Consider the following 57,671-nt stretch of genomic DNA (forward strand, 5'->3'; position numbering starts at 1 on the left):
CAGATCTCATGGTTTCACCATTTGACTAAACCGCAATGGAAAGCATTTTCGGCCGCCTGGATTGGCTACCTTTTGGATGGTTTTGATTTTGTCCTGATCGCATTAGTGCTGACAGAAATCAAAAGCGAGTTCGACCTGACGGGCGTTCAGGCGGCGAGTCTGATTTCTGCGGCGTTTATTTCCCGCTGGTTTGGCGGACTATTGCTGGGTGCGATGGGCGACCGTTATGGACGTAAACTGGCGATGATCAGCAGTATCGTGCTGTTTTCTGTCGGGACGCTGGCCTGCGGTTTTGCGCCCAATTTCACCGTGATGTTCCTCGCTCGTCTGATTATCGGCCTGGGCATGGCGGGTGAATACGGCTCGAGTGCCACGTATGTCATCGAAAGCTGGCCCAAGCATTTACGTAACAAAGCCAGCGGATTTCTGATCTCCGGCTTCTCGGTCGGTGCCGTGATTGCCGCGCAGGTTTACAGCGTGGTGGTGCCGGTCTGGGGCTGGCGCGCGCTGTTTTTCATAGGCATCTTACCGATTATTTTCGCCCTCTGGCTGCGTAAAAATATTCCGGAAGCGGAAGACTGGCAGGCGAAGTTTGCCCACAAGAAACCGGTCAGAACCATGGTGGATATTCTGTACCGCGGCAAGTTTCGGGTTATCAATATTGGGACGACCATGGTTGCCGCCACCGCCTTGTATTTCTGTTTCGTCGGTGATGTGGGCAGCGCTGCGGTGATTGCGATACTGGGGCTGGTTTGCGCCGCTATTTTCATCAGTTTTATGGTACAGGGCAGCGGCAAACGCTGGCCGACGGGTGTCACGCTGATGGTCGTGGTCTTCTTTGCTTTCCTGTATTCATGGCCGATTCAGGCATTGTTACCGACTTACTTAAAAACCGAGCTGGCCTATTCGCCGACGCTGGTGGCGCATGTGTTGTTCTTCAGCGGCTTTGGCGCAGCGGTCGGTTGCTGCGTGGGCGGTTTTCTCGGCGACTGGCTGGGAACGCGCAAAGCGTACGTTTACAGCTTACTGGCTTCGCAGCTGCTTATTATTCCGGTATTTGCTATCGGCGGCGGAAATATCTGGGTGTTGGGATTACTGTTATTCCTGCAACAAATGTTAGGTCAGGGGATCTCCGGCATTCTGCCGAAACTGATTGGTGGCTATTTCGATACCGAACAGCGTGCGGCAGGGCTGGGCTTTACCTATAACGTCGGCGCACTGGGTGGCGCACTGGCACCGGTGATTGGTGTGACGATCGCCCAGCGTTTGGATCTCGGCACTGCGCTGGCGTCACTGTCCTTCGGGCTGACGTTTGTGGTGATCCTGCTGATCGGGCTGGATATGCCGTCACGTGTTCAGCGCTGGGTTCATCCTGAAGCTCTGCGCACGCATGACACCATTGACGGCAAACCTTTCAGCGGTGCAATGAAAAAGCCGAAGCCAGAAAATCCGAAAAATGGATTGATCAGAAACTGATTTTTGCAGGGAGTTCTTATGTCATTACTTGAAAAACTGGATGCACAGATTGCAAAGGCTGGCGGACTGATTGTGTCTTGTCAGCCGGTTCCCGGCAGCCCGCTGGATAAACCTGACATTGTGGCCGCGATGGCGCTGGCCGCACAACAGGCCGGTGCGGTGGCACTGCGCATTGAAGGTATTGAGAACCTCAAAGCCACGCATGCACGGGTGTCAGTGCCCATCATCGGCATTCTCAAACGCGATCTGCCTGATTCACCGGTGCGCATTACGCCTTTTCTGGAAGACGTGGATGCGCTGGCCGCCGCGGGGGCCAGCATTATTGCCTTTGATGGCACTGAGCGCGAAAGGCCGGTGCCGGTGGCGGAATTACTGGCACGAATTCATCAGCATCAGTTGCTGGCCATGGCTGATTGTTCCTCGCAGGAAGACGGGCTGAAATGTCACCGGATGGGTGCGGAGATTATCGGTACGACGCTGTCAGGTTACATCACTGCACAAACGCCACAGGAGCCTGATTTTGATTTAGTGAAAGTGCTCAGTGATAAAGGATGCCATGTGATTGCCGAAGGGCGCTATAACTCGCCAGCGCTGGCTGCTGAGGCGATGCAAAACGGCGCATGGGCGGTGACGGTGGGTTCTGCCATTACGCGGCTGGAACATGTCTGCCAGTGGTTCCGCGATGAGATCGTGAAGGTTGCGAAATGACCACGCTGGTGATTGATATTGGCGGTACCAAACTCGCGGCGGCGCTGGCAGACAGCGCGTTAAATCTCACACAGCGGCGGGAAATTCCTACGCCGGCGAGCAAAACACCGGATGCCTTGCAGTCCGCGCTGGCTGAGCTGATCGCCCCGCTGGTTTCACAGGCGCAGCGGGTCGCCATTGCTTCTACCGGTATCATCAGGCATGGCGTTCTCACTGCCCTGAATCCGGATAATCTCGGCGGCCTCAGCCATTTTCCTCTGGTTGATGTGATTTCCCGGCTGACGCAGCTCCCGTGTATGGCGGTAAATGATGCGCAGTCGGCTGCCTGGGCTGAGTATCACGCACTTTCAGTCGATATTACGGATATGGTCTTTCTCACCATCTCGACCGGCGTAGGCGGCGGAATGGTCAGTAACGGCAAGCTGCTGACAGGCACTGAAGGGCTGGCGGGGCATTTTGGTCATACGCTGGCCGACCCGCTCGGGCCGAAATGTGGTTGCGGAAGAACCGGTTGCGTTGAAGCGATAGCATCCGGGCGTGGTATTGCCAGCGCAGCGCACGGTGATTTAGCCGGTTGCACGGCAAAACAAATTTTTGCTCATGCGGCGGCAGGGCATTGGCAGGCAGCGGAACTGATACAGCGTTCAGCCAGGGCGCTGGCGCGTTTGATAGCGGATATCAAAGTGGCGACCGATTGTCAGTGCGTGGTGATGGGCGGCAGTATTGGTCTGGCCGATGGCTATTTAGCGCAGGTCAGAACGTTTCTGGATGAGGAGCCGCAGGTGTGCCGCGTGCCGCTTTTCAGAGCGAAACATCAGCATGACGCCGGTTTGCGGGGCGCCGCGTTACTCGCGCAGGAAACGGCGGTTTAGATTTTATTCGTTTAAAAAAACAACGGGGTTGCCATTGCTGGCAGCCCCGTTTTCATGACAGAACGCATCAGACTTCGAGGAAGTTCATGATGCCTTCTGCCGCTTTACGACCTTCGGCAATCGCCGTGACCACCAGATCAGAACCGCGAACCGCATCGCCACCGGCGAAGATTTTCGGGTTGCTGGTCTGGAAGGCGTTGTCGCTGCCTTCAGGGGCAAGGATGCGTCCCTGAGAGTCCAGCTCAACGTCGTGTGCTGCCAGCCATTCCATTTTGTGAGGGCGGAAGCCAAACGCCATGACGACGGCATCAGCTTCCATCACATGTTCGGAACCGGCCACGATTTCAGCGCGCCGACGGCCATGTGCATCCGGTGCGCCCAGTTCGGTACGCGCCATACGCACACCACACACGCGGCCTGAATCGTTCAGTTCGATGCTCAGCGGTTGCAGGTTGAATTTGAAATCCACACCTTCTTCGCGCGCATTCTTCACTTCACGACGTGAACCCGGCATGTTTTCTTCGTCACGACGGTACGCACAGGTCACGTGGGTTGCGCCCTGACGGATTGAAGTACGCACGCAGTCCATTGCGGTGTCACCACCGCCCAGTACCACGACGCGCTTTTTATCCATCGTCACAAAAGGCTCTTCCTGACTGTCATCGTAGCCCATCAGTTGCTTGGTGTTGGCGATGAGGAACGGCAGGGCATCGTAAACGCCTGGCGCATCTTCATTCAGCAAGCCACCGCGCATGGACTGATATGTCCCGACGCCGAGGAATACAGAATCGTATTCTGCCAGCAGCGCATCAATGGTGATGTCTTTGCCGACTTCGATATTGAGCTGGAATTCGATACCCATCTCAGTGAAGATTTCGCGACGCTTGGTCATCACTGATTTTTCCAGCTTGAAGGCCGGGATACCGAAAGTCAGCAGGCCGCCGATTTCCGGATGGCGATCGTAAACCACCGCTTTCACACCGTTACGGGTCAGGACGTCAGCACAGGCCAGACCTGCCGGACCTGCGCCGATAATCGCCACACGTTTACCGGTTGGGTGCACGTGAGACATATCCGGACGCCAGCCCATCTCGATGGCTTTATCATTGATATAGCGCTCGATGTTACCGATGGTCACTGCACCGAACTCATCGTTCAGGGTGCAGGAGCCTTCGCACAGTCTATCCTGCGGACAAACGCGTCCGCAGACTTCCGGCAGGCTGTTGGTCTGGTGCGCGAGGTCGGCGGCTTCCATGATGCGACCTTCGTTCGCCAGCTTCAGCCAGTTAGGAATGTAGTTGTGAACCGGGCATTTCCATTCGCAGTAAGGGTTACCACAGGACAGACAGCGGTCTGCCTGCGATGCGGCCTGGGTTGCTGAGAACGGCTCGTAAATTTCCACAAACTCAATTTTACGGATCTTCAGCGCTTTTTTAGGCGGATCAACACGCTGTAAGTCGACAAATTGATAAACGTTTTGACTCATCTTAACCTCTTACTGCGCTTGAACCCGCAGCTCTGCTGCGGAACGACTACGGTGACCCAACAATGCTTTGACATCACTGGACTTCGGTTTTACCAGGGCAAATTTAGGCGCCCATTCCGGCCAGTTCGCCAAAATCTCTTCACCACGGGTCGATGCGGTCAACTGGACGTGTTCGATGATCAAACCGCGCAGATGCTCTTCATGGATAGCCAGGTCGGCCACTTCCAGGACTTCAACCAGTTCCGGGTTAACACGTTTGCGGAATTCGCCATCTTCATCAAGAACGTAGGCGAAGCCCCCGGTCATGCCTGCGCCGAAGTTGACGCCGGTACGGCCCAGCACACAAACAATGCCGCCGGTCATGTATTCACAGCCGTTATCGCCGATGCCTTCGACTACGGTGATGGCACCGGAGTTACGCACCGCGAAACGTTCACCCGCACGACCCGCTGCAAACAATTTGCCGCCAGTCGCGCCGTACAGGCAGGTGTTACCGATGATGCTGGCTTCGTGGCTGCGGAACGCTGAGCCGATTGGCGGGCGGATAGCAATACGGCCACCGGCCATACCTTTGCCCACGTAGTCGTTCGCGTCGCCGGTCAGCATTAAATCAACGCCGCCTGCGTTCCAGACGCCGAAGCTCTGGCCTGCGGTACCGTTGAAGTTAATACGCACCGGATCCGCCGCCATGCCCTGATCGCCATGTTTCTCTGCAATCGCACCGGACAACATGGCGCCGACGGAACGGTCAGTGTTGCGGATATCAAAGTAGAACGCTTTGCTCTGCTTGGAATCGATGTGCGGCGCTGCCTGTTCCAGAATGTCTTTGTTCAGCTGACCCTTATCAAACGCCGGGTTGCTTTCGGTGCAGTACACCGCTTTGCCTTCATGCGGTGTGGCGGTCGCCAGCATCGCAGAGAGGTCGAGATTGTTTTGCTTGGCAGTGAAACCTTCCAGCTCAGTCAGCAGATCGGTGCGACCAATCAGATCCACCAGTTGGCTGACACCCAGTTCGGCCATGATTTCGCGGGTTTCCTGCGTGATGAACTTGAAGTAGTTCACCACACGCTCTGGCAGGCCGTGATAATGGTTGCGACGCAGTTTGTCGTCCTGAGTTGCCACGCCCGTTGCACAGTTGTTCAGGTGACAAATACGCAGGTATTTACAGCCCAGTGCGACCATCGGACCGGTACCGAAACCGAAACTTTCTGCGCCCAGAATCGCGGCCTTGATGATGTCGAGACCGGTTTTCAGGCCGCCATCCACCTGCAGACGTATTTTGTGACGCAGGCCGTTGGCGACCAGTGCCTGTTGTGTTTCCACCAGACCCAGTTCCCACGGACAACCTGCGTATTTCACTGAGGACAGCGGGCTTGCGCCGGTGCCGCCATCGTAGCCCGCGATAGTGATGAGATCCGCATAGGCTTTCGCGACACCGACGGCAATCGTGCCGACGCCTGGTTCAGAAACCAGTTTCACCGAAATCATTGCTTTCGGGTTGACCTGTTTCAGGTCGAAAATCAGCTGCGCCAGATCTTCGATAGAATAAATATCGTGGTGCGGCGGTGGAGAAATCAGGGTGACACCCGGCACGGAATAACGCAGTTTCGCGATGTACGGCGTCACTTTGTCACCCGGCAACTGACCGCCTTCGCCAGGTTTCGCGCCCTGTGCGACTTTGATCTGAATAACATCCGCATTGACCAGATACGCTGGTGTGACACCGAAACGACCGGAAGCGACCTGTTTGATACGGGACACTTTATTGGTGCCGTAACGTGCAGGGTCTTCGCCGCCTTCACCGGAGTTAGAACGCCCGCCGATGCTGTTCATCGCTTCGGCCAGAGATTCGTGTGCTTCCGGGCTTAACGCGCCGATAGACATTGCTGCGGTATCGAAGCGGGTAAACAAACCTTCTGCCGGTTCAACCTGATCAACAGGGATCGGCTGACCTTTAGGTGTCACTTTCAGCAAGTCGCGCAGTGTGGCGACCGGACGTTCGTTCACCAGCTTGGCGTAAACTTTATAATCGTCGTAATCGCCGCTGTTCACCGCAGTTTGCAGCGTCGTGACCACGTCCGGGTTATAAGAGTGATATTCACCACCGTGGACAAATTTCAGCAGGCCGCCCTGATCCAGCGTTTTGCGTTTCAGCCACGCGCGTTTAGACAGGTTCAGCAAATCCTGTTCGAAATCGCTGTAACCGGCACCGCCGATACGGCTGACCACGCCGTTGAAGCAGGTGTTGCACAAATCCTTCGCCAGACCGACCGCTTCAAACAGTTTGGAGCAGCGGTAAGAAGCGACCGTTGAGATGCCCATTTTGGACATGATCTTGTACAGGCCTTTGTTGATGCCGTTACGGTAGTTCAGCATCACTTCACGGTATTTCTTCTCGATAACCTGAGTGTCGACCAGTTTGGCCAGCGTTTCGTAGGCCAGATACGGGTAAACCGCAGTGGCGCCGAAACCAATCAGTACGGCGAAATGGTGCGGGTCGCGGGCGCTGGCGGTTTCAACAATGATGTTGGCATCGCAACGCAGGCTTTTCTCGACCAGACGCAGTTGCAGCGCGCCGACGGCCATAGGTGCAGGCAGCGGCAGGCGGTTCGGGGCGATATTGCGGTCAGACAGCACCAGCAGAACCGCACCGTTACGCACTTTCTGTTCGCCTTCGTCACAGAGTTTCTGGACGAACTGCTCCATATTTTGTTCGGCAGGATCATAAGTCAGATCCAGCGTTTCAGCGCGATAGTGTTTGCTGTCGAGCGTGGTGAGCTGTTTAAAGTCAGACCACAGCAGGATTGGCGATTTGAAGCTCAGACGGTGCGCCTGGCCTTCGGCTTCGCAGAACACGTTCATCTCGCGGCCAATGCTGGTCGCCAGAGACATCACGTGAGCTTCACGCAGCGGATCGATTGGCGGGTTGGTGACCTGCGCAAACTGCTGGCGGAAGTAGTCATAAACAATACGCGGACGGCTGGAAAGCACGGCGAATGGCGTGTCATCGCCCATCGAGCCGACGGCTTCCTGACCGTTCTCACCCAGTACGCGGATGATCTGATCGAGTTCTTCGCTGCTGTAGCCGAACTGTTTCTGGTAAGTTTCCAGTAAGGTGTCTTCCATCTGGCGGCTGCCGACCTGATCTTCCGGCAGGTCTTCGAACGGCACCAGACGCTGAACGTTTTTCTCCATCCATTGTTTATAGGGATGGCGGCCTTTCAGGTCGTTGTCGGTTTCCGCTGAGTGGTGGATCTTGCCGCTGCGGGTGTCGATGACCATTAGTTCGCCCGGTCCGACGCGGCCTTTTTCGACCACTTCGTCCGGCTGATAATCCCAGATCCCAACTTCAGATGCGCAGGTGATCAGCTTATCTTTGGTGATGACATAACGCGCAGGGCGCAGACCATTACGGTCGAGGTTACAGGCGGCATAACGGCCGTCTGACATCACGATACCGGCCGGACCGTCCCACGGCTCCATGTGCATGGAGTTGAAATCGAAGAACGCGCGCAGGTCGTCGTCCATATCCGGGTTCTGCTGCCAGGCTGGTGGAACCAGCAAACGCATGGCGCGCAGCAAATCCATCCCGCCTGCCAGGAACAGTTCTAGCATGTTATCCAGCGAACTGGAGTCAGAGCCGGTTTCGTTCACGAAAGGCGAAGCGTCTTGCAGGTCAGGGATCAGCGGCGTTTTGAATTTATACGCACGGGCACGCGCCCACTGGCGGTTACCGGTGATGGTGTTGATTTCGCCGTTGTGCGCCAGATAGCGGAAAGGCTGAGCCAGTTGCCAGCGCGGAACGGTGTTGGTAGAGAAACGCTGGTGGAACAGGCAGATTGCTGATTCCAGACGCAGGTCGGCCAGGTCTAAATAGAAGCGTGGCAGATCCGCAGGCATACACAGGCCTTTATAGATCGTGACCACGTTGGAGAAGCTGCACACATAGAAATCTTTATCCTGAATGCGTTTCTCAATGCGGCGGCGCGCCATATACAGGCGGCGCTCCATATCACGCGGACGCCATCCGGCAGGCGCGTTGACAAAAATTTGTTCGATACGAGGCAGGGAGGAAAGCGCGATTTCACCGAGTACGTCCGGATTGGTCGGGACGTCACGCCAGCCCACCACGGACAGCGTCTCGTTTTGCAATTCTTCTTCTACAATACGGCGGCTCGCTTCAGCTTCTTTTTCATCTTTGCTGAGGAACAGCATGCCCACGGCGTAGTTTTTCGCCAGGCGCCAGCCACGTTCTTCGGCAATCATGCGGAAGAAGCGGTCAGGTTTTTGCAGATGAAGGCCACAGCCGTCGCCGGTCTTGCCGTCAGCAAGGATCGCGCCACGGTGTTGCATACGGGCCAGTGCGTGAATTGCCGTACGCACGACCTTATGGCTAGGTTCGCCTTCTATATGGGCGATCAGGCCGAAACCACAGTTGTCCCTCTCTTGGGATTTATCGTACAACATAACGTGAACCTCCCCAGGCTCTGCGAGACTCTCACACCAATCGCGAGCGGTCTTATTCACAGAGTTTGTCCGCAATTTCGCGCACTCTTGCGGTGCGTTGATTGCCCGAACATCTCCGTCAAAGGCCTCTCGTGATGGTTCTCACAAGTGGTGGTTGACTTGTTTTAATGAGGGAGTCTTCAATTACTGCATAAATATGACGAGTTGCTCACTCGTCGAGATTGCTTCCAGCGGACTCCCAACTTAGCGAGAAAGCACCATCAGGTCAAATGGCGGATTAACTTATATTAAAAGTGATATAAAAGAGTTTAACCAATTGATATGTATAAATTAACTGGCGTTTTTAATGGCATAATATCGGTGTGGTAAAGCGTCCAAAGTGTGAGCTGACTCACTATAGGAAAAGCTTCAGATCTCCGCACCGTGCTGGCAGGTGCTTATTTACCAGTATTTTATACTGGAAAACTCTGCGGGCATGCGGTTTGTCACTGTTTTTAACCTGATAGTAATAATGTGTCTGAGCGGTCTTTGTAATAAGAATTATTCATATTGCTGCGAATGACTTTATTTGCAGTAATAATGAATAGTTATGCCTGCGCGAAAGGCGCCGAGAGGGAAAAAATTCGGAGGAGTAAAGGAAAAGATGTTAGCCACAGGGCATTTGGCAACTTTATCAGCCTGATAAAGCCGGCCGATATTAATAATAGCACCCTGCAAAATAGTCAATAACTCTGCCCTTATTTCCTGCATTGCACCATGACCAGCCCTTGTACGGTGCATCTCACAAACTTCATGCTCAATGATGACCCCGCCATCACGCAGGAGAGGTTTTGCGGTATGATTCAGGCGTCTTCATTTTAAGGGAACCGTTATGAAGCAAATCCGGGTTTTAGCGCAGTATTATGTCGATCTGATGGTCAAGCTGGGCTTAGTGAGATTCTCACTGCTGCTGGCGTCTGCGCTGGTGGTGCTGGCCATGATCGTCCAGATGGCAGTCACCATGCTCCTGCGCGGGCAGGTTGAAAGTATCGATGTCGTTCGTTCCATCTTCTTTGGTTTGCTGATTACGCCCTGGGCGGTGTACTTCCTGTCGGTGGTGGTCGAGCAGCTCGAAGAGTCGCGCCAGCGGTTAGCGCGCCTCGTCGATAAGCTGGAAGAAATGCGCCATCGCGACCTCGAACTGAATCAGCAACTCAAAGACAACATTACGCAGCTGAATCAGGAAATCGCCGATCGTGTGAAAGCGGAAGAAGCGCGTCTGGCCGTGGTCGATAAACTGAAACTGGAAATGCAGCACCGCGAACAGGCGCAGATCGAACTGAGCCAGCAATCTGCATTATTACGCTCTTTCCTCGATGCCTCTCCGGACTTGGTCTATTACCGTAACGAAGACAAAGAGTTCTCCGGCTGTAACCGCGCGATGGAATTGCTGACCGGCAAAAGTGAAAAACAACTGATCGGCCTGACACCTGACGATGTTTATACCCCGGACATCGCCGAGAAAGTGGTTGAAACCGACGAGAAAGTATTCCGCCATAACGTTTCCCTGACTTACGAACAATGGTTGGTATACCCGGACGGGCGCAAAGCCTGCTTTGAACTGCGTAAAGTGCCGTTCTATGACCGGATTGGTAAACGACATGGTCTGATGGGCTTCGGGCGCGATATTACCGAGCGTAAGCGTTATCAGGACGCGTTAGAGAATGCCAGCCGGGAGAAAACCACCTTTATCTCCACCATCAGCCATGAGCTGCGCACGCCGCTTAACGGCATTGTCGGGCTGAGCCGTATTCTGCTCGATACTGAGCTGGATAAAGAACAGCATAGCTATCTGAAAACCATTCACGTCAGCGCGATCACGCTCGGCAATATCTTTAACGACATTATCGAAATGGACAAAATCGAGCGCCGCAAAGTGCAGCTTGATAATCAGCCGGTCGATTTCACTGAATTCCTGTCAGACCTGGAAAACCTCTCCGGCCTGTTGGCACAGCCGAAAGGGCTGAAATTCGTGATGGAACCGGATCTGCCGCTGCCGCGCAGCATCACCACCGACGGCACGCGCTTGCGCCAGATCCTGTGGAATCTGATCGGCAATGCCGTCAAATTCACCCGTGAAGGCGAAATTGTCCTGAGTGTGCATTACGAGCCGAACGATATGCTGCGTTTTGTGGTGTGCGATTCCGGAATGGGGATCCCGCAGGACGAGCAGGACAAAATCTTCGCCATGTACTATCAGGTGAAAGACCAGAATGGCGGAAAACCCGCGACCGGTACGGGTATTGGTCTGGCGGTATCAAAACGTCTGGCACAGACGATGGGCGGCGACATTACTGTCAGCAGCGTGCCGGGGCAGGGTTCCTGCTTCACGCTCACCGTGCGTGCGCCTAAGCTGGATGCGCCTGACGAACAGGTGGACGAAGAAGAAGAAATGCCACTGCCTGCGCTGCATGTGCTGCTGGTGGAAGATATCGAGCTGAACGTCATCGTGGCACGCTCGGTACTGGAGAAACTGGGCAACAGCGTCGAAGTGGCCATGAACGGTCATGACGCACTGGAGATGTTTGATCCTGACGAGTTTGATCTGGTGTTGCTGGATATCCAGTTGCCGGACATGACCGGTCTGGATATCGCCCGCAAGTTACGCACGGATTACGCCGGTAAGCACCTGCCGCCGCTGATTGCCCTGACGGCCAACGTGCTGAAAGACAAAAAAGAATATCTTGATGCGGGAATGGACGACGTGCTGAGCAAGCCGCTGTCCGTTTCCGCGCTGACTGCGATGATCCAGCAGTTCTGGGATCATCAGCCTGAAGTTTCCGTTTCTGAAAAGGAGCCTGTAGTGATGAAAGACAGTGAATCGTTGCTTGATACCGCCATGCTTGAGCAGTACATCGATCTGGTTGGCGCGAAACTGATTTATCAGAGTGCAGACATGTTTGAAAAGATGATGCCGGGTTATCTGGCGGTGCTTGATTCGAATATGACGGCGCGTGACCAAAAAGGCATTGCAGAAGAAGGGCACAAAATCAAAGGCGCTGCAGGTTCCGTCGGGCTGAAGCATTTGCAGCAACTGGCGCAACAGATCCAGACCCCGACACTGCCGGCATGGTGGGACAACGTTCAGGAATGGATTGATGAGCTGAAGGCCGAATGGCGTAATGACATCAAAGTTTTACGCGACTGGACGGCAAACGCTGAAAAAAAATAACCCCAGCCGAGGCCGGGGTGCGCGAATACTGCGCCAACACCAGGGAAAGAGGTAACCCACGATAGTTTTTAGGGTTCGGATTTCGCAGGTCTTGGAATTCAGTCTTAAAGTCTAATACATCCTGTAGCAATCAACATAACAAATATAAGCAGAACTGTTACAACATTCATTAAAAACTGTGATGTAGATTAGTCTTTGTCTATACAAAACATCAAGCCTTTATCGCAGGATTTTTGACAGAATACAAATGAAGCATGTTGATGTTGTATTGGCGACATGCAGTTTTGCTTATAGAAGTGAACAATCATCGGCTGTTTAGCCAGTAGTTTTGTCACACCTGCGGCTATGAAACCGGTTCTATAAAATGCAAAATCACTGGCAAGTTACTGTAATTCATCGTTTATGCATGATTTTTAGCAAAATGGCCTTTCAGGGGCTAAAAGAACGCTAAAATTTATTTTAAATGAAAAAATTTCACTTAGGTGAGTGCGCTTTTTGTCTGACAAAAAGATGCACACGCGGCTGATTTTTTATGGATTACAGGCGCAGGATTTGACTTAGGAGGTCGCTTGCAACGGAATAATCGATGAGAATTTATTCACTTTTGCAAGCGGAATTCATAAATATCTCTTACGTATTGAATGTGGGTTTATTCACAAGTATTTTACCTTTTCGCTTAAAAACTCACCGACATGAAAAAAGTTAGAATTTCAGGTCGTTTGCCGGAACTCCTTGATGATAGTGGGTAAATAGGATTTTTCCGCTCTGAATGTAAGCAAAAGTTTCATTCATATTGCTCAATTGTTAGCAGTGTTGCTGTACATTTCGCTAGCCTGATCTTGCAGGTTATTATTGAGATTGATTAGATGGTCGGATGTGTTGTGGAAAACGCTAAATGAATAAAATTACTCGAAAGGGTCTCCTGCACAAGCCAGTAATGTGGCTGAAACGTGCGCTGATACTGTTACTCTGCTTATGGGTAGCGGGCATTCTTCTTTTTTCATTTCTACCGGTACCTTTCTCCGCAGTCATGGTGGAACGGCAGGTTTCAGCCTGGCTGACCGGTGATTTTGGCTATGTCGCACATTCAGACTGGGTCCCGATGAGTGAAATTTCCTCACCAATGGCGCTCGCGGTAATGGCCGCTGAAGATCAGAAATTCCCGGAGCATTGGGGTTTCGATGTGGATGCAATCCAGTCCGTTCTGGATAAAGATGGCGGCAAGATGCGCGGTGCCTCGACATTATCTCAGCAAACTGCCAAGAATCTGTTCCTTTGGGACGGGCGCAGCTGGGTGAGAAAAGGGCTGGAAGCGGGTCTGACCGTCGGAATCGAAACGGTTTGGACCAAACGCCGCATTCTGACGGTATATCTGAATATCGTGGAGTTTGGTGACGGTGTATTTGGTGTGGAACAGGCTTCACAGCATTTCTTCCACAAACCGGCCAGTCGCCTGACGGCTTCTCAGGCGGCATTGCTGGCAGCGGTATTGCCTAATCCGCATCTGTTCAAGGTAAATGCCCCTTCCGCTTATGTACTGCGTCGCCAGCAATGGATACTTCGCCAGATGAGTCAGCTTGGCGGCGAGACTTTCCTGCAGGAACATAAACTGCATTAACGGCTGACGTTTTTGCGAAATAAAAAAGGACAGCCCGTGAGCTGTCCTTTTTCGTTGTAGCTGGCTGAATCTTAATTATTTAACGTAAGTGAACGCCGTTGTGACGTGTTTAACGCCGCTGACGCCAGCCGCAACGCCAGCCGCCGATTTACCTTCTTCCTGAGTAACCAGACCCAGCAGGAAGACTTCACCGTTTTCAGTGGTGACTTTCACGTTAGAGGATTTCACCGAATCGCTGGTCAGTAACTGAGAGCGGACTTTGGTAGTGATCCATGTATCCGTTGACGCGGTGCCCATGCTGACGGGCTTGCCTGTACGGATTTCGTTATAAACTTCTGTCGCACCGTCTACACCCACTGCAATCTGTTTGGCGCGGGCGGCCATGTCAGGTGTGGGTGTCTGACCGGTCAGCAGGACTTTACCCTGGTAGGCAGTCGCCACAATCCGGGCTTCATCTTTCAGTTGTTTATCTTTGCTGATCGCATTGGAAACACGGGCTTCCAGAGTGCTGTCATCAACCTGAGTACCCACGGTACGCGGGTCAGTGGTCGTTTTAGTGGCCACGCCGGCCACGCCAACCACAGCTGCTGCAACACAGCCTTGTAAAAGAAGGGCGCTTAACAATACAGCAAAGAGAGGACTCGCCTTCATTGGATCTCCTTAATCGTCCTGGTGTGGGAACAGCGTATTATCTATCAGGTCACAGAGGCAGTTTACTGTGAGCATATGCATTTCCTGAATACGGGCGCTGCGATGAGAGGGAATACGAATCTCAACATCGTGAGGCCCCAGTAAACCCGCCAGTTCACCGCCGTCATAACCCGTCAAAGCGACAATCGTCATATCGCGGGTTACCGCTGCTTCAACGGCTTTGACAATATCACGGCTGTTGCCGCGGGTCGAAATAGCCAGCAGAACATCACCCGCCTGACCTAAGGCGCGTACCTGTTTGGCATAGATTTCTTCATGCAGGCGATCGTTCGCAATCGCGGTCAGCACAATGTTATCTGCACATAGTGAGATTGCAGGAAGGCTCGGACGTTCAGTTTCAAAACGATTAATCAGACTGGCGGAAAAATGCTGAGCATTCGCCGCAGAAGTGCCGTTGCCGCAGCACAGAATCTTATTGCCGTTGAGCAGCGATTGCACCAGCGTCATCGCGGCGCGGGAAATCGCGTCAGGCAAGGCTTCCGCCGCGGCAATCTGAGTTTGGATACTTTCTGTAAAGCAGACTTTGATTCTATCCAGCACGGGTTTTCGTCCAGTCAGTCGTCGTAATATTTATTCCGCATTGAATGCATCACGCAGCCATTCTATCTGGCTGCCGGTGATGGCTAATACATCAAAACGGCAAGATGATGTGTCAAAGCTTGCATTCTTTCCTGCAAGCCAGAAAGACGCCGCGCGTAACAGGCGCTGCTGTTTTTGAACGGTCACGCTGGCCGCCGCACCGCCAAAATCAGCGTTACGCCGGTAGCGGACTTCTACAAACACCCAGGTTTGCTGGTCACGCATGATCAGGTCAATTTCACCTGCGCGGCAGGCCACGTTGGCGGCCACGAAGATTAACCCGGCTCTTTCAAGATAACGACGGGCAAAGGCTTCGTACTTATCGCCACATGCCCGCGTCTTCGATAAAAAATGGTTCATCAGTACGTCCTTGTACCTGTCATGGCTGAGCATTTCTGTCTCAGCGTCGCGGTCGGGTTTCTCTTATGAAGAAACCGGCACCAGTGAACCCTGGCGGTACTGCAGCCATGGCAGTTTGCGATGAATAACGCAATTCTCATTGGCGCTCAGGTCACCGGTGCTGCCGGAAACCTGGAAGCCAGGTAATGTGCGCATTTGCGAGAAGTGATTTGCCAGACTCCAGGCATCAATCCCCATCGCGTACAGGCGAACCAGCGAGTAGTCGTTACCGAATTTCGCAGTAGCCTGCTGCATCAGAGCCGGGTTACCGCCTGCCAGCAATGGAATATCGCTGAACTGCACGCCTTCCATTTCCAGACGATAGTCCGGGCCAGCACCTGCCTGATAGCTGCGGGAACTCGCGTAAACGGAAGGATGGACGCGACCATTTACGGCCAGATCCAGCATCGGTTTAATCAGCGTCAGTTCACTCTGCGTTGCCACAACGTAAACGGAATCCACTGCACCGCCGGAGCTGCCCTGCGTAATCTGCGCATCGGTCGGCGGAGCCGGAATGGTGATCCCACCAATAGTGACGCCCTGCGCTTGTGCCGGTGCGGCAGCATCGGTGGCAATAACCGGTGTACCGGTCAGACGGATACCGCTGCCAATAGAAGAACGTAATTCACCGGCTGAGCCGAGACCTTGTTTCAGCACGGTCTGGCCGCCCAGTTTTTGCCATTCGTTAGCAAAAGCCTGTGCGATACGGTCACCGAAGTTGCCACGTGGCACCAGCAACAGCGGCATACGTTTTTGTTCAGCCCACATGTGGCGCGCGGCATCTTGCGCTTCGTCTTCCGGCGAGAGCGCAAAGTAACAGATATTCGGGCTGTTTTTCTCAGTTTCTGGCTGATTGAGTGCTAAAACATTCAGCGGAGTCTGATCTGAGGAGAGTTCGTTGACCTGATCTTTGAGCAGCGGGCCGACAACCAGCGTGGCACCGTCCTGCTGAGCCTGTGTCAGAAGCGCAGCCAGAGGCTGACCGTTGGTGTCATACACTTTCACCTGCGCATTGCTGCTGGCGACAGACGCTGTCACTGGCGCTGCCGCAGGCTGTGCCTGAGCGGGATCGGTTTGCGGCTGGCTGGCATCCGGAGCGGAAGTACTCACCGCCGCGTTCGGATCTGCCGGGGGCTGCGTTTGTGCATTCGGATCAGCAGGTGCCGCTTGCGCAACTGGCTGGCTCAGCTGACCGTTCATAGCCGCGTTGAAACCTTGCGAAATCGCATTCCCGTAAACCTGCGCCGGGCCGCTCATCGGCAGGAATAGCGCAATTCTGCCGGTAGAAGCAGGCTGGAAGCTCAGCACATTATTCAGCTGCGTCGGCAGGGTTTTCGCTGCCGGATTCACCGGATAACGGCGCTGCCAGTCTTTAATTCCGGCTTTGAGCAGATCAGGATCCTGCTTGTTGCTCTGCCAGACACTCAGTAAATCCAGCCATCCCTGCAAGGTATTTTCATCGGCATTAATCACAATGCTGTTGACGTCCTGTGCGGACATTTGCGTCAGCGCGGTCCAGGTCTGGTCAATGTTGTCCTGATGCAGTTTGCCCTGCAACAGTGGCTCCTGAGCGATATATGCGCGGATCAGCCCGAGACTGGTGCGTCCCTGACTGGCATCGATTTGCGCCTGATAGTAACGCGCTTTCTGATCGTTGCTCAGATTGGTCGGGTCTATCTGGCTCAGGCTGGTGGCCGCGGCCTGATAGTTTTTCTGCGCGACCTGCACTTCCGCGCTGGTCAGTTGCTGCTCGAGAGTTTGTGCGGCGGTCAGATTTTGCGGCACTTTGGCCAGTTGTTCCGCCGCCTGAGGCACTTTGCCTTCACGTATCAGGGCACGCACTGCAAGCAATTGCCAGTCAGCCTTGTTATCATCACCGCTTTGCTGTGCCTGCTGCAGATAATAGTCAGAGCTGCCGGACGCTGCACCCTGGACACTTTCTGTCGGTGCCTGTGGTGCCTGACCGGAACAGCTGGCAAGAAGCATAGCCACGATAATGGCAGGGAGTAAACGTCCCGAACGGGTACGAAAGGTCATTGAGGAAGGCATTCAGTTTCCAGTGATGTTTTTTCAAGATGCTCAATATTAAATCGGCAATCCGGATGAAACAATGAATCAAGACGATCAAGCAGATATTTCTGCCTCAACGCTGTATATCGTACCGACGCCAATTGGCAATTTAGGGGATATTACCCAACGCGCGCTGGCCGTACTGAACAGTGTAGATTTGATTGCCGCAGAAGACACCCGCCACACCGGATTGCTGCTGCACCATTTCGCGATCACCGCCAAAATGTTCCCGCTGCATGATCATAATGAACAGCAGAAAGCCGAGCATTTACTGGCGAAATTGCAGGAAGGACAGACCATCGCGCTGGTATCCGATGCCGGTACGCCGCTGATCAATGACCCCGGCTATCACCTGGTACGTCGTTGTCGTGAGGCCGGTATTCGCGTGGTCCCATTACCGGGTGCCTGTGCGGCGATCACCGCACTTTGTGCCGCAGGTTTGCCTTCCGACCGTTTCTGTTACGAAGGATTTCTGCCGGCCAAAACCAAATCACGTAAAGATACGTTGCAGGCGTTAATCGAAGAACCGCGCACGCTGATTTTCTACGAGTCGACTCACCGCCTGATCGACAGCTTACAGGATATGGTCGAAGTTTGGGGGCCGCAACGTTATGTGGTGCTGGCGCGCGAGCTGACCAAAACCTGGGAAAATATTCACGGCGCGCCGGTGGGCGAACTGCTGGCCTGGGTGCAGGAAGTGGAAACACGCCGGCGTGGTGAAATGGTGCTGATTGTTGAAGGCCATAAAATTGATACCGAAGCCTTACCGGCAGAAGCCCTGCGTACTCTGGCGTTGTTGCAAAAAGAACTGCCACTGAAAAAAGCCGCCGCGCTGGCCGCGGAAATCCACGGCGTGAAAAAGAATGCGTTGTATAAATACGCGCTTGATGAGCAAGAGGGTGACAAATAGGGCGTAATACCCTATTATCCGCCGCGGAGTTGACCAGACAGTCGCCGCTTCGTTGCCGTCCCTTTCGGGGGAGACAGATGGAGGGGAGGAAAGTCCGGGCTCCATAGGGCAGGGTGCCAGGTAACGCCTGGGAAGCGCGAGCTTACGACAAGTGCAACAGAGAGCAAACCGCCGATGGCCCGCGCAAGCGGGATCAGGTAAGGGTGAAAGGGTGCGGTAAGAGCGCACCGCGCGGCTGGCAACAGTTCGTGGCATGGTAAACTCCACCCGGAGCAAGGCCAAATAGGGGTTCACATGGTACGGCCCGTACTGAACCCGGGTAGGCTGCTTGAGCCAGTGAGCGATTGCTGGCCTAGACGAATGACTGTCCACGACAGAACCCGGCTTAACGGTCAACTCCAACTTCTATATAAAACAATACGTTGATGTATCTCAAGTGCCCAGAAGCAAAAATGGGATACAGAATGGGATACATCAACGGTTGTAACATCCCCCACACACTCCGCCGTAACGACATTTTCTATGTCTATTTCCGCCTTCCTGATAAACATTTTTTTCGCTGTTCGATAGGAACCGATAGCCCTCGTCGCTGTAGCCTTATTATTTCCCGCCTTATGCCGTACATATCGCTGTTTAGACTTGGTAAGATAGGGCGTGAACAATTTCTCAGGGTTCTTAGAACAATGAAAAAGCTAACCTCTCAAGATATTGATTTGTTTGTTGCAACTATGAATGCTGAAATCTTGGACTATGTTGAGGCTATACCGGCTGATGCACGTCTTGAGGTGCTGGAAGGGGAAACGACGCCGACGCCAGTTCCGATGAAACAGGGATCCGCTTCATTCTTCAAGAACTACTATGAGAATGCTTTCTTTAACGGCGGCGAGTCCGCGACGGAAACCTACTTCAATAAAGCCTTGGCGACGGTCTTTGACATCGCCGGTATGGAGAAACCGATCGCGGACGCCGCGTCAAAATACAGCGTCCTTCTCCATCAATCTCAGGAAGCTCAACTCGCTTTTCTCGATAGGGATATCTCCGGCTATCGGCAGATTCTAAGCGCCATGAAACCAGTTGCCGCGCCTGTTACGCCAGCCGCTTCCGCCCCAGCGTACAGTGAACCAGAAACGCCCGCATTGACGTTAGCGCAAGCGGTAGAGGGATTCTTGAAGTTTAAATCTGACTGGAAACCCAAGATTCGTCAGAACAACGAAAAATATTTGGAAATCATTAAAGAAGTGCTGGGGGCTGATACGTCAGTAACGAAGATTACGCGGCGTGATATCAAAAACCTCCTTGAAGTCGTGGAAGGGCTACCACTACAAAACAAGACCGCCTATAAGGGGAAAACCGCGAGAGAGCTTATCGAGCTTGATGATATCCCCGAGGATGACCTGATCTCGTCCAAAACAGTTAAAGATTATCTGAAACTTTGTCAGGGGCTGTTTTCTACTTACCTAACCGGTTATCAGGATGTACTTCCCGCTTCACCGACTAACAATGTTCGTTATGAGGCGAACAGCACCCGTTATGGCGACTATAGCCTGACGGAAATGAGTAGGTTGGTGACGCATTTTATGACGTTAGATGGCTGGAAAAAGTGGTCGTTACTTCTGCTGGCCTACACCGGCGCACGTCGGAGTGAGATTATTTCTTTGACGGTTGGGGATGTTCGGTTAGACGAAGATTCAAATCGCCATTACATAATGATTGGGCAAAGCAAAACTGATGCCGGAATCCGGCGAGTGCCTTTGTCCGAGCATATTTTGGGTATGGGATTTCTGGCCTTTCTGGAAGGCCGGGGGAAGGAAGAAAAAATCTTCCCCGAAATCACCTACGCTAACCAACTGTCCAAAGTTTTTCATGGCATCCGTGATGATTTGGAAATTCCGTACCTGAACGATTTTAAAGAGCGCCGGGTGATCCATTCTCTGAGGCATACATTCATTACAGCAGCCAGTAAAAAGCATATTACGCAGCTCGTTCAGCGATTCGTCGGTCATGAACTATCAAACATAGGACAGACGCAAAATTATACTCACCTGAACAGCTTTACCGTGACTGACCTGCTTCCTATCGCCGACTCCATCAACTGGCAATAAATGCGAGTGTTTTAATGCACAAAAACAACATTAATGCAAATGAAAAAATTCTCATTTTGTGCCTTTTGTGATAAAATCATTGTGGGCCAATAAATTAGACAAAATAGAGGACACCTTGAATGTAACATCACCGCCAGCCGCTTTCGCACCTCCAACTGACGCCGAACGTCTTAAGCTGGCAACAGTTTTAAATTCCGTTGACCTACGTACAACGACCCTGCGAATTAACGTTCTCCACTATCTGAATATCGCAGATGTGCCGGTAACAGCAGAAGCAGTCAGCCGCTTCGTGGACCTTCCCCTTTCAACGGCATATAGAACTCTCACCGCGCTTGAGATTAACCGTCTGGCAGGCGTGACCTTCGAACGCGGACATGTAACGCGTTGGTTCCGGTTCCTCCCGGAGACACCACAACACTGTCCGGCATGTGGGCAGAGCTTCTATACAGAGTACGCATAAGCCGTACACACAAACACCGATGAGATGACCGCATATTACGGTTGCAAAAAATGACGCTCACCAGAGAGCGCCAGAGGCCTGCTATGGCCCTTACTCACCAATTCCAGAGGATTACACAATGACAAAGAAGACAGCACACAGCGCCGCTGAGGGCGATCTAAAGGCATTCCTGAGCGAGGCCGCCGAAAGATTCCAACCTGACGCCAACGTACTGGCAGCGCGGATTGATACCGCCGTCAAACGGCATACAGCTACCAGCACCACACAGCGTTTAAATGCTCCCGCTCCGCTGGCTATCCAACAACTCCAGGAGAGGATTCTGGAAGGGTGGCGATATGACATCGGAATCCCTCAGTCGGTCTATCTCGCTGGTAGCTCGGGGAATATGGCAATCACGCTGTGCAAACCAGAATCGCTGGTGAAGCAGGAGATTGCCGACCTGAAAAGACAGGTTGAGGATGCATATCACGACGAGCTGGCAAACGCGATGGAACGCGAAGTCGACAAACTGGTACAAGACGCAGCCAACGAGACACAGCGCCTTGCTGAGGAAGCCGCAGCCACAGAACAGGACGCTATGCGAAAGCTCCTCCGCGATATGCTCCTGACTGGAGCGATTGTATGAGCGAGACCAAAAGCGGGCCACCAGCGCCCGCATATATCGACCCAGAAGCTCTGGAACGTGCAATAGCCGCAGCTCGTAAAATCAGGGAAGCCAACCCGGAAAAGTACAAATCCGTTCCAGCCTCACCGAAACTTTTCTGAGTGAAGAATCTGGCAATTTGTACGACTCCGCGCCAGCAGTGGCGCGGCATGGAGATTCTTTAAGAACACAGTAACCGTACTGGTTCTTATTAATACCTGTAGTACCCACCATCAACTGGAGGAACATTGAACCATGCAGTAACCAGCCATTACGACAATGGCAGATACCACCTTATTAACTCAGCTAACTACACCTTCGACGACAACACGTATAGCCTGAACTTCAAACCTGACAGCAAACGCCATGCGCCGATCCGTCAGGAGATAATCGACAGCTTCATTACCCAGCTCTGCGCGATGCAGTCCCATTACAGCAAAATATTCGCCTTCCGGTTCGACCTGTCAGTACCGGTAGGAATGTCCGTCTCAGAGAGTAACAGGCTAATCAGCGACCTGTTTACCCGGTTGCGTGGCAAGTTCACCGCCAAACGCTGGAGTGGGCAGCCGATTAAGAAATTTGCATATGGCTGGGTTCGTGAACTGGAGAAGGCCAAACAGGTTCATTACCACTGCTGGATCGCCTTGCCCCGCTTTCAGGTCAGAGTTGCTGGATTCGGCAACGAGGGCGTATACGGGCTGATAAGCATGTTCTGGAGTGAACTGACAGCCCAAGCTGGTCGCGCCCACCTATGTGATGGCTCATACACCATCAACCGGGATGACCACTCATCGCTGGTGGAACTGGTTGAGCGTGTCTCCTACCTCGCTAAAGCGCGTGGAAAATATTCTACCGGGGACGGGCAGCGTATGTTTTCTGCATCAAAGTTGAAAATACTGACCGCTGCTTAACCGGGTTCGCCTCTACCGGGCAATCCATACGCACAAGAAAAATATCTGGGTCATTTCCCATGACAAATTTGTCTCCAGCAGGCGCACCAACGCCCACAGCGATCCACACGCCGCCGGTTTTCTCACATTAAACAGGCAATAAAAATCCCCGCACATGGCGAGGATCTCAATACGCCCGACCGTCTTAGGTCGGTGCTTTGGATTGTGGACGGCGGATTAGCCAGTGATAGCGGTATCTTTTAGACTCTTGCTCACTTTGGCAACCGTCGCACGGGAACAGTTCACCGTTTCCATGATATCACTGTACGACATACCCGCTTTCAGCAGTCTGGCGATCTTCTCGTTGCGCTGGGCGTCTTCCGGGCGACCTTTGTATTTGCCAGCCTCCTTCGCCTTGCTGATTCCTTGCTCCTGACGGCGTTTACGGTCGGTGTAGTCCTTACGTGCAATGGCGGCGAGCATATCCAACATCATCCCGTTCAATGCTTCCAGCATACGGTTAGTAAACTCATCGCCGGACTGGATTAGCTGGTGGCTGGTAGGTAAGTCTAACGCTACAACCCTGATCCCCTTGTTGCTGATGGTCTGCCGCAATACCTGCCAGTCGTCCGTCTTTAAGCGGCTCAGGCGGTCTACCTGCTCCACAAGCAATACGTCATCCTTCTGTGCGATATCCAGCAACCGGAACAACTCAGGGCGCTGCAAAGACGCTCCCGACTCGTTCTCTGTGAAATAGGTGGCGATGGTCATACCCTTAGAATGAGCGAACTCATCAAGCTGCTCTCTGGCGCGTGATGCGTTCTGCTCTTTAGTCGAGGCTCTGAGGTAAGCATAAACACGTGATGTCATGGCGGTGTCCCTTATTAGTCTGTTTTTAGTGGTTCAATAATAACAGTCTATTAAGAGTGGTTCAATAAGTGTTTTTCCCGGCCTGACTGGTTCAATAAACCAGTGCCTATTTAGGTATACCCAAACGATACTTGGTTGGATGACTGAGACTGGCATATAATTACAGATACGGGTTTACGATCGCTGATACCGGTCATGAAGTCGTTAAATTCATTTAGGCCTTCCTCGATTGCCATCAGATGTTCTGCTGTACATCTATTCTGGTTTCCTCCATTTAAAATCTCTCATTATTGTTTTTAATCGATAATCCTCTGCTAATGTTGGTTCTGCATCAGAATGGAGGTGTCAGTCTACTGCGGCAATTCCGACAATTTAGCTTTCAGGAAATTGCAAAACGCACTGCATGTAACCAACATAAACTTGGCGTCTGCATAAGAGGGGGGCTCTGACTCATCCGTTAACGCATGGCGAATACCGCCACTGTCGCTGGTATAACCATATAACTGTAGAAAGGCGCGCTTTAAAGCGGGATGAAAAGAGCATGTTTTTTCGAGTTCTGTTAGTGCATCACTGAACTTTTTCGTGTTGGTGCCAGCTAACGTGTTGCATAAACTTTCTACTGCGGAAATGGATTCTTTAATCGAATTACGATAATCAGGAGATCTGCGGTCAGATAGCAACGATAATGCTCTCTGGAAATGGGATTTTACAGAGTTCCCGTTTTCTTCAAGGGCTGTCTCTATTGCGTTAATCTCATTATCATCACTGACAGCAACAAATTTAGAGCCAACAAATCTATAAGCTGAATTTTCACGTTCAAGCATATGATTAAGAAATTTGTCCGCTTTACTTCTTACGTTATCCGTTAAGTTGAATTCATTAAATATAAATTCTACAAAATCATATGCTTTCCACCACTTTGTTGAACTGCTCAAAAAAAACTTACGACAGACTGAGAATGCACAATCATCCGTCAAGGTTTCTAAGTAATCGTAAGAAAAAAATCGTGGGCATCCATCAAGGGGTAACTTAAAAAAAGTAAACCAAATTCTTCTTGCAACACTATCTAACTGAGAATTAGTTTCGTGATTATTTTCATCCCAGAAGCAAACCTGCAATACATTCCACAGTCCATTGCGTAACTCTTCATCCATCGACTCCAGTTGAATGGCTTTCACTAAAGGGGTGATTCCCATTCTTTGAGAAAACAAGGTCATCTTTCTTCCTCATGCCATTACCAGTAAGTGTGAATAATGATTGGAATTTCTATTGATGTCCATAATTTGAATGGTAAAAGTACCATCCATCCTTGTGAATATGCTGGACTTGTTCAAACCTACGGAATTACCTCGAATAGAATCTTAAAAGTGCCGAAAGGCCAACAAAAGATAAGTGTAATAATAAATCAATTAATTGATTAATAAGTAGATTCTTTAGAATCATGGCAAAAGAACCAGCTCTTAGAGGGCTATCGGTTAAGTACCGCAACCCATGAGCCAGAGGCGTAATCACAAGCAGGATATTTTTCCATCAACCGGTTGCATCTTGATGGGGTATCAATAATCCAGTTCCAGGGGAAACATCCCTCCCGCTATATGCCCCATGTGATCAGTAGTTAGGTTATAGCTGTCCTATAATCACCTTCTTGCATCGATTCAGCAGTTAATTCCCATTATTAAATTAAACCACTGGTTTTTTGAACATATAGCAAAATTCCGCCTAAAAAGACCTGTAATCGTTTATCGCAGTTATCCTGGCTATCATGTCAAGAATAGTAAAAAACCCCGGAGAATCGATTTGACGACCTTGTGGGGCATAAAATAGGCGTAATCAGTAGAATTTAGATGTGTAATGAAGGGGGGCGTGGTAGCATTAAGTTTCTGGTGATCATGGATCCCAGAAACGAAAAAGCAGCTATCAGGTAAATGGCCTTGGAACCGACACCCGATAGCTGCTCATGCTCCAGTTCAGAGACTGAAGCGGCTCAACCAAATATTTGCAGATCTGGTTAAGCCGTGCGTAACATTACGGCTAATTGACGCAGATTTCCAGAAGATTTTGCGTTATATCAAACCTTGCTTACGTCTCTGCTCTGGTTTTATCCGTTATGAAATGGAGTAAACCATTATGACAGCGAAAGATTTTAACCAGCGTAAGGTCACTGACGATTACGCACCCGATCAAGCCCGCCAAAAACTAACTTCCTTCTTCGAAAACCATCCAGTTGCCTTGGAAACAGTGCAAACCCTGAATCGCACGCAAGCGTGTGTTCTTGCTGCACTCTTGGATGATAAATCGATTACAACATCAGGCTACACCATCCCTGCGGATTACGGTGTAAAGCGTGCTTCTGCGGTAATCCACGCATTAGATAAGGAATATTCATTTCCGATATCGAGTCGTCGTGTCGAAACAGAATCAGATGTTGGCAATCGAACTAAACAGTCACTATTCTTCATTACCCGAGAAGACCAAGAACGATTGAAAGTCGAGCCAGAAGTAGTATTCAAAGAACGTCATGATAGTGCCTGCCGTAAGAAGGAAAGCCAGGCGCAGAAAGAGATCAAACGCTTAGTGAAAGAGTACGGTGAAGATGGGGTTCGCGAGCTTCTTGAGCGCACGGCGAATGATGAAGCCGGCCCAGATTCCAATGCGGGTTAATTAACGCAGCCAGAACATAGTCGGAGCTTCGGCTCCGGCTACATCTAAGATACTATATAAATAGATTAAGACCTGAACTACCTGCCACTCAGGCAACACCAGATATTTGAAAATTACAGCGAGGAATTCTCGTTGTCCCCCCAGTATTGTCAGACAGCGGTGAGAACACACCAGCGTGAAAAATAGCCTGCTGAATATTTCCCGGTAAGTCAGTTACAGACGCAAAGGGGATGGCGGAACCCCTCCGGGGGCGGGATATGGGGTAGCGTAAGCCACTACCCCAGAGAACAATTTTAACGGAAGTCCTTCATGGTGAACCTGTGCGCGATATCCTCGGAACTGGTGTAAACCTCTGTTATCATCAATATTGCATTTTTGATGGAAAACTCCACATTGAAATCGACAATCCCCGATCCGTTCCATCGGTCAGAACTCTGTCCTGATTCAGTCCAGATCACATTATTGCCAGAGAGCTTGCAGTCGAATGAATATTGATTACCATCAGGCGGACGATGATAAGAGATTTTAAACACGCCTGCCGGATTAGCTTTTACAGTTTTGATCGTATTTACTTCACGCCCGAACATTCCGCTGATTGCAGCCTTACAAACCTGAGCAGCCGTAAAAGGTGCCGTTGAAGCCGGAGCCAGATTTACGGGAGCAGCGGTTTTGAGCCTGATTTCTCCCATTGAGGCCGAAGCGCTTTCCGTGGATGCATGATTGCTACCTGACGATTTATCATCAGTAAACGCGATCCACCCAGTCCATCCAATTACTGCCAGCAAAAAGACTCCTCTGAGCGGCGAAATATAAGGTTTTTTTACTCCGCAGGATGGGCATACCTTCGCGCTGCTCGAAATGCTATGCCCACATTCACGGCATTTTTTCATTGCCATATCCGGGCCTCAATCGTTGACTTCAACAGTCCAGCGACCGCCGCGATCCTTGATGGTGTACTCATACACATCATCGCAGAACACAGTAAAAGCGTTGCTAAAGTGGGCAGGATAGACTCCATTCACCTTGTTACATTGATAGTCTGCCGCCTGGATTAAGGCCTTCGCCTCTGCCTTCATTTCCGGCGAACCGTCATCTGCATACGCATTACCCGCCAACAATCCCAGCACAACCAGAAGTATTTTTTTCAAAGTCATCTCCTTGAACAAAATTGAAATAATAAAAAACCTAAGATTTATCTTAACCACGTTGATCAATTAATTCGATCTTAAAGGTCAGTATTTTCGATCGAACGAGGTGTAAACTCCGTGTATGAATTGTGAGCAGCGCAAAGTTACCTGAAAGGAGCAGATTGGAATGAAGCGGTTTTCTTTGGTTTTTTGCGCTTTATTGGCGTCATTCAGCGCCGTCGCCGGACGGATCACCATGAGTGCACCAGAGCAGTCAACGACGGAGAGCGGACAAACATTGTGTATCTACAGCAACTCGATCTACACGTTTACATACGTCACGAAGTCAAAGCATTGTCCGTACAGCAAGACGTTCGATACTGAGAACGCCGAGTAAATCAGGTGCGATTGGTTGATGCGTAGGCGGACTTTATCCGGGATACAAAGTGGGATACAGTACGTGATACATGACTAACGTGGCGCTTGATTGCACCAGTGTATTGTTAGAACGAGCCGACTTAACGGTCAACTCCCTCGTCAAAAGAAAGCCCGCGTAGCTAACACTACGCGGGCTTTCGCCTTTTCCGGTCATCATTCCAACTGCCGATGCGTTGGCTACTCTTACTCACCCGAATCACTTACTTCAGTAAGCTCATCGGGATTCATTCGTTTGCCGCCTTCCTGCAATCTGAATGATTCGGGGACGTTCTATACCGGCATATCAATCAGCAGCGCCCGTAATGGTGTAATGGCGGAAACGGTCAGGCTGTTTTCCTGATGAATGAATGCGCCATCGCCACAGGCCAGTTTTTGTAGCTCACGGCTGACCGTACCCTGCGCATCAATCTGTCCGTGAATCGATTGCAAATAGGCGCGCGGTCCACGTACTGACAGCGTGATTTGCTCACCTGCTCCTAAATCCAGATGATGGATCCACACGTTTTGCCGCAACTGCAGGCTGCCATTTTCCCCGTCCGGTGACGCCAGCAGGAAATGCGGGGTGTCCGGCAGCGTCATTTTCTGCGTGAGTGGATTTTCGTGCTCGGGACAGGCATCCAGCCACAACTGCATCCGTGTCAGCGGCTGACTGGCGCTGGTGTTCAGTTCGCTGTAACTGACATTGGGCTGTGTTGATAATAATGCGGCTTCACCGGCCTGCGCCCGGATGCTGTTACCTGCGCTGTCGCGGTATTGTGCCGAACCGTGTAACACCAGATTCAGTACATCCACGCGCGGATAAGTGCGCGGCTGGAAACTGGCTCCCGGTGCCAGCACTTCCTGGTTCAGGACGCGCAGGGATGCATAACCCATCAGCTTGGGGTCAAAATAGTGGCCAAAGGAAAATGTATACCGTGCCTGGAGCCAGCCAAAGTCAGCGGTACCGCACTCTTTTGCCGTTCTGCTGGTGATCATGGCGGTCGCCTCTCTTAAAAATTTCGATGTATAAATGGTAAGCGTCTGGACGTGCGATTGTTAGCCAGTTAATCTGGTCGCTATATTCAAATTTCCTGAAAGAGAAGAGAATGGCTAAGGATCGCGCACTCACACTGGAAGCCTTGCGGGTCATGGATGCGATTGATCGCCGGGGCAGTTTTGCCGCTGCCGCCGACGAGCTGGGCCGCGTCCCGTCTGCACTGAGCTACACCATGCAGAAGCTGGAAGAAGAGCTGGACGTGGTGTTATTTGACCGCTCAGGTCATCGGACAAAATTCACCAACGTTGGCCGCATGTTGCTCGAACGCGGGCGGGTTTTGCTGGAAGCTGCCGATAAGCTGACCGTCGATGCCGAAGCCTTAGCGCGCGGCTGGGAAACGCACATTACCATCGTGTGTGAAGCCTTATCGCCTGCCGCACAGTTATTCCCGCTGATTGAGAAGCTGGCGCTGAAAGCCAATACGCAAGTTTCGCTGATAACCGAAGTGCTGGCCGGAGCGTGGGAGCGTCTGGAGCAGGGGCGTGCGGATATCGTCATTGCGCCCGATATGCATTTCCGGTCTTCTACCGAAATTAACAGCCGCAAGCTGTACAAACTGGTCAGTGTGTATGTGGCCGCACCGGATCATCCGATCCACCAGGAAGCCGAACCGTTATCCGACGTCAGCCGGGTAAAATATCGCGGCATTGCCGTGGCCGATACCGCCCGTGAACGCCCGGTGCTTACCGTTCAGTTGCTGGATAAACAACAGCGCCTGACTGTGAGTACGATTGAAGAAAAACGCAAGGCGCTGCTGGCAGGATTAGGCGTGGCGACGATGCCTTATCCGATGGTCGAGAAAGACATCGAGGAAGGGCGTCTGCGGGTGGTCAGCGCGGAATATAACCGCGAGACGGATATCATCATGGCGTGGCGTCGTGACAGCATGGGCGAGGCGAAAGCCTGGTTCCTGCGCGAAATTCCAAAGCTGCTGGCTACGCGCGAACCGAAGTAATTTATGACGCCTTCCCTTTTTACCTGGGGAAGGCGTGAAACCGATTAGAAACGCGTATCGCGGCCGTGCTCAGACTCTAAATCCTGTGCCGGTCCGGTCGAAATAATCCCGTAAGGATTGATGGTCGCGTGGCTGCGGTAATAGTGATTACGGATATGGGCAAAATCCACCGTGTCACGAATGCCCGGCATCTGGTAGATATCGCGCAGGAAACCGTACAGATTCGGGTAATCGCTGATGCGGTGACGGTCGCACTTGAAGTGCGTGACGTACACCGGATCAAACCGCACCAGCGTAGTCCACAGACGCAGATCGGCTTCGGTCAGCTGGTTACCCGTCAGATAACGGTGCTTGCTCAGCAGTTCCTCGGCACGGTCCAGCGCCGCGAAAACACCGTCAACCGCTTCATCATAAGCGCCCTGAGACGTGGCAAAACCAGCCTTATAAACGCCATTGTTGATCTGCGGATACACCCACTCATTAACCTCATCAATCGCCGGACGTAATGACGGCGGATAATAATCCCCGGCTTTTGCACCCACGGCATCAAACGCGCTGTTAAACATGCGGATGATATCGGCGGACTCATTGCTGACGATGGTTTGCTGTTTTTTATCCCACAGAATAGGCACGGTGACGCGGCCGGTGTAATCGTACTGCGCCCGCAGATAGATTTCATACGCGTAATTGAAATGATACAAATCGTCGCCGGTTGCCGCCGGGAAATCAGTACCGAAAGTCCAGCCATGCTCGAGCATCAGCGGATGAACGACAGAAACCGGAATGATATCTTCCAGTCCTTTCAGCGTACGCATCAACAATGTGCGGTGCGCCCACGGGCAGGCCAGTGAAACATACAAATGGTAGCGGTCGCGCTCTGCGGTAAATCCACCCACGCCGTGTTCGCCCGGCGTACCATCGGGCGTTACCCAGTTACGAAACTGTGCTGCTGAACGTTTGAAATGACCCCCGGTCGATTTGGTGTCGTACCAGGTGTCCTGCCAAACGCCATTGACGAGTTGTCCCATGCTTCCTCCTTTCCCGTCATCCTTCAGGGCGCCTTGATGCAACCCGAATGATTCAGGGGAGATGTACAGATAAGTCATAAAAAAGGGCGAGGTGATAAATCACATCGCCCTGCAGGTTATTTTTTGTCTTATTTAATTATAGCTTGGTTGCTGCTCCCTGGTGCCGGGGCAATTACCAGTTTTTCTTGATCAGGCGGTCGATGCTGAATGCGCCCGGGCCGGATGCGAACAGAACGAAGAAACCACCTGCGATGGACAGGTTTTTCATGAACATCATCTGGTTCACGCCCTGTGCGAAATCAGTGTGGAAGATAAGCGCAGTCAGAATGGTAAAGATTGCAGTGATCAGCGCGGTAGTACGGGTGAAGAAACCAAACAGAATTGCCAGACCGCCGCCAAATTCTAACAGGATAGTCAGTGGCAGGAAGAAGCTCGGCACGCCCATAGAGGTCATGTAACCGGCCGTCGCGGTGTAGCCGTTAATTTTGCCCCAGCCTGCAACGATAAACAGGATTGGCATCAGAATACGGGCAACCAGCAAAGCGGTGTCTTGTAACTTAGTCATTTTCTACTCCAGATTGATATGCCCAAAGGGGGCTAAAAGTGTTACCGGCCCGGTCAGAAAATGTTTCATGCCGTTACCGCATCAGTTGATGACGAGATAATAAGTCGGATGGTTGCGCTTTGTTAGCAAGTAAAACTGTTGGAATGCTTCAAATTAATTGAACAGCGGAGGGATTGTTATTCAAAAAGAAAAGGGCTGATTATTTCCAATCAGCCCTTTTAACAGGAGGAGGTTGAGGCTATTTGTTGCCGATGGTTTTACGAAACAACCTGACGGTTCCCCAGATACCAAAAGCACGCCGTGACCAGCGGACGACCGCACTAGGATGACGGATACCGTAAACTGCCAGCAGGCTTGAGCCCACGACCAGATACTTACGCATATCCACCAGTTTTACCCAGTAATGATCGATTTTCGCGGTAGCCTCCAGCCAGTCAGAACCGGCCTGAGAAAGCTCGCCACGCTGACGCTCAATTTTGCGCAGCAGCCTGACTTTTTCGATAGCGCGGTCCGGAATACTCATTGCTCGTCATCCTTTTCCAGCAGGGCGCGGTCGACGTCCAGCTGCTTGCGGGTGAGGCTGAGCAGGGTGGAACGTTTGGCTTTCGCCAGCGTCATTGCGCCAAGGATCACTGCCAGAAGCAGCAATACGCCGGTTGTCGTCGCTATCGCGGTCAGACGATAGGCCGGATCGATGGCCCAGAAGAGAACCACCAGCAAACTCATAAGACCAAAAGCGGTAAATATCAGGGTAATACCGGCCATGAGCAGCAATTGGAAAATATTGGCCTTTTCCTCTTCCAGCTCAACAACGGCCAGTCTGACACGCGTTTCAACAATGCTCACCACGACAGTGGCGATGCGGGAAACGATGTCAAACAGCCCTTTACCCGGTCCTTGTGGTGCAGGTTTGATTGGCTCTGCCATAATTAGCGGCGGGCTAACAAAACGCCGATAATAACGCCGACTGCGGCACCAATACCGACGCCAGTCCAGGGTTTATCATGTACGTAATCGTCGGCTTTGCCGGCAATTTCTTTAGTCTGATAGGCAATCTTATCGCCCGTATCGCTCAGACGTTCGCGGGTATCTTTGAGCAGGGATTCTGCTTTGCCACGCAGTTTATCGAGTTCAGCTTTCGGCTTATCGGTAGAGGTCTGGAGAACTTCTTCCAGGGTGTCTGCCAATGACTTGAGTTCAGCGCGCAGTTGTTCTGATGTATTACTAGCCATGTGTAAGTCACTCCATACGTTAACTGATTCGAACTTTTAACATAGCGGATATTCAGGTGATCGCAAATGCGAATAATCTGTTAAGACCCACAGAAACCCTGAAAAATCCGCTATATCGCGGTAAACCTAACTCCGGAAATCGACTCTGGCAGAGAGAATTACTTGCCTTCAGCTTCTTTCAGTTCAGACTTTGCTTCATCCAGTTTCTGCTGCTTTTTGATCACTTTGTCATGGTCGCCTTTGGCCTGAGCTTCTTTCAGCTCTTGCTCACGTTCCGCGACTTTTTCATGTTTTTCTTCAATATTTTTCTGCTTTTCGGCTTTTAAACCGGCATCGGTACAATGCGCTTTATTCTCGCGCAGCGCTTTTTCCAGTCCGTCTACACGGTTCTGATTCTTGTGCGCACGGGCTTCGTCGATTTGTTTCTGGATTTCGTTTTGCTTGGTCACACAGCTTTCAGGCTGAGAGGCCGCAAAGCTGACCGTGGTGAACAGCAGGGCCGGGGCTAAAACAAGGGCAGTTAACGTCAGTTTCATCTTGTGGCTTCCTTTTGATGGTTAAGTGAGTGTGGCACTTAATTCCCTAAATAATTAGTCGAGTGGATAACTCGCTTTAAATGATATCACCGCTGAATGAACGGTGATATCGGATGAATCTTCCCTGAAACGCTAAGAAGATTATCCAAACTTCAAACGGTCGCGGTCCAGTTTCTGGAGCCACGCTTTTTCGGTTGGCGGTTCGTAGAACTGAATCATAAATCCTGGCGGCAGAATGTCCTGCAGGGCTTCTTCTGCCAGTTCGCGCTGAGATGCAGAATCCAGCTGAACCACCAGCCCGTCATTGAGCGGGGTGATGCTTTTGATATGGATGCCGCGCTGACTGAGACTCTGGTAAACATAAAAACCGTCAGGCAGCGACGTCCCGGTTCTGGCGGGACGGATTTGCAACGCGCTGGCAGGAACCGGCAGGCGCGATAATGCCAGCCCGAACATGGCCACGATCGCCACTAACATGAGCATTCCCGGCCAGAAAAATGACCGGCTTTTCAGCCTCTGACTCATGATGTGCTTTTACCTTTGTTCTGGCGATCAGCATGTTTTTTCCGCCACAACACCACGATTGACCCCACCAGACCGCCGATTAATAACAGCAACGGCAGCAGCATCAGGCAGTTCATGACCTGATCCTCATACTTGAGGAACAGCGGAGTTTTGCCGAGGAAATACCCCAGCGACGTCAGGATCAGGATCCACAACAGTCCGCTGACCCAGTTGAAAAACTGAAAACGGCTGTTGCTCAGGCCTGACAGACCGGCAATCGTTGGCAGGAGTGTGCGGACAAATGCCAGAAAACGGCCAACTAACAGCGCCGAAAGGCCGTGTTTATGGAAAAGGGCATGTGCGCGTTCATGGTAATGCACGGGAAGATGTGCCAGCCAGCTTTGAACTATTCGCGTATTTCCCAGCCATTTTCCCTGTGCGTAACTGAGCCAGCAACCCAGACTGGCGGCATTGGTGAGCAGGAAAATCGTGAGCGGGAAATTCATGGCGTCTTTGGCAATCAATACACCCACCAGGATCAGGAGGCTGTCGCCGGGCAAAAAAGCCGCAGGAAGCAGCCCGTTTTCCAAAAAAATGATCATGAATAAAATCAGGTACAGTGCCCAGACCAGTGAAGGGTCCGCGAGAGTTTTATAATCTTGTTGCCAGAGGGCATCGATGAGCGCGCTGATAATTTCCATCTGTCTTGTGAAACTCCATCATTTTCAGTGAGTCAGCAAAAGCATCAGCGGAGAAATTGTCTCGACGCTGCCTGCGGGGCTGATTAGGTAGCCAAGTCCGTGGCCGGTTCTTTGTTTCTGAAACCGTTGTTTCTGATGCTGTTATTTCTGATCCCATTGTATTTACGCGCCATTTTGCTTTCTGAAACGCGCATCAAACGGGTAAAAAAAGTGGTCTAACTGTAACAAAATACCAATAACTCAGACAGGTAAATATAGCGCGTTGAGACCGATCATTTAAGTCTGAAGCGCGTTTGGGAAAGGGTTTTACATTGGCTGACACTACTCGACAGTGCCTGACAGGTTCAACGGGGGAGAGCGCAGAGAGAGTAAAACGGCAGGTTGGGGGGATTAACCTGCCTTAAAGGGAATTATTTGGTGTTGAGTAAAGGGGGCTCGAGATGAACAACCGGGTTTTCTGAGTAAAGATAACGGTCTACATTGAACTCAAAATCATCACTGGTCGCGCGGAAAAGCATTTGTTTGGTGTTTTCCAGATGCTGCCACATTGCCAGTTTTGCGGCGTGCGGATCACGGCGGATCAGGGCTTTGAGGATCAGGTCATGATCCTCACACCAGCTTTCAATCGATTTCTCATCGATATGCTCATGCAGTTTGCGCCAGTAAGGGTTGTGCAACCGCTGACTCCACATCTTCTCAACAATGGTCGCCAGGGCGCTGTTTTGCGTCGCCTGTGCAACCTGCACGTGGAATTTCAAATCCCACTCAGAATCACGAAAACGATCTTCCTGTCGTGCATGTTCCTGAATTTCCATCAGACGCATGATGTCCTGCTTCGTCACCTGGGTCGCAGCGAATTCAGCGATGTTACTTTCAATCAGCTGACGTGCCTGTAAAAGTTCAAACGGACCGGAGGTTCCAAACTCACTTCCACAATCGGGCACGACAAGATGGCGCTGCTGGTTGGACATGACATGAATGCCCGACCCTTTTCGCACTTCCACGTAACCTTCCACTTCGAGCATGATAATCGCTTCACGCACCACGGTGCGGCTGACATCCATTTCATCGGAAATCAGACGTTCGGCCGGTAACTTCTCGCCAACCGGGTACAAACCCGTTTCGATCCGTTCCTTGAGCGTGGCGGCCAGTTGTTGGTAAAGGCGTCTGGTGTCTGTGGATTCCATATGAGTGCTCTTTAAAGTAGTGAAACCTGTAAGAAGTAAGTGTCGGACAGACCTGTGAACTTATTATACAAGTAGCAGTATACGATTTACGAAAGGCTGTTGCACCGTGCATTGGACAGAAAGGTTTTGGAGAAATGTCAGAAAACAGCAAAGCCCGGTAAAAGAATTACCGGGCTTTCGTGCTGGTGATCAGGCTTTTGCGGTTTTAAGCGCAGCCGGAGCCACTTCTGCTGCGGACCGGTTTTGCAGAACGGTCCAGATGATGATGGCACCCAGCAGGTCGAAGACCGCAAGAGCTGCAAACAGCGGGCTGAAACCAATGGTATCGGCCAGTGCACCCACCACCAGGGCGAACATGGTACTTGCCATCCAGGCTGCCATACCGGTCAGACCGTTGGCTGTCGCCACTTCGTTACGACCGAACACGTCAGAAGACAAGGTGATCAGCGCACCGGACAGAGACTGGTGAGCAAAGCCACCGACACACAGTAAGGCGATAGCGGCGTACGGGCTGGTAAACAGGCCAATCATGCCAGGGCCAATCATCAGAACCGCACCCATGGTCACGACCATTTTACGGGAAACGATCAGGTTCACTTTGAAGTACTTCTGGAATAACGGTGGCAGATAACCGCCGAGGATACAGCCGAGGTCAGCGAACAGCATCGGCATCCAGGCAAACATCGCGATTTCTTTCAGGTTAAAACCATACACTTTGAACATGAACAGCGGGATCCAGGCGTTGAATGTCCCCCAGGCAGGTTCAGCCAGGAAACGTGGCAGCGCGATACCCCAGAACTGGCGGTTACGCAGGATCTGCCAGGCAGACATTTTTTTGCCGTTGTCAGTCTGATGCTGTGCTTCCTGACCTTCCAGAATGTACTCACGTTCTTCAGGGCTGAGTTTTTTCTGATCTTTAGGATGCTTGTAGAACACCAGCCAGCTCAAAGCCCAGACCATGCTTAATGCACCGGTAATGATGAAGGCTAGCTGCCAGCTGTGCATCACGATGCACCAGACCACCAGGGGTGGCGCAATCATCCCGCCGATAGAAGAACCGACGTTGAAGTAACCGACGGCAATAGAACGTTCTTTAGCCGGGAACCATTCGCTGCTGGCTTTCAGCCCTGCAGGGATCATCGCGGCTTCAGCCATACCGACAGCGCCGCGGGCGATAGCCAGACCACCCCAGCTGCTGGCCAGTGCAGTCGCCATACAGAAGACGGCCCACATAATGGCAAACATCGCGTAACCGACTTTGGTGCCCATCACGTCAAGCACATAACCGGCCACCGGCTGCATCAGGGTATAGCAGGCGGAATAGGCGGCGATAATATAAGAATATTGCTGTGTGCTGATGTTCAACTGGCTCATCAGCGTTGGCGCTGCGGCGGCAATGGCGTTACGTGTCAGATAACCCAGGACCGTGCCGCATGTAACCAGCGCGATCATGTACCAGCGTAACCCTTTAATCTTAGCCATTTAACTCTCTCCCAGTAAATAATCCGGCGATGACAGCGACAGGCTGTCAGGGCGTATTTCGCACCACCTCAGTAAGCGTGGGTTCTGGCTTTCCTTAACGTTTTCCGGGTATCACGCCGCCAGAGAATTTCACTGGGAGCTGCCCGATGCTTGTACGCACTGCGTTATTGTTATTTGTGCGTATTGATCCGATGAACGTCCTGGACACCAGAATGAATGCTTCGCCATGGTCTGATTGAGCCCGGGAAGTGATTTGCCCGGGCAACAGCGAAAGGACGTGGCAGGTAATCTCTGAAGCTCTTGTCCGGGCGAAGCAAAGATAACTTGTCATACAGATTTAAAATTTGAATGACATCACAAAACCACATTTAAATTGTGTGGTTGCTTAAGTTTTTTAACTTCACGGTTATTTACTTGATTTTACAATGAAAGTTGTATTTTTCTTGACGTGGTTCACACTTTTCATTGGCGAATTAACAAAGATGAAAGAATTATAGAAACGTAATTGGTGTGACAACTTTACGAAATAATTACATCTAATGTGAACAGTTAATGAACAAGATCATTTGCCCTGAATTGACTGATAAAGTGTCTTTCAGATAAGAAGTTCAATCAAAAAGGCCTGTGCAGCAGGCTGGCAGGATGGTGCAACGCGCAGGCAGAAAACGGGAAAGGCGCAAAAAGGTGTCAAAGCCGTTTTGTCACATTTGGTACGAATTAACTTGTCATACAGATTTAAAGTTTGAGTGACATCACAAAATCACACTGTGATTGTGAGGATAATAAGAGCCAGAGTATTAAAGCCTCAACGTTATTATTTAACAGAGAGTTAGTGTGTATTTTCGGGCCTGGATCGTCGGTTTCTGCGGGTGCATACCCCTAAAAAGAGCTGGACGACAATCTAAATTGGTGTGATAACTTCGCACCATTGAGTGATAACTCTACAGAATTCATGATGAGGAACCTAAGATGGCGCAGTTTTTAACGGAAGACTTCCTTCTCGACACAGAATTCGCACGTCGCCTGTATCACGACTACGCGAAAGATGAGCCAATTTTTGACTACCACTGCCATTTGCCGCCTGAGCTGATTGCGCAGGACTACAAATTCAAAAACCTGTATGACATTTGGCTGAAAGGCGATCACTACAAATGGCGCGCGATGCGTACCAACGGTGTGCCTGAGCGTATGTGTACCGGCGATGCCAGCGACCGCGAGAAGTTTGACGCTTGGGCGGCAACGGTTCCTCACACTATCGGTAACCCGCTTTACCACTGGACGCACCTCGAGTTACGCCGTCCGTTCGGTATCACCGGCAAACTGCTTTCTCCATCTACAGCAGGCGAAATCTGGGAACGCGGTAACGAATTGCTGGCGCAGGATAACTTCTCTGCCCGCGGCATCATGAAACAGATGAACGTGAAAATGGTCGGCACCACTGACGACCCGATCGACTCCCTTGAGCATCATAAAGCCGTTGCTCAGGACGGCAGTTTTGATATCAAAGTGCTGCCAAGCTGGCGCCCGGACAAAGCGTTCAACATTGAAGCCGTGACTTTCGTGGATTATATGAAGAAGCTGGAAGCCGCGTCGGACGTGTCCATCACCCGCTTCAGCGATCTGCGTGATGCCCTGAAAAAACGTATGGATCACTTTGCCGCGCACGGTTGCAAAGTGTCTGACCATGCGCTTGACGTCGTGGTTTACGGCGAAGCGGATGACGCAACGCTGGACGGCATTCTGTCCCGTCGTCTGAACGGCGAAACGCCAACTACGCAGGAAATTGCCCAGTTCAAAACCGGCGTTTTGTTGTATCTGGCTTCTGAATATCAGCGTCGTGAATGGGTACAGCAGTACCACATTGGCGCGCTGCGCAATAACAACACCCGTATGTTCCAGCTGATTGGCGCAGATGTTGGTTTCGACTCTATTAACGACCAGCCGCTGGCAGAACCGCTGTCAAAACTGCTGGGCGCACAGGGTCTGGCCGGTGGTCTGCCAAAAACCATTCTGTACTGCCTGAACCCGCGTGATAACGAAGTGATCGGCACTATGGTCGGTAACTTCCAGGGTGAAGGGATGCCGGGCAAAATGCAGTTCGGTTCCGGCTGGTGGTTTAACGACCAGAAAGACGGCATGCAACGTCAGATGACACAGCTTGCCAATCTGGGCTTGCTGAGCCGCTTTGTCGGCATGCTGACCGATAGCCGCAGCTTCCTGTCTTACACGCGTCATGAATATTTCCGTCGCATCCTGTGCCAGATGATTGGCCGCTGGGTAGAAGATGGCGAAGCGCCGGCAGATATCGAACTGCTGGGTAACATGGTGAAAAACATCTGCTTCGATAACGCGAAACAATATTTCCAGATTGAACTGAACTAAAACGTCTGAAGGAGCGCAGGTTCCTGCGCTCCTGATAATAAATACTGAAATAACAAATCATTATTCCAACAATGAACGACGGCCACGGGGCGTTATCCCGCCCTCAAAGACCGGAGTCTGAGCAAATTAAGGTGAACGTGAGATGCAAAGGTTAAATCGCCGTGACTTCCCTGGCCGTCAGCACCCGGACAAAATAATCCAGTTTGGTGAAGGTAACTTCCTGCGGGCATTTGTTGACTGGCAAATCGACCTGCTAAATGAACATACCGATCTCGATGCGGGTATCGTAGTTATCCGCCCGATTGATACTGATTTTCCACCTTCACTGAGTACACAGGATGGTCTGTACACCACCATCATCAGCGGCCTGAACGAGCAGGGTGAAACGGTGCGTGATACCCGCATCATCCGTTCTGTTAACCGCGAAATTAATATCTATCATCAGTTTGATGAATATCTGGCGCTGGCCCGCGATCCGAATATTCGCTTTATGTTCTCTAATACTACTGAAGCCGGTATCAGCTTCGTCGAGAGCGATCGTCTGGAAGATGCGCCTCCGGCCAGCTTCCCGGCCAAACTGACCCGTTTGCTGTTCGAACGTTTTAACCATTTCGACGGTGCTGCTGATAAAGGCTGGGTTCTGCTGCCGTGCGAACTGATCGACTACAACGGCGAAGCATTGCGGGAACTGGTGCTGCGTTACGCACAACTTTGGGCACTGCCGGCGGCATTCACGCAGTGGCTGGAAAACAGCAATACTTTCTGTTCAACGCTGGTTGACCGCATTGTGACCGGTTATCCGCGCAGCGAAGTCGACAGCCTGCAGGAAGAACTCGGCTATCAGGACAGCTTCTTTGACAGCGCCGAACACTTCTATCTGTTTGTCATTCAGGGGCCGAAAAGTCTGGCTCAGGAACTGCGTCTGGACAAACTGCCACTGAATATCCGTCTGGTCGACGACATCAAGCCGTATAAAGAACGCAAAGTGGCGATCCTTAATGGCGCACATACCGCGCTGGTGCCGGTGGCATTCCTGGCAGGGTTGAATACTGTGGGCGAATCGATGAATGACCCACAAATCAGCCGCTTTGTCGAACTGGCCATCGCCGAGGAGATCTCGCCGGTGCTGGATTTACCGCAGGATGAACTGACGTCCTTTGCCCAGGCTGTGCTCAGCCGTTTCCGCAATCCGTTCATCCAGCATCAGCTTTTGTCGATTGCCCTGAACGGTATGACTAAATACCGCACGCGCATTTTGCCGCAGCTGCTGGCGAGCCAGGAAAAGAATCAGCTTCTGCCTCCGCGCCTGACCTTTGCGCTGGCGGCGTTACTGGCGTTTTACCGGGGTGAGCGTAACGGTGAGATGTATCCGCTTCAGGACGATGCACACTGGCTGAGCCGTTTCTCCGGACTGTGGAGTGATGTACGTAACGGCAGCCTGCCGTTAATCGGTCTGGTGGAAACCGTGCTGGCAGATGAAGAACACTGGGGACGTGACCTGAATACCGTGCCGGGTCTGACGGTGAAAGTGACCGAGCAATTGCAGGCGATTGAAGATCGCGGCATGCGTGATGCGTTGGCGGCTTACAGCTAAGAGAGCAACTATGCAAAGTATCATTCAAATTCATACCGCTGATAACGTCGCTGTAGCTTTGCGCGATATTGAGGCGGGCGAACAGGTTGAAGCGGGCGGATATTCCGTGGTTCTGGCTCAGCCTGTGGCACGTGGTCACAAATTTGCCCTGAAACCGATCGCGGCCGGGGAAAATATTGTGAAATACGGCCTGCCGATTGGCCATGCGCTGGCCGCGATTGAACCGGGTGTGCATATCCATTCACAAAACGGCAAAACCAATCTCAGCGATCTGGATGAATACCAGTATCAGCCGGATTTCGCCACCGTGCCGGAACAGATGGCGGATCGCGACGTGCAGATCTTCCGCCGTAATAACGGTCAGGTCGGGATCCGTAACGAACTGTGGCTGATCCCGACCGTGGGCTGCGTCAACGGTATCGCGCGTCAGATCCAGTCACGTTTTCTGAAAGAAACCAATGACGCTGAAGGCATCGACGGCGTTTACCTGTTCACACACCCGTTTGGTTGCTCGCAACTGGGTGATGACCATGTAAACACCCGTACCATGTTGCAAAACATGGTACGTCATCCGAACGCGGGTGCCGTGCTGGTGATCGGCCTGGGTTGTGAAAACAATCAGGTGGACGTGTTCCGTGAAACGCTGGGCGAAGTGGACGAAGAACGCGTGCGCTTCATGACGCTGCAAAAATTCGATGACGAAGTGGAAGCCGGACTGGAACGTCTGCGCGAACTGTATGCCGTGATGCGTGACGATAAACGCGTTCCGGGCAAACTCAGCGAGCTGAAATTTGGTCTGGAATGCGGCGGCTCCGATGGCCTGTCAGGCATCACTGCCAACCCGCTGCTGGGACGCTTCTCTGACTACGTAATCGCCAACGGCGGTACTTCCGTACTGACCGAAGTGCCGGAAATGTTTGGTGCCGAACGTATTCTGATGAGCCGCTGCCGCGATGAAGGCACGTTTGAGAAAACGGTTCACATGGTGAACGATTTCAAACAGTACTTCATCGAGCATAATCAGCCGATTTACGAAAACCCGTCTCCGGGTAACAAAGCCGGTGGTATCACCACGCTGGAAGAGAAATCGCTGGGCTGCACGCAGAAAGCCGGTCAAAGCCCGGTAATGGATGTGCTGAAATACGGCGAGCGCCTGACCACGCCGGGCCTGAACTTACTGAGTGCGCCGGGTAACGACGCCGTTGCCACCAGCGCGCTGGCGGGTGCCGGTTGTCATATGGTGCTGTTCAGTACCGGACGCGGCACGCCTTATGGTGGTTTTGTCCCGACGGTGAAACTGGCGACGAACAGCGAACTGGCGGCGAAAAAACCGCACTGGATCGATTTCGATGCCGGGCAACTGATCCACGATGTGAGTATGGATCATCTGCTGGGTGAGTTTGTCGATCTGATCGTGGCGATCGCGGATGGCCGTAAAGCCAAAAACGAAATCAATGATTTCCGCGAATTAGCGATCTTCAAAAGCGGCGTCACATTGTAACCGGTCAGGATTGTCGTTAGAATGAAACGGCGTTTCAGTCATGAGGCGCCGTTTTTTTATTTAAAAAATCGACGTAATTTCCACGTGATTTACACGAAAATCCTCCACGGATGAGATCCCGGACAAATGACCTATTACTGGTTTGCCCAGTCAGTTGGTGTTCTGGCCTTCATGGTCGGCATCACGATGTTTTTCAACCGCAGCGACCGCCGCTTTAAACAACAACTTTCTGCCTACAGCGCCATTATCGGCGTGCATTTTCTGATGATGGGTGCAGCACCGGCGGGCATGAGCGCCTTGCTTAACTCACTGCGCACGCTGATTTCCCTGCGTACCCGTAACCAGTGGATTATGGTGGTTTTCATCGTCCTCACGCTGGTGTTAGGGATTAGCCGCGCACATTACTGGGTGGAATTATTGCCGGTCGGCGCCACAGTCGTCAGTACCTGGGCGCTGTTTCGCACCAGCGGGCTGACCACGCGCTGCATTATGTGGTGCTCAACCTGCTGCTGGGTGGTGCACAATATCTGGCTCGGTTCGATCGGTGGCTCGCTTATTGAAGGCAGTTTTCTGGTAATGAACGGTTTTAACATCATCCGTTTTCGCCGCCTGCAACTGCGCGGCATCGATCCGTTTGAGGTCGAGAAAAAGATCGTTCAGAAGATGGATGAAAATAAAGCAGCGGAGTGAGAGCCCACTCCGCCTGAAGCGAATTTACTCATCTAATTTCAGCGGCGGCAGCTGGCCGAAAATGCTCAGTAAGCCTTCGCCCCAGCCTTTGCGGATCATGTCGAAATACGGGTGTGTTTCAGTGATCCGGTGCTGTTGCGCTGCGCTGAAGCTGTCCGTCGGATAGGTCATCACGTCCAGCGGCAGACCGACGGAAAGATTACTGCGCAGCGTAGAATCCATTGAAATAAGCGCACATTGCATCGCCTGATCCAGCGCCGTGTCGTAGCTCAGCACGCGGTCAATAATCGGCTTGCCGTACTTACTTTCGCCAATTTGGAAATACGGCGTGTCATGTGTGGCTTCGATGAAATTCCCCTGCGGATAAATGTGGAACAGCCGCAGTCCTTCCCCTTTTATCTGACCGCCGAGCAGCAGATTACAGCTGAAATCGGTGTTTCCGCCCTGATTCGTGCCGCTGTCACGGGCAATCACTTCCCGCACTGTTTCACCCAGCAGGCTGGCCGCGTCGTACAGCGACTTCACGTTCAGCAGGTTTTCCCGCTCATCGTCTACGCAGCGGCGGTGCAGCAGGCTGATAATGCTCTGTGTGGTCGCCAGATTCCCGGCACTTTGAATAACCAGCACGCGTTCATCGCTTTGATGAAAAACATGCAGTTTACGGAAAGTGGAAATATGGTCCACTCCGGCATTGGTGCGTGAATCGGATACAAACACCAGGCCAGAGGACAAGCGCATGGCCACACAGTAAGTCATAAAAAATCTTCCTCAGGCGTCAGGTTTATTGTGGCACGTCGAGCATCGCAACGGCTGCGACAGTACGCATGTCTTCGCTGCCTCCACCCAACCGGATACCGCGGACCGGGCATGCATCAAGATAATCTATGCCGATAGCCAGTTTCAAATGCTGATTCGGTTTACAGGTATTGTTGGTGACATCAAAGCTCTGCCAGCGGTTATCCAGCCAGGCTTCCGCCCAGGCATGCATCGCCACATGCGTTGAATCTTGCGAATAAAGATAGCCGCTGACATAGCGCGCCGGAATACCCAGACTGCGGCAACAGGCGAGGAAAACGTGGGTGTGATCCTGACAAACGCCGGTTTGCGCCGAAAAAGCCTGCGACGCGCTGTCTTTCACCGTGGTGCTGCCGGGGTTGTAAGGCATTTTCAGCAGCAGCTCGCCCATCAGATTGCACAGACTTTCGTGCTGAGCCTGCGGGCGGTAATAACGGCTGGCGAAATCCCGGATCGCCCCGTCGGCTTGCGTCAGCGGGCTGGTCCTTAAAAACACCAGCGGCGAAAGATGCCCGGTATTATCGTCTTCCATATTGTCTTCAATCTCGACCACGCCGTTGGCGACAATGGTAATCGCCTGATGGGGCTGATCGAGGGTGAGAACATGCAGCACATTGCCGTAAGCATCCAGCGTGCGGGTGGCGTATTCCGGTAAGGTCAGATCCCAGGACAAAATCTTCTGATGGCTGGAATCCTGCGGCGTAAGGCGCAGATATTGCGTGCTGTGCTTGACCTGCTGCGCGTAGCTGTAATGCGTCTGATGCGAGACATTCAGTTTCATTATTGAGCCTCCAGATAGGTTTGATGAATGCTCTCAGCGATGGCATTGGTCTGGTCAAGGAACTGCATTAACCAGGGGCTGAGGCCCATCTCGACGATCTCTTCCATTTCGGTGAAACGCAGCTGAGCGTGAAGGGTATGAACGCGGCGGCGGGGCAGATTGCCCGCGGTTCCGCCGATTTCTTCCAGCTGTTCGGCCATGATTTCGATACAGGAAAGCAACGAGCGCGGTAACTCGCGGCGCAGAACCAGCAGTTCCGCAATGCGCTTCTGGCTGAGTTGCTGTTTGTATAACGTGTGGAACGCTTCGCGGGCGCTGACGGCGCGTAGCAGCGTGTCCATCCGGTAGTATTCACGCACCGGATCTTCATCGGCGTTCAGCAGCTGATTTTTGGCATCCAGCAGGCGCGCGGTACTGTCTGCACGTTCGAGCATGGTGCCGAGGCGGATGAAGTTCTGTGCATCGCTGCGCAAAAGGGTGCCGAACATCGCGCCGCGAAACAGATGTGAGCGCTCCTTAACCCAGTCGAAGAAAGAGTCTGCACCGGCGGAACCGACTCCCTGACGGCGGATCAGTTTCATCTCAATCCAGGTGGCATTAATGCTTTCCCAGACTTCTGATGACAGGCTGCCGCGCACCGCATGGGCATTGTTCCAGGCCATTTGCAGACAGCTGAAAATACTGCTGTGGTTAAAACTGTCTAGCGCAAAAAAGTTGAGCAGATTGCTCATCGTCTCCTGCGGGTAGTGTTCGTTGAAAAGTGTCCGGGTGCCGGTCATGGTCAGCGGTACCAGCAGGTCATTGTTTTCATCGCGTGCATTTACATCGCGAATCGACATCATCGACAGCTTGTTGGTCACGTCCAGCAGGCGGGCGATATTCTCGGCGCGTTCCAGATAACGCGCCATCCAGTACAGTTCGCTGGCTGTTCTGCTTAGCATGCGTCATCCTCCGTCGGATTTTCTTCCAGTACCCAGGTGTCTTTGGTGCCACCGCCTTGGGATGAGTTCACGACCAGTGAACCTTCCGCCAGCGCCACGCGGGTTAATCCGCCTGGCACCAGACGGATTTCCGCACCGGTCAGTGCGAAAGGTCGCAGGTCGATATGGCGTGGTGCCAGTCCGTTGCCGACAAATGTCGGGCAGGTGGAAAGCGCCAGCGTTTCCTGGGCAATGTAGTTTTCCGGGCGGGCATGCAGTAATTCGCGAAAGCGTTCAATTTCGGCTTTGCTGGCCGTCGGGCCAATCAACATGCCGTAACCGCCGGCGCCATGAACCTCTTTCACCACCATTTTTTCCAGATTCGCCAGCACGAAAGACAGATCACTTTCCTTACGGCATTGCCAGGTTGGCACGTTATTAAGGATCGGATCTTCGGCCAGATAGTAGCGGATCATCTCCGGCACATACGGATAGATAGATTTGTCATCCGCCACGCCGGTGCCGATCGCATTCGCCAGCACGACGCCACCGGCGCGATACACTGAAAGCAGGCCGGGAACGCCGAGCATCGAATCGGCGCGGAACGCCAGCGGATCGAGGAACGCATCGTCAATGCGCCGGTAAATCACATCAATTTTGCAGGGTCCGGCGGTAGTGCGCATAAACACCGCACCGTCTTTGACGAACAAATCGACGCTTTCTACCAGTTCCACGCCCATTTGCTGCGCGAGGAAACTGTGCTCGAAATACGCGCTGTTAAAGCGGCCAGGCGTCAGCACTACGACGGTCGGATCGTTGACCGGCGTGCTTTCACGCAGCGTTTGTAGCAAGTGGGAAGGATAGCGGGAAACCGGCGCGATACGCTGCTCGGCAAACAGTTCGGGGTATAACCGCATCATCATTTTGCGGTTTTCCATCATGTAAGAAACGCCGGACGGTGTGCGCAGGTTGTCTTCCAGCACGTAATATTCACCATCGCCGCCACGCACCATGTCGGTTCCGGCAATGTGGGCGTACGTATCGCGGTGCAGATCGATACCCTGCATACAGGGCTGATACTGATCGTTGGCCAGCACCTGCTCGGCGGGTACGATCCCGGCTTTGAGGATCTTCTGGTCGTGATAAATATCATGCAGAAAAGCATTCAGCGCCTGAACCCGCTGGCGGATCCCCTGGTCGAGCATCTGCCATTCGCTGGCCGGAATAATACGCGGCACGCTGTCGAACGGGATCAGCCGTTCCGCACCATCATCTTCGCCGTAAACGTTAAAGGTAATTCCCACCCGATGGAACAACAGCGCGGCTTCTTCTTTTTTGCGCTGAACTGCCTGTTGATCGGCTTGCTGCAACCACTGCCAGTAGGCCTGATAATGGCTGCGGTGTGTCCCTTCAGCCATGAGCATCTCATCAAAAAAGGGTGAATCGGAAAGGTCAATCTTGATCATCATCACCTCACAAACTGGACAGGCCGCAATTGAATCGTTCAATAACAATGAAGATCAGGCATAAAGTGTGCCAGCGTGCAAAACGGGCAGGAAATCAGGGGAAATGAGGAAGGTCTGCTTAATTATAGAGCGGAAAAGGGTTTCTTTGCCTGAAAATGGGGCAAAAAAAACCAGCCCGCAGGCTGGTCTGGTGCATCGCTGGCGCGGATTAACGGCGAACGGCGATAGCTTCGATTTCGATTTTCACGTCTTTTGGCAGACGGGCCACTTCAACACACGAGCGCGCCGGGAACGAAGCTTTATGTTCAGTGAAGAACGCTTCGTAAGTGGCGTTAACGGTGGCGAAGTCATTCAGATCTTTCACGAAAACGGTGGTTTTCACGATGTCTGAAACTTTCAGGCCAGCGGCTTCAACGATCGCTTGTACGTTTTCCAGTGACTGACGCGCCTGCGCAGCGATATCGTCAGCTACCGCGCCGGTTTTTGGATCCACAGGGATCTGGCCGGAAGTGATGATCATGCTGCCCAGATCCACGCCCTGAACGTAAGGACCGATAGCGGCAGGGGCGTTTTCAGTGCTGATTTCGCGGGACATAATGTCTCCTGATTATGAGTGATGGGGAACGAGATGTGCGCCAGTATAATCGCTCAGTCGTTATTCAGCACCACCTGATGCTCAAACTCTTTCTCGCAGTATTTGCATTTCAGGTGCACGCCGTCTGCGCGCTGTTTCACCGCAAAGCTGGAATCCACTGGTTCAAAGCGGCTGATGCAGTTGCCGTTCGGACAGCGCAGAACGCCGACAATGCGATCCGGCAGCGTCGGCATCAGCTTTTTCACCACGTCATAATTGTCGATGCGGTTCACTGTCGCACGCGGGGCATACACCGCCAGCTGATTGACCTGCTCATCGGTGAGGAAGGTGTTCTCGATTTTGATGATGTCTTTGCGGCCCAGCTCGCCGGAAGGCAGATTCAGGCCGACGGTCACGCGCTGGTCAGTTTGGGTAAACTTGAACAGCGACAGCAATTTAAACCCGATTTGCGCCGGAATATGGTCGATAACGGTACCGCATTTGATCGCTTCAACCTGAAGTTTATTGTCGTGAGTCATAATCGTTTTCTCCTCAAGTTTACTGTGCAGTGTCTGCGTTCAGAACCAGCGCCAGCAAAGCCTGACGCGCAAAAATCCCGTTACCGGCCTGCTGGAAATACCAGGCGTAAGGCGTTTTATCAACGTCTGGTGTAATTTCATCGATACGTGGCAGCGGATGCAGCACTTTCAGGTGCGGCTGAGCGTTCGTCAGGTCGGCAGCTCGCAGGACAAACTGCGCTTTCACGTTGGCGTATTCCGACGGATCCAGACGCTCTTTCTGCACGCGGGTCATGTACAGAATGTCGATTTCTGACACCACTTCATCAATGCTGGTGTGCAGACTGTATTCGATGCCTTTCTCTTCGAGCAACGACAGAATATAGCCCGGCATCGCCAGCGCATCTGGCGCGATGAAGTAGAAGCGGTTGCCATTAAATTTCGCCAGCGCCTGTGCCAGGGAATGCACCGTGCGGCCATACTTCAGATCGCCGACCATGGCGATTTTGATGTTATCCAGACGCCCCTGCGTTTCCTGAATAGTGAATAAATCCAGCAAGGTCTGGGTCGGATGCTGGTTAGCACCGTCACCGGCGTTCAGCACCGGAATGCAGCCGGAGAATTCAGTCGCCAGGCGCGCCGCACCTTCCTGCGGATGGCGCATGACAATCGCATCCACATAGGTGCTGATGACCGAAATCGTGTCGGCCAGCGTTTCGCCTTTTTTACCGAGCGAGGTATTGCTGCTGTCGGAGAAACCGACCACCGAGGCGCCCAGACGATGCATCGACGTTTCAAACGACAAACGCGTACGGGTTGAGGCTTCGAAGAAACAACTGGCGATCACTTTGTGTTTCAGCAATTCCGGCTGCGGATTGGCTTTCAGGCTGGCAGCGGTGTCCAGCACCAGCTCCAGCTCCTCGCGGCTGAGATCGTTGATAGAAATGATGTCTTTCTGATACAGCGGATTGGCCATAGTCATTCTCCTGTTCTTAACGCGTAAAAAGTGGGGCACTCAAATTCCGGACAAAAAAAAGCCCCTCATTGAGGGGCTTTCAGTAATACGGTAATACCACGGAAGAACAACGGCAGCGGGCTGCCTGATGGCACGGTGTTTGGTCGATCATCTGAGCACAAAACGTGGCGATTGTTCATGGGTTCTCCCGGCAAATTGTGGCGCATTATACGCGCGTCGCTGACGACATCAAGCGGAAAAATGGCCGACGGGCAAACGATTGGTATGACGGAAAACGAAGGCGAAAACTGTTAACTGGATCAAAGGGCGCAGCCGTTGGGTGCATTATCATGGACGGACATTGAAACACTATTTCATTTTAACGTTAGCGAAGGGAAAACCATGATCACCGGCAATATCCATCAACTGCATTTAGTACCCTATCTGCCCGCAGAGCTGCGCGAGGCTATTGAATACGTTAAAAAACACATCACGCCAGACACCCCGCTGGGCAAACATGATATCCGTGGCAATGACGTTTTTGTGCTGATATCCAATGATTCCACTGCGCCGCAGGCTGAACGCCGCGCCGAATTCCACGCCCGTAATTTGGATATCCAGATTATCCTTAATGGTACTGAAGGCATGACATTTAGTAACTTACCGGCCGGGTATGTTGATACCGACTGGCTGGAAGATAAAGACATCGCGTTTCTGGCCGCCGGCGAGCAGGAAAAAACCATGATCATGCAGGCCGGTGATTTCGTGGTGTTTTATCCGGGCGAAGTGCATAAACCGCTGTGCGCAGTAGGCGAACCGGCGAATGTGCGTAAAGCCGTCGTGAAGATGAACGTCAGCGCAATGTCCGCTTAATGCTTATCGTATAACGCTTCGTGCGTTTGATGAGCTTCATCCGCCAGCGGCGCAACCTGCCGAGACGTTCCGGCGCTTTGAGTTTGTGTTTGATCCACACCACCTGCCACGGCTGGAGTCGCATCTGGCCGTTAAACACCTCCCCGCCAATCAGATCTTTGCCTTCCACCGCCAGTTTCAGTACCTGTGAATGATCGCTGATATTAAATACGCAGCTGATCCGGTCTTCCGTTTTTGGATCATAACGTTCCATAGCGAACAGCGATTTGCCCAGATCAAATACGCGCTGACCCGCCTGCGGCGAAAATGCCGGGTGTTCGCGCCGGTGTTTGATCAGTGCCTGTAAACCGTAAAAAACGCGGGCACTCAGACTGTCTTTTTTTTCCAGCTCAGCTTCGACTTTTTCCAGCTCGAGTTTTTTACGATTAATACGGCGGTTAATCCCCGACTGATGCATACCGTCGAGATCGTTCTCGCTGCCGAGCAGGCTGTGGATATAAATCGCCGGCACGCCGATAAATGACAGCAGCAGCGCCTGAGCGGCCAGAAACTTACGGGCTTTCAGTTCGTCATTATCTTCCGGATTGGTCAGCGCGCTCAGGTAGTTGATGTTCAGCTCGTAAGGCGAATGCGTGCCGTCACCGTTGTCTTTATAGGAAACCCGGCCTTCTTTGCGCAGAGTTTCCTGCGCCATGTATTTGCGTTCGTCATCGCTGAGGAACGTTTCTGTCGGGCGTAAACCAATGCCGTCGTGGCTGGCCAGAAAGTTGAAATATGTCGTGTCAGGATAGCGCGCTTCCGCATTCAGGCTTTGTGCCCATTGAGTGAGTGTGGTGGTGTCCTGCCGCAAAAAGGCGTGCAGCGTCAGCGGCGGCAGCGGGAACTGATACACCATGTGCGCCTCGTCGCCTTCACCGAAATAACTGATATTTTCGTGATGCGGCACGTTAGTTTCGGTGACGATCCGCGTACCGGGGATCACTTCATCCAGGACTGTTCGCCACACTTTTATGATGTTATGCGCCTGCGGCATGTGAATGCAGCGCGTCCCCACTTCCTTCCAGATATAACCAATGGCATCGAGACGGATCGACTGCCCGCCACTGGCGGCGTACTGCAACAGGACATCAATGCTTTCCAGCAGCACCTGCGGGTTTTTGAAATTAATATCGACCTGATCTTCACTGAACGTCGTCCAGAGATATAACTCGTTGCCGTCGGGTTTGATAAACGGTGTCAGCAGCGGCGAAGCGCGCGGACGCACAACGCGGCTGTAATCCAGCTCCGGGTTCGAGGCAATAAAGTAATCTTTGTAATAAGGATCGTCATGCAGATAGCCTTTCATCCATTCGCTCGATCGCGAGATGTGGTTGATCACGCAGTCAAACATCAGATTGAAATTGGCCGAAAGGTGATGAATATCCGACCATCCGCCAAGATGTTCGTCGATCCGCCGGTAGTCGATCACGCTGAAGCCGTCGTCGGAACTGTACGGATACATCGGCAGAATGTGGATGTCGCTGATGATTTCGCGCAGATAAGTATTGGCGAAGTGATTGAGCGTCGCCAGCGGTGGTTGCTCACCATGACGGATATTATCGCCGTAGGTAATCAGATAAATGTTGGTGCCATCCACCCAGTCGGTGGTGCGGTGTTTGCCGTAATTCCATTTGTCGGCGAGATGCAGGATTTTTTTCAGCAGGTCGGCGATGTGTTCCCTGGGGTAAATCCTGCTTAACAGGCTTTCGAGGCGCAGGACATACTCAAGATTAACTGAGCTCATATTGGTTCCTTCTTACTGCGTTTCTGTTTTTCTGATGGAGTGATAAAACCAACGCGCTGTTAAAAGGTTAGTTGAAAATGAAGGGCTGTGACGGCAAAAAGGGGAGATAGCAGAGGATTCTGGCGTAAAAATGCGGCATCATCCGGGAAAAACGCGAATGATGCCGGGATGAATTATTCCGTGCCGAGGGTGGCCACCATCACGGCTTTGATGGTGTGCAGACGGTTTTCAGCCTGATCAAACACCACGCTGTGGCTCGATTCAAAGACTTCATCCGTCACTTCCATGCCGCCTTGCAGGCTGTATTCTTCGGCCATTTGCTTGCCGAGTGTGGTCTGGTCGTCATGGAACGCCGGCAGACAATGCAGGAACTTCACCTGCGGATTGCCTGTCAGGGCCAGCATCGCGCTGTTCACCTGATAAGGACGCAGCAAGTTAATGCGTTCTTTCCAGACTTCTTTCGGCTCGCCCATCGATACCCAGACGTCGGTATACAGGAAATCCGCATCTTTCACGCCGGTTGCGATATCCTCGGTCAGGGTAATCTTGCCGCCGTTTTCGGTGGCGAGATGCTGGCAGGTCGCGACCAGTTCAGCATCCGGCCAGCAAACTGATGGCGCGACAAGGCGTAAATCCAGGCCGCACAGCGCCGCGGCTTCCAGTAGCGAGTTCCCCATATTGTTACGGGTATCCCCCAGATAGGCGAGACGCATCCCTTTCAGCGGCTGATCGGGCAAGTGTTCCTGCATGGTCAGCAGGTCAGCCAGCAGCTGCGTCGGGTGGAATTCATTGGTTAAGCCGTTCCAGACGGGCACACCGGCATATTGCGCCAGAATTTCCACTTTATCCTGACCGAAACCACGATACTGAATACCGTCGTACATCCGTCCGAGAACGCGGGCAGTATCTTTCATCGATTCCTTATGGCCGATCTGACTGCCACTTGGGCCGAGATAGGTGACTTTCGCCCCCTGATCGTATGCGGCAACTTCGAAAGAGCATCGTGTGCGGGTTGAGTCTTTTTCGAAGATGAGCGCGATGTTTTTGCCTTGCAGGCGGGCTTTTTCGGTGCCGTTTTTCTTTGCTGCTTTGAGTTCAGCGGAGAGTTTCAGCAGGGACGAAATCTCTGACGGGGTAAAATCCAGTAACCTGAGAAAATGACGTTTACTCAACAAACTCATGATGTCGCTCCATAGCGCGTAAGCATTTCGGATTGAATTAAAATTCAATTTATCTGGATGAATATTCAATTACAACCCTGAAGTAAAAACTTTGTCGTTGTTTATAGTGGAGGCTGGCCCTGCGGTGTGTGAAAATAGACTACAAACGTCACATTGATTGAGGACAGAGAAATGGCAAACCGTGAATTGCTGGAAGAACAACGTGAAGAAACTCGCTTAATCATCGAAGAACTGCTGGATGATGGCAGTGATCCTGACGCGCTTTACACCATCGAACACCACTTATCTTCAGAGAAGTTTGAAGTGCTGGAGAAAGCGGTCGTTGAAGCGTTCAAACTGGGTTATGAAGTTTCCGACCCGGAAGAGCTGGAAGCGGAAGACGGTACTGTCATGATGTGCTGCGACGTGATCAGCGAAGTTGCGCTGAATGCAGAACTGATCGACACCCAGGTTGAGCAACTGATGAATCTGGCTGAAACCAACGGCGTAAACTACGACGGCTGGGGTACTTACTTCGAAGGCGATGACGACGAAGAGGGTGAAGAAGGCGAAGATGAAGACTTCATCGATGAAGATGATGACGGTAAACGTCATTGATTGAGTCGGGCTTCTGAATAATCAGGTTTAAAAATAAAAGGCTGCCGGAGACGGTGGCCTTTTTAATGCATAATCATTTCTTATTGGGTAGCGATAAAGGGGGAATATTACTATCCCCAGACATATCATCTTTGTCACTGAGCCTGTCCCTAATTCTGTGTAACTGCCACCGTATTAAAGGTGACCGCTCAGACGGTCACCGAACTCGATAATAAAACGACTCATCGCCAGCCGCCAGTTCTGGATCGGCATACTCCATTTTTTTGACGCATCCCTGATCGCCAGATAAATAACTTTTCTCACTGAGTCGTCCGTCGGGAACACCTTTCGCTTTTTGATAGCTACACGGATAACGCTGTTTAGCGATTCGATGGCATTCGTGGTGTAGATGGCCTTACGGATATCGGGAGGATAGCCGAAGAACGTATTGAGATTTTCCCAGTGCGCACGCCAGCTTTTGCTGATTTGCGGATATTTATCATCCCAGACGTTCGCGAACGCATCCAGCGCCATCAGTGGTGCGTCTTCCGTTGGGGCCTGATACACCGCTTTCAGTCCGCCGGTGACGGCTTTGTAATCCTTCCACGACACGTATTTCAGACTGTTACGCACCTTACGGATGATGCACAACTGGATGTGCGTCTGAGGATAAACGCTGTTTATCGCATCCGGGAAGCCCTTCAGCCCGTCCACGCAGGCAATCAGGATATCCTCAAGCCCCCGGTTTTTAAGCTCTGTCAGTACACTGAGCCAGAACTTCACCCCTTCGTTTTCTGCCAGCCACATGCCCAACAGTTCTTTCTGACCTTCAGTATTAATGCCCAGCGCGAGGAATACGGCTTTGTTAATCACGCTGCCGCCGTGACGAACTTTAACCACGATACAGTCGAGATAAACAATGGGATACAGTGCATCCAGAGGTCGATTTTGCCACTCTGTTACCTGTTCTTTAACCGCATCGGTGACTTTAGATATCAGCGTGGGAGACACGTCCGCATCGTACATTTCCCTGAACGTGGCGACGATTTCACGGGGCGTCATACCTTTGGCGTACAGGGACAAAATCTGACTGTCCATCTGCGTAAACGCGTCTGGTTTTTCTTTATGAGCTGAGGCTCAAAGGTGTTTTCACGATCGCGAGGTGTGCTCAGTTGGATCTCGCCATCGTCGCACAACAGCGTTTTGGATGAATAGCCGTTGCGGGTATTCGAGCCTGATTTTGGGGCGTTTTTCTCGTGTCCGAGGTGGTCAGTCAGCTCTGCATTGAGCGCTGTTTCAACGGTTAATTTCGTGAGCATACGAGAAAACGCATTGAGATCGGCTTCGGTTTTAAGGCCTTTAGCCAGTTCAGCCGCAAGGGCTTTGAGTTTCTTTTCGTCCATAATTTGCCTGTCTCCGTTGTTGGAGTGAACATATCAAAAACAGGCAATTACACAATTTTAATTACAGTCTCGTAAATTCAGATAGATAACGTGGCGGGTTTTACCCCTCGGTCATACAATCCTCATCTGGTGCTCATATTGCTCATGTGAGCACCAGATGAGGATTGTAAGATGATTATTTAAATTATATAAAATTCATTATTGAGAAGGTAATAGTGGTTTTAGTATCCCGTCACCAGTTAAGTCATCTTTGTCACTTGCCATTTCATGCGTTTTTTGGGATACGTATACACTGAATATACGAGGGTGAGTTTCAGGGTCTCCTTTACATTTCCCTCCATGCTTTTCTAATACATCGACAAGATCAATACCCGCCTCTATATTCTTTGTGAGAAAGTAGTCAGTGCATTTAACATCACGAACCAAGTTTTCTTGCTCGACCGTCATCTTGACTAACGAGATCACTGGATCTATTTTTATATTTTCATTAGCCATGCTTGGGTAGACTATTACTGAGGCAAAAATGAGAATTATTAAATATTTAATGTTAGCTTTATTTAACATTGTTACAACCTTTTTTATTTAGATTTAGGAACATCATAATCACTTAATCCATTTGCGCGAATTATTGAGATTAAAAGCTTCTCATAGTCAGGATTTGTTGCATATCCCGCTTTTGCAACCTCATGAACAAATTTTTCTGGGTCATCTGTAAAATTAAAAGCTGCTGAGTATCTATGATTGCCAGCGAGAAAATTTCCGTAATCATCAGCAGATTGTTCTAAAGTATCATACGAGCGAAAGCTATCTTGTATCAAGGTTGATTTGTTTCCATAGGTTTCGTGAGTAGTAATTATTATAGACTTTCCCTGCGATGATTTTCCTTTAATTCCAAAGTATATATTTCCCCTGGTTTTAGTACCATAAGCTGATTCTAACGCTCCTTGAGCAATTGTCACTGCTATTGGAATTCCTAAACGAGCCTTTAACTTTATAGCCGCTGGTAGAGCCCTATTGATCCAAACTGTCTTAATGTTGTCTGGTTTAGCATTTCTCTCTAATTTTCTCATACTAGGATCATCAGGCAGTATCGTGCTTTTGGAACGTGTACTTGAAAATTTTGTATGCGGAGATGAAGCTTTAGGGCGTTTATGATGGAGAGTTGTTTTTGTCCTGCTATTTCTCAACCTACGCTGGGTTGGACCTCTTGGATCAACAATTCCATCGAATTTTCTCATATGTAATTGTATTCTCTGGAAAAGCTCAATTCGATATTTTGTTTTGGGACCAAAAAAACCATCTTCTTTTAATAATAGTTGAGGTGTTTTTTCATCAGTCGATCTATTTAGCAGCATTTGGATTTTCTTTACGTCATCTCTTCTATTCGGTTGGCCAACTCCAACACCCGATTTTATCTTCCAACGCATTTTATTTCACCTTTCTGTTAGCATTGGCAAGTGTTTTTACTTAAGCTTAAAATTCTCAAATAAAATCGTTACTTGCCAGTGTAATTCATTTAGTTAAAACACTCTTTCATTCCATAGACTATAAGCACTTGTTCCTGCAATGATGTGCTCCCAAGTTATTGTTTCATAAGAAAAGGATAGCTCTTCATAAGCTTGGGCGTTGTTGTCATCAATAGTGTTAGGAAAAACTAAACTTATGTCACTAAGCCGTGCCTTTGTGAGCTTTATTTTAAAGAACAGCTCGTCTTTACCAAATCTGTTTGTCCGATAAATATCTAGATTAACAGTAAGTATTTCATTCTCTGAAATCGCTTTTCCAAGTAATGGGGATGACTTATCTATAGGCTTCGTTACTACTACAGGATGATGATTAACATTTTCCTCTCTGGAGAGAATATGCGACAACTCATAAACCATTATCTGATCCAAATGTGCGATCTGTGCTTTGTTCCCAATCGAATCCAGCGATGAGCATCCTGCTGAAATCAGACCCTGGGTTTGTCCTGTGAGGGTTAAGTAAATAAGGTTGGCCATGATGTTATTCCTTTATCTTAGTCATGATTATTAGTTGTTAGGTTTAAATGTCAATTATCATTTTGACGAATGTCTTTAATCAAAAAATAGCGGCTGGATAATGAGTCCATTCTCTCGTTAATTGTTTTTTCAAGAGTTTGGGTGTTTTTATTTTGTCTTTTGGCTTCTTCCAGCTGGGTTAGTAGCGCCTCAAGGGGTGTAGTCTGATTCAGCAAGGTTTCGGCCTGATAGGCGACGGTTTTGAGATAAGAAAGCGTGACGCCTTCTTTGCTTTTTTCCCGTTGCACTAATAAGTCGGAAAATGCCTGCATATCCTGACGTAATTGTAAGTATCCGCGTAAGTCAGGGCTGTTATCGGCGCGCAGTTTGAGCGCACTGTTCCAGCGGGCGATAGTTTGTTGTTGCTGTTCATTTTCAGGCCAGATGGCCGCCGCTGTTTTGGTCAGATGCTCGCCGGTTTCCAGTGCCTGCAGCGGGGCTGCGTTGAGCAAGCGGTTTAAGCGCTGCGGATACGTATTCAGCTCAGGAGATGTCAGCCAAAGTGCGCCGCCGCCCTGAGGGGTATCTCTGATCAGTGCGATTTGCTTTTGCAAAGGCGCAACCTGCCACCACCATAATCCTCCGCAGACCAGCGCCGAGCAGACAATACCCGCCAAAAAGCCGCCGATAACGGGCTTGCGGGAAGGGCGTTTTTTATTCTCCGAACCGGCGAAATGCACTTCGACTTTCGGCGCCTGCTGCACAGGCTCCATGCT

The 57,671-nt window shown here is 51.4% G+C and carries 53 protein-coding genes, 1 other RNA gene and 1 pseudogene (2 of these 55 only partly in view); 20 read left to right on the forward strand and 35 right to left on the reverse strand.

Annotation, left to right across the window (positions count from 1 at the left end; all coding sequences use genetic code 11):
* The 3 genes in view from D6C13_RS04360 to nanK are tightly spaced (at most 18 nt apart) and all read left to right on the forward strand, a layout consistent with a single transcriptional unit that may run on beyond the window.
* A protein-coding gene (locus D6C13_RS04360; RefSeq protein WP_120131602.1) for an MFS transporter crosses the window boundary here: on the forward strand, positions 1-1,476 show its 3' portion. It extends 18 nt beyond the left edge of the window; 1,476 of the gene's 1,494 nt are visible here — the last part of the coding sequence; the start codon falls outside the window, past its left edge; it ends in the stop codon at positions 1,474-1,476.
* 18 nt (positions 1,477-1,494) lie between these two features.
* A complete protein-coding gene (locus D6C13_RS04365) occupies positions 1,495-2,184 on the forward strand; it encodes an N-acetylmannosamine-6-phosphate 2-epimerase (RefSeq protein WP_120131603.1) in 690 nt (229 codons plus the stop codon).
* Complete coding sequence (gene nanK / locus D6C13_RS04370) at positions 2,181-3,056, forward strand: N-acetylmannosamine kinase (RefSeq protein WP_120131604.1); 876 nt, start codon at positions 2,181-2,183, stop codon at positions 3,054-3,056. The genes D6C13_RS04365 and nanK overlap by 4 nt, the downstream gene beginning before the upstream one ends.
* Before the next feature lie 67 nt (positions 3,057-3,123).
* Here nanK and D6C13_RS04375 read toward each other — a convergent pair whose 3' ends face one another.
* A complete protein-coding gene (locus tag D6C13_RS04375; protein ID WP_120131605.1) occupies positions 3,124-4,542 on the reverse strand; it encodes a glutamate synthase small subunit in 1,419 nt (472 codons plus the stop codon).
* A 9-nt stretch (positions 4,543-4,551) separates the two neighbouring features.
* Entirely contained in the window at positions 4,552-9,009 is a 4,458-nt protein-coding gene (gltB, locus tag D6C13_RS04380) for a glutamate synthase large subunit (RefSeq protein ID WP_120131606.1), read from the reverse strand.
* Positions 9,010-9,880: 871 nt separating this feature from the next.
* On the opposite strand from gltB, the gene arcB reads away from it, so the two are divergent.
* Positions 9,881-12,220: an aerobic respiration two-component sensor histidine kinase ArcB gene (gene arcB / locus D6C13_RS04385; protein ID WP_120131607.1), complete on the forward strand. Its 2,340-nt coding sequence runs from the start codon at positions 9,881-9,883 to the stop codon at positions 12,218-12,220.
* Between the two features lie 895 nt (positions 12,221-13,115).
* Positions 13,116-13,838 (forward strand): monofunctional biosynthetic peptidoglycan transglycosylase, encoded by a 723-nt coding sequence (gene mtgA, locus D6C13_RS04390; protein WP_120131608.1) that lies wholly within the window; start codon positions 13,116-13,118, stop codon positions 13,836-13,838.
* Positions 13,839-13,913: 75 nt separating this feature from the next.
* On the opposite strand, the gene dolP is transcribed toward mtgA, so the two are convergent.
* The 4 genes from dolP to D6C13_RS04410 form a co-directional block, all read right to left on the reverse strand.
* On the reverse strand, positions 13,914-14,489 hold the full coding sequence (gene dolP / locus D6C13_RS04395) for a division/outer membrane stress-associated lipid-binding lipoprotein (RefSeq protein WP_120131609.1): 576 nt from the start codon (positions 14,487-14,489) through the stop codon (positions 13,914-13,916).
* Between the two features lie 9 nt (positions 14,490-14,498).
* Positions 14,499-15,089, reverse strand: a complete 591-nt coding sequence (gene diaA, locus D6C13_RS04400; RefSeq protein ID WP_013577230.1) for a DnaA initiator-associating protein DiaA — start codon at positions 15,087-15,089, stop codon at positions 14,499-14,501.
* A 30-nt stretch (positions 15,090-15,119) separates the two neighbouring features.
* On the reverse strand, positions 15,120-15,488 hold the full coding sequence (locus tag D6C13_RS04405; RefSeq protein ID WP_120131610.1) for a YraN family protein: 369 nt from the start codon (positions 15,486-15,488) through the stop codon (positions 15,120-15,122).
* Between the two features lie 63 nt (positions 15,489-15,551).
* The gene (locus tag D6C13_RS04410) at positions 15,552-17,576 is read right to left on the reverse strand and encodes a penicillin-binding protein activator (RefSeq protein ID WP_120131611.1); all 2,025 of its coding nucleotides are present in this window, start codon (positions 17,574-17,576) and stop codon (positions 15,552-15,554) included.
* Between the two features lie 61 nt (positions 17,577-17,637).
* Between D6C13_RS04410 and rsmI the strand changes: the two genes are divergently transcribed.
* The 6 genes from rsmI (at position 17,638) to D6C13_RS04435 (ending at position 22,623) form a co-directional block, all read left to right on the forward strand.
* On the forward strand, positions 17,638-18,507 hold the full coding sequence (gene rsmI / locus D6C13_RS04415; RefSeq protein ID WP_120131612.1) for a 16S rRNA (cytidine(1402)-2'-O)-methyltransferase: 870 nt from the start codon (positions 17,638-17,640) through the stop codon (positions 18,505-18,507).
* A gap of 25 nt (positions 18,508-18,532) precedes the next feature.
* Positions 18,533-18,911, forward strand: an RNA gene (rnpB, locus tag D6C13_RS04420) — RNase P RNA component class A.
* 279 nt (positions 18,912-19,190) lie between these two features.
* The gene (locus tag D6C13_RS04425; RefSeq protein ID WP_120131613.1) at positions 19,191-20,609 is read left to right on the forward strand and encodes a tyrosine-type recombinase/integrase; all 1,419 of its coding nucleotides are present in this window, start codon (positions 19,191-19,193) and stop codon (positions 20,607-20,609) included.
* A gap of 578 nt (positions 20,610-21,187) precedes the next feature.
* Positions 21,188-21,694: a hypothetical protein gene (locus D6C13_RS04430; protein WP_120131614.1), complete on the forward strand. Its 507-nt coding sequence runs from the start codon at positions 21,188-21,190 to the stop codon at positions 21,692-21,694.
* Positions 21,691-21,834 (forward strand): hypothetical protein, encoded by a 144-nt coding sequence (locus tag D6C13_RS25580; RefSeq protein WP_167457983.1) that lies wholly within the window; start codon positions 21,691-21,693, stop codon positions 21,832-21,834. Before D6C13_RS04430 ends, D6C13_RS25580 begins: the two co-directional genes overlap by 4 nt.
* A gap of 126 nt (positions 21,835-21,960) precedes the next feature.
* Positions 21,961-22,623, forward strand: a complete 663-nt coding sequence (locus D6C13_RS04435; protein ID WP_120131615.1) for a YagK/YfjJ domain-containing protein — start codon at positions 21,961-21,963, stop codon at positions 22,621-22,623.
* Positions 22,624-22,839: 216 nt separating this feature from the next.
* Here D6C13_RS04435 and D6C13_RS04440 read toward each other — a convergent pair whose 3' ends face one another.
* Complete coding sequence (locus tag D6C13_RS04440; protein WP_120131616.1) at positions 22,840-23,472, reverse strand: recombinase family protein; 633 nt, start codon at positions 23,470-23,472, stop codon at positions 22,840-22,842.
* Positions 23,473-23,822: 350 nt separating this feature from the next.
* Positions 23,823-24,689 carry an AbiJ-NTD4 domain-containing protein gene (locus D6C13_RS04445; RefSeq protein WP_120131617.1) on the reverse strand — a complete coding sequence of 289 codons (867 nt, stop codon included), beginning with the start codon at positions 24,687-24,689 and terminating at the stop codon, positions 23,823-23,825.
* Between the two features lie 910 nt (positions 24,690-25,599).
* On the opposite strand from D6C13_RS04445, the gene D6C13_RS04450 reads away from it, so the two are divergent.
* A complete protein-coding gene (locus D6C13_RS04450; protein ID WP_120131618.1) occupies positions 25,600-26,133 on the forward strand; it encodes a hypothetical protein in 534 nt (177 codons plus the stop codon).
* Positions 26,134-26,426: 293 nt separating this feature from the next.
* On the opposite strand, the gene D6C13_RS04455 is transcribed toward D6C13_RS04450, so the two are convergent.
* Together D6C13_RS04455 and D6C13_RS04460 are read right to left on the reverse strand one after the other, a co-directional pair.
* Positions 26,427-27,029, reverse strand: a complete 603-nt coding sequence (locus D6C13_RS04455; protein WP_244212631.1) for a zinc ribbon domain-containing protein — start codon at positions 27,027-27,029, stop codon at positions 26,427-26,429.
* Between the two features lie 9 nt (positions 27,030-27,038).
* The gene (locus D6C13_RS04460) at positions 27,039-27,281 is read right to left on the reverse strand and encodes a hypothetical protein (protein ID WP_120131673.1); all 243 of its coding nucleotides are present in this window, start codon (positions 27,279-27,281) and stop codon (positions 27,039-27,041) included.
* 166 nt (positions 27,282-27,447) lie between these two features.
* Here D6C13_RS04460 and D6C13_RS25860 point away from each other — a divergent pair, with 166 nt between their 5' ends.
* Positions 27,448-27,657, forward strand: a complete 210-nt coding sequence (locus tag D6C13_RS25860; protein WP_120131619.1) for a hypothetical protein — start codon at positions 27,448-27,450, stop codon at positions 27,655-27,657.
* Between the two features lie 311 nt (positions 27,658-27,968).
* Here D6C13_RS25860 and D6C13_RS04475 read toward each other — a convergent pair whose 3' ends face one another.
* Positions 27,969-28,673: a pirin family protein gene (locus D6C13_RS04475; protein WP_120131620.1), complete on the reverse strand. Its 705-nt coding sequence runs from the start codon at positions 28,671-28,673 to the stop codon at positions 27,969-27,971.
* A gap of 110 nt (positions 28,674-28,783) precedes the next feature.
* Here D6C13_RS04475 and D6C13_RS04485 point away from each other — a divergent pair, with 110 nt between their 5' ends.
* Entirely contained in the window at positions 28,784-29,689 is a 906-nt protein-coding gene (locus D6C13_RS04485; protein ID WP_120131622.1) for a LysR family transcriptional regulator, read from the forward strand.
* A gap of 44 nt (positions 29,690-29,733) precedes the next feature.
* Here the strand turns inward: D6C13_RS04485 and D6C13_RS04490 are convergent, their stop codons facing one another.
* The 10 genes from D6C13_RS04490 to D6C13_RS04535 all read right to left on the reverse strand — a co-directional run bounded on the left by D6C13_RS04490 (position 29,734) and on the right by D6C13_RS04535 (position 36,924).
* Positions 29,734-30,717 carry a glutathione S-transferase family protein gene (locus D6C13_RS04490; RefSeq protein ID WP_120131623.1) on the reverse strand — a complete coding sequence of 328 codons (984 nt, stop codon included), beginning with the start codon at positions 30,715-30,717 and terminating at the stop codon, positions 29,734-29,736.
* A 172-nt stretch (positions 30,718-30,889) separates the two neighbouring features.
* Entirely contained in the window at positions 30,890-31,282 is a 393-nt protein-coding gene (locus D6C13_RS04495; protein WP_101074992.1) for a DoxX family protein, read from the reverse strand.
* A 238-nt stretch (positions 31,283-31,520) separates the two neighbouring features.
* A complete protein-coding gene (locus D6C13_RS04500) occupies positions 31,521-31,805 on the reverse strand; it encodes a YqjK-like family protein (RefSeq protein WP_120131624.1) in 285 nt (94 codons plus the stop codon).
* Positions 31,802-32,209 (reverse strand): phage holin family protein, encoded by a 408-nt coding sequence (locus D6C13_RS04505; RefSeq protein WP_120131625.1) that lies wholly within the window; start codon positions 32,207-32,209, stop codon positions 31,802-31,804. Before D6C13_RS04505 ends, D6C13_RS04500 begins: the two co-directional genes overlap by 4 nt.
* A 2-nt stretch (positions 32,210-32,211) precedes the next feature.
* The gene (locus D6C13_RS04510; RefSeq protein ID WP_120131626.1) at positions 32,212-32,514 is read right to left on the reverse strand and encodes an ElaB/YgaM/YqjD family protein; all 303 of its coding nucleotides are present in this window, start codon (positions 32,512-32,514) and stop codon (positions 32,212-32,214) included.
* A 158-nt stretch (positions 32,515-32,672) separates the two neighbouring features.
* Positions 32,673-33,050, reverse strand: a complete 378-nt coding sequence (locus D6C13_RS04515; protein WP_120131627.1) for a DUF1090 domain-containing protein — start codon at positions 33,048-33,050, stop codon at positions 32,673-32,675.
* A gap of 141 nt (positions 33,051-33,191) precedes the next feature.
* Complete coding sequence (gene mzrA / locus D6C13_RS04520; RefSeq protein WP_120131628.1) at positions 33,192-33,575, reverse strand: EnvZ/OmpR regulon moderator MzrA; 384 nt, start codon at positions 33,573-33,575, stop codon at positions 33,192-33,194.
* On the reverse strand, positions 33,572-34,255 hold the full coding sequence (locus tag D6C13_RS04525) for a DedA family protein (RefSeq protein ID WP_120131629.1): 684 nt from the start codon (positions 34,253-34,255) through the stop codon (positions 33,572-33,574). Before D6C13_RS04525 ends, mzrA begins: the two co-directional genes overlap by 4 nt.
* Before the next feature lie 410 nt (positions 34,256-34,665).
* Positions 34,666-35,442 (reverse strand): transcriptional regulator ExuR, encoded by a 777-nt coding sequence (gene exuR / locus D6C13_RS04530; RefSeq protein WP_120131630.1) that lies wholly within the window; start codon positions 35,440-35,442, stop codon positions 34,666-34,668.
* A gap of 189 nt (positions 35,443-35,631) precedes the next feature.
* Positions 35,632-36,924: an MFS transporter gene (locus D6C13_RS04535; protein WP_120131631.1), complete on the reverse strand. Its 1,293-nt coding sequence runs from the start codon at positions 36,922-36,924 to the stop codon at positions 35,632-35,634.
* 969 nt (positions 36,925-37,893) lie between these two features.
* Here D6C13_RS04535 and uxaC point away from each other — a divergent pair.
* The 4 genes from uxaC to D6C13_RS04555 all read left to right on the forward strand — a co-directional run bounded on the left by uxaC (position 37,894) and on the right by D6C13_RS04555 (position 43,091).
* Positions 37,894-39,306, forward strand: coding sequence for a glucuronate isomerase (gene uxaC / locus D6C13_RS04540; protein WP_120131632.1), 1,413 nt, complete (start codon positions 37,894-37,896; stop codon positions 39,304-39,306).
* A gap of 142 nt (positions 39,307-39,448) precedes the next feature.
* Positions 39,449-40,900 (forward strand): tagaturonate reductase, encoded by a 1,452-nt coding sequence (locus D6C13_RS04545; protein ID WP_120131633.1) that lies wholly within the window; start codon positions 39,449-39,451, stop codon positions 40,898-40,900.
* A 10-nt stretch (positions 40,901-40,910) separates the two neighbouring features.
* A complete protein-coding gene (locus tag D6C13_RS04550) occupies positions 40,911-42,401 on the forward strand; it encodes a UxaA family hydrolase (protein WP_120131634.1) in 1,491 nt (496 codons plus the stop codon).
* A gap of 126 nt (positions 42,402-42,527) precedes the next feature.
* Positions 42,528-43,091, forward strand: a complete 564-nt coding sequence (locus D6C13_RS04555) for a YgjV family protein (RefSeq protein WP_120131635.1) — start codon at positions 42,528-42,530, stop codon at positions 43,089-43,091.
* A 24-nt stretch (positions 43,092-43,115) separates the two neighbouring features.
* On the opposite strand, the gene D6C13_RS04560 is transcribed toward D6C13_RS04555, so the two are convergent.
* The 7 genes from D6C13_RS04560 to pyrB form a co-directional block, all read right to left on the reverse strand.
* Positions 43,116-43,847, reverse strand: a complete 732-nt coding sequence (locus D6C13_RS04560) for a proteasome-type protease (RefSeq protein WP_120131636.1) — start codon at positions 43,845-43,847, stop codon at positions 43,116-43,118.
* 25 nt (positions 43,848-43,872) lie between these two features.
* The gene (locus D6C13_RS04565) at positions 43,873-44,667 is read right to left on the reverse strand and encodes a transglutaminase family protein (RefSeq protein ID WP_120131637.1); all 795 of its coding nucleotides are present in this window, start codon (positions 44,665-44,667) and stop codon (positions 43,873-43,875) included.
* Positions 44,667-45,608, reverse strand: coding sequence for an alpha-E domain-containing protein (locus D6C13_RS04570; RefSeq protein ID WP_120131638.1), 942 nt, complete (start codon positions 45,606-45,608; stop codon positions 44,667-44,669). Before D6C13_RS04570 ends, D6C13_RS04565 begins: the two co-directional genes overlap by 1 nt.
* Positions 45,602-47,053, reverse strand: a complete 1,452-nt coding sequence (locus tag D6C13_RS04575) for a circularly permuted type 2 ATP-grasp protein (protein WP_120131639.1) — start codon at positions 47,051-47,053, stop codon at positions 45,602-45,604. The genes D6C13_RS04570 and D6C13_RS04575 overlap by 7 nt, the downstream gene beginning before the upstream one ends.
* A 208-nt stretch (positions 47,054-47,261) precedes the next feature.
* The gene (gene ridA / locus D6C13_RS04580; protein ID WP_120131640.1) at positions 47,262-47,648 is read right to left on the reverse strand and encodes a 2-iminobutanoate/2-iminopropanoate deaminase; all 387 of its coding nucleotides are present in this window, start codon (positions 47,646-47,648) and stop codon (positions 47,262-47,264) included.
* Between the two features lie 53 nt (positions 47,649-47,701).
* Positions 47,702-48,166, reverse strand: coding sequence for an aspartate carbamoyltransferase regulatory subunit (gene pyrI / locus D6C13_RS04585; RefSeq protein WP_120131641.1), 465 nt, complete (start codon positions 48,164-48,166; stop codon positions 47,702-47,704).
* Positions 48,167-48,185: 19 nt separating this feature from the next.
* Positions 48,186-49,121 carry an aspartate carbamoyltransferase gene (pyrB, locus tag D6C13_RS04590; RefSeq protein WP_120131642.1) on the reverse strand — a complete coding sequence of 312 codons (936 nt, stop codon included), beginning with the start codon at positions 49,119-49,121 and terminating at the stop codon, positions 48,186-48,188.
* A 381-nt stretch (positions 49,122-49,502) separates the two neighbouring features.
* Here pyrB and D6C13_RS04595 point away from each other — a divergent pair, with 381 nt between their 5' ends.
* Positions 49,503-49,973, forward strand: a complete 471-nt coding sequence (locus D6C13_RS04595) for a NanQ anomerase/TabA/YiaL family protein (protein WP_120131643.1) — start codon at positions 49,503-49,505, stop codon at positions 49,971-49,973.
* Here the strand turns inward: D6C13_RS04595 and D6C13_RS04600 are convergent.
* Together D6C13_RS04600 and argF are read right to left on the reverse strand one after the other, a co-directional pair.
* Complete coding sequence (locus D6C13_RS04600; RefSeq protein WP_120131644.1) at positions 49,954-51,756, reverse strand: alpha-amylase family glycosyl hydrolase; 1,803 nt, start codon at positions 51,754-51,756, stop codon at positions 49,954-49,956. The genes D6C13_RS04595 and D6C13_RS04600 overlap by 20 nt on opposite strands.
* A 173-nt stretch (positions 51,757-51,929) precedes the next feature.
* Positions 51,930-52,937 (reverse strand): ornithine carbamoyltransferase, encoded by a 1,008-nt coding sequence (argF, locus tag D6C13_RS04605; protein WP_120131645.1) that lies wholly within the window; start codon positions 52,935-52,937, stop codon positions 51,930-51,932.
* A gap of 171 nt (positions 52,938-53,108) precedes the next feature.
* On the opposite strand from argF, the gene rraB reads away from it, so the two are divergent.
* Positions 53,109-53,534 carry a ribonuclease E inhibitor RraB gene (rraB, locus tag D6C13_RS04610; RefSeq protein ID WP_112169305.1) on the forward strand — a complete coding sequence of 142 codons (426 nt, stop codon included), beginning with the start codon at positions 53,109-53,111 and terminating at the stop codon, positions 53,532-53,534.
* Between the two features lie 174 nt (positions 53,535-53,708).
* Here rraB and D6C13_RS04615 read toward each other — a convergent pair.
* The 5 genes and pseudogenes from D6C13_RS04615 to D6C13_RS04635 form a co-directional block, all read right to left on the reverse strand.
* Positions 53,709-54,916, reverse strand: a pseudogene (locus D6C13_RS04615) (IS256 family transposase).
* A 198-nt stretch (positions 54,917-55,114) separates the two neighbouring features.
* Positions 55,115-55,480 carry a hypothetical protein gene (locus D6C13_RS04620; RefSeq protein WP_120131646.1) on the reverse strand — a complete coding sequence of 122 codons (366 nt, stop codon included), beginning with the start codon at positions 55,478-55,480 and terminating at the stop codon, positions 55,115-55,117.
* 14 nt (positions 55,481-55,494) lie between these two features.
* Positions 55,495-56,343, reverse strand: a complete 849-nt coding sequence (locus D6C13_RS04625; RefSeq protein WP_120131647.1) for a glucosaminidase domain-containing protein — start codon at positions 56,341-56,343, stop codon at positions 55,495-55,497.
* Positions 56,344-56,436: 93 nt separating this feature from the next.
* Positions 56,437-56,916 (reverse strand): Hcp family type VI secretion system effector, encoded by a 480-nt coding sequence (locus tag D6C13_RS04630; RefSeq protein ID WP_120131648.1) that lies wholly within the window; start codon positions 56,914-56,916, stop codon positions 56,437-56,439.
* 50 nt (positions 56,917-56,966) lie between these two features.
* Positions 56,967-57,671, reverse strand: the 3' portion of a protein-coding gene (locus tag D6C13_RS04635) for a VasL domain-containing protein (protein ID WP_120131649.1). It continues 624 nt past the right edge of the window; the window shows 705 of its 1,329 coding nt (coding positions 625-1,329); the start codon falls outside the window, past its right edge; it ends in the stop codon at positions 56,967-56,969.

The organism is Rahnella woolbedingensis, assembly GCF_003602095.1.
Classification (GTDB): Bacteria; Pseudomonadota; Gammaproteobacteria; order Enterobacterales; family Enterobacteriaceae; genus Rahnella; species Rahnella woolbedingensis.

What these genes read in the sequence shown, in the direction of transcription:
- D6C13_RS04625 (WP_120131647.1), bottom strand. Translation starts at nt 56,343, where the DNA reads ATGCGTTGGAAGATAAAATCGGGTGTTGGAGTTGGCCAACCGAATAGA.
- D6C13_RS04510 (WP_120131626.1), bottom strand. Translation starts at nt 32,514, where the DNA reads ATGGCTAGTAATACATCAGAACAACTGCGCGCTGAACTCAAGTCATTG.
- D6C13_RS04485 (WP_120131622.1), top strand. Translation starts at nt 28,784, where the DNA reads ATGGCTAAGGATCGCGCACTCACACTGGAAGCCTTGCGGGTCATGGAT.
- rsmI (WP_120131612.1), top strand. Translation starts at nt 17,638, where the DNA reads ATGAATCAAGACGATCAAGCAGATATTTCTGCCTCAACGCTGTATATC.
- D6C13_RS04525 (WP_120131629.1), bottom strand. Translation starts at nt 34,255, where the DNA reads ATGGAAATTATCAGCGCGCTCATCGATGCCCTCTGGCAACAAGATTAT.
- mzrA (WP_120131628.1), bottom strand. Translation starts at nt 33,575, where the DNA reads ATGAGTCAGAGGCTGAAAAGCCGGTCATTTTTCTGGCCGGGAATGCTC.
- D6C13_RS04430 (WP_120131614.1), top strand. Translation starts at nt 21,188, where the DNA reads ATGACAAAGAAGACAGCACACAGCGCCGCTGAGGGCGATCTAAAGGCA.
- D6C13_RS04620 (WP_120131646.1), bottom strand. Translation starts at nt 55,480, where the DNA reads ATGTTAAATAAAGCTAACATTAAATATTTAATAATTCTCATTTTTGCC.
- D6C13_RS04495 (WP_101074992.1), bottom strand. Translation starts at nt 31,282, where the DNA reads ATGACTAAGTTACAAGACACCGCTTTGCTGGTTGCCCGTATTCTGATG.
- gltB (WP_120131606.1), bottom strand. Translation starts at nt 9,009, where the DNA reads ATGTTGTACGATAAATCCCAAGAGAGGGACAACTGTGGTTTCGGCCTG.
- D6C13_RS25860 (WP_120131619.1), top strand. Translation starts at nt 27,448, where the DNA reads ATGAAGCGGTTTTCTTTGGTTTTTTGCGCTTTATTGGCGTCATTCAGC.
- dolP (WP_120131609.1), bottom strand. Translation starts at nt 14,489, where the DNA reads ATGAAGGCGAGTCCTCTCTTTGCTGTATTGTTAAGCGCCCTTCTTTTA.
- D6C13_RS04500 (WP_120131624.1), bottom strand. Translation starts at nt 31,805, where the DNA reads ATGAGTATTCCGGACCGCGCTATCGAAAAAGTCAGGCTGCTGCGCAAA.
- arcB (WP_120131607.1), top strand. Translation starts at nt 9,881, where the DNA reads ATGAAGCAAATCCGGGTTTTAGCGCAGTATTATGTCGATCTGATGGTC.
- D6C13_RS25580 (WP_167457983.1), top strand. Translation starts at nt 21,691, where the DNA reads ATGAGCGAGACCAAAAGCGGGCCACCAGCGCCCGCATATATCGACCCA.
- exuR (WP_120131630.1), bottom strand. Translation starts at nt 35,442, where the DNA reads ATGGAATCCACAGACACCAGACGCCTTTACCAACAACTGGCCGCCACG.
- pyrI (WP_120131641.1), bottom strand. Translation starts at nt 48,166, where the DNA reads ATGACTCACGACAATAAACTTCAGGTTGAAGCGATCAAATGCGGTACC.
- D6C13_RS04505 (WP_120131625.1), bottom strand. Translation starts at nt 32,209, where the DNA reads ATGGCAGAGCCAATCAAACCTGCACCACAAGGACCGGGTAAAGGGCTG.
- D6C13_RS04565 (WP_120131637.1), bottom strand. Translation starts at nt 44,667, where the DNA reads ATGAAACTGAATGTCTCGCATCAGACGCATTACAGCTACGCGCAGCAG.
- D6C13_RS04445 (WP_120131617.1), bottom strand. Translation starts at nt 24,689, where the DNA reads ATGACCTTGTTTTCTCAAAGAATGGGAATCACCCCTTTAGTGAAAGCC.
- D6C13_RS04475 (WP_120131620.1), bottom strand. Translation starts at nt 28,673, where the DNA reads ATGATCACCAGCAGAACGGCAAAAGAGTGCGGTACCGCTGACTTTGGC.
- D6C13_RS04555 (WP_120131635.1), top strand. Translation starts at nt 42,528, where the DNA reads ATGACCTATTACTGGTTTGCCCAGTCAGTTGGTGTTCTGGCCTTCATG.
- nanK (WP_120131604.1), top strand. Translation starts at nt 2,181, where the DNA reads ATGACCACGCTGGTGATTGATATTGGCGGTACCAAACTCGCGGCGGCG.
- D6C13_RS04560 (WP_120131636.1), bottom strand. Translation starts at nt 43,847, where the DNA reads ATGACTTACTGTGTGGCCATGCGCTTGTCCTCTGGCCTGGTGTTTGTA.
- D6C13_RS04550 (WP_120131634.1), top strand. Translation starts at nt 40,911, where the DNA reads ATGCAAAGTATCATTCAAATTCATACCGCTGATAACGTCGCTGTAGCT.
- D6C13_RS04630 (WP_120131648.1), bottom strand. Translation starts at nt 56,916, where the DNA reads ATGGCCAACCTTATTTACTTAACCCTCACAGGACAAACCCAGGGTCTG.
- rraB (WP_112169305.1), top strand. Translation starts at nt 53,109, where the DNA reads ATGGCAAACCGTGAATTGCTGGAAGAACAACGTGAAGAAACTCGCTTA.
- D6C13_RS04570 (WP_120131638.1), bottom strand. Translation starts at nt 45,608, where the DNA reads ATGCTAAGCAGAACAGCCAGCGAACTGTACTGGATGGCGCGTTATCTG.
- uxaC (WP_120131632.1), top strand. Translation starts at nt 37,894, where the DNA reads ATGGCGCAGTTTTTAACGGAAGACTTCCTTCTCGACACAGAATTCGCA.
- D6C13_RS04535 (WP_120131631.1), bottom strand. Translation starts at nt 36,924, where the DNA reads ATGGCTAAGATTAAAGGGTTACGCTGGTACATGATCGCGCTGGTTACA.
- argF (WP_120131645.1), bottom strand. Translation starts at nt 52,937, where the DNA reads ATGAGTTTGTTGAGTAAACGTCATTTTCTCAGGTTACTGGATTTTACC.
- D6C13_RS04450 (WP_120131618.1), top strand. Translation starts at nt 25,600, where the DNA reads ATGACAGCGAAAGATTTTAACCAGCGTAAGGTCACTGACGATTACGCA.
- pyrB (WP_120131642.1), bottom strand. Translation starts at nt 49,121, where the DNA reads ATGGCCAATCCGCTGTATCAGAAAGACATCATTTCTATCAACGATCTC.
- ridA (WP_120131640.1), bottom strand. Translation starts at nt 47,648, where the DNA reads ATGTCCCGCGAAATCAGCACTGAAAACGCCCCTGCCGCTATCGGTCCT.
- D6C13_RS04425 (WP_120131613.1), top strand. Translation starts at nt 19,191, where the DNA reads ATGAAAAAGCTAACCTCTCAAGATATTGATTTGTTTGTTGCAACTATG.
- D6C13_RS04545 (WP_120131633.1), top strand. Translation starts at nt 39,449, where the DNA reads ATGCAAAGGTTAAATCGCCGTGACTTCCCTGGCCGTCAGCACCCGGAC.
- mtgA (WP_120131608.1), top strand. Translation starts at nt 13,116, where the DNA reads ATGAATAAAATTACTCGAAAGGGTCTCCTGCACAAGCCAGTAATGTGG.
- D6C13_RS04375 (WP_120131605.1), bottom strand. Translation starts at nt 4,542, where the DNA reads ATGAGTCAAAACGTTTATCAATTTGTCGACTTACAGCGTGTTGATCCG.
- D6C13_RS04575 (WP_120131639.1), bottom strand. Translation starts at nt 47,053, where the DNA reads ATGATCAAGATTGACCTTTCCGATTCACCCTTTTTTGATGAGATGCTC.
- D6C13_RS04405 (WP_120131610.1), bottom strand. Translation starts at nt 15,488, where the DNA reads ATGAACCATTTTTTATCGAAGACGCGGGCATGTGGCGATAAGTACGAA.
- D6C13_RS04600 (WP_120131644.1), bottom strand. Translation starts at nt 51,756, where the DNA reads ATGAGCTCAGTTAATCTTGAGTATGTCCTGCGCCTCGAAAGCCTGTTA.
- D6C13_RS04410 (WP_120131611.1), bottom strand. Translation starts at nt 17,576, where the DNA reads ATGCCTTCCTCAATGACCTTTCGTACCCGTTCGGGACGTTTACTCCCT.
- D6C13_RS04365 (WP_120131603.1), top strand. Translation starts at nt 1,495, where the DNA reads ATGTCATTACTTGAAAAACTGGATGCACAGATTGCAAAGGCTGGCGGA.
- D6C13_RS04455 (WP_244212631.1), bottom strand. Translation starts at nt 27,029, where the DNA reads ATGGCAATGAAAAAATGCCGTGAATGTGGGCATAGCATTTCGAGCAGC.
- D6C13_RS04595 (WP_120131643.1), top strand. Translation starts at nt 49,503, where the DNA reads ATGATCACCGGCAATATCCATCAACTGCATTTAGTACCCTATCTGCCC.
- D6C13_RS04440 (WP_120131616.1), bottom strand. Translation starts at nt 23,472, where the DNA reads ATGACATCACGTGTTTATGCTTACCTCAGAGCCTCGACTAAAGAGCAG.
- D6C13_RS04490 (WP_120131623.1), bottom strand. Translation starts at nt 30,717, where the DNA reads ATGGGACAACTCGTCAATGGCGTTTGGCAGGACACCTGGTACGACACC.
- D6C13_RS04515 (WP_120131627.1), bottom strand. Translation starts at nt 33,050, where the DNA reads ATGAAACTGACGTTAACTGCCCTTGTTTTAGCCCCGGCCCTGCTGTTC.